The sequence below is a fragment of the Aeromonas sp. R10-2 genome (assembly GCF_040908445.1).
Taxonomy (GTDB): Bacteria; Pseudomonadota; Gammaproteobacteria; order Enterobacterales; family Aeromonadaceae; genus Aeromonas; species Aeromonas veronii.
This window is the reverse complement of record NZ_JBFODS010000065.1, coordinates 1-55,939: the sequence shown is the minus strand read 5'-3', so window position 1 is coordinate 55,939 and position 55,939 is coordinate 1. Positions and strand designations below refer to the sequence as shown.

Below are 55,939 nucleotides of genomic sequence, written 5' to 3'. Positions count from 1 at the left end.
GGAGCTGCTGGCGATAGTCGGCTGGCAGTACGGCTTCTATCTTGGCCAGCGCACTGCTGGCCGATGCACTCCAGGCTCCATCACCGTGGGCGACGACCCAACGCGACCCCAGCACCAGCGCATCCAGCTCCTCCTCGCTGAACATCAATGGCGGCAGCATGAAGCCGGGACGCAACACATAGCCAATCCCCGGTTCACCCTCGATATGGGCACCTTGTGCCTGCAGGGTGGCGATATCCCGGTAGAGGGTGCGCAGGCTGATGCCAAGCTGGCTGGCCAGTTCCGCGCCAGTGATGGCGTAACGGTGGCCGCGCAGCAGCTGGAGCAGGGCCAGCAGGCGTTCGGAACGGGACATGGGATGACTCCTCGGGATTTCTGGCTAGCCTGCCATAGCGGAGTGAGCGGGTATAGAGGATGTCATCAGACATTGTTGCCGCGAAAAGATCGTCGCCACTCGCTGGGGGAGATGGCAAAGCGGGCGCGGAAGTGATTGCGCAGGGAGGTGGCACTCTTGAAGCCGACCAGCTCGGCGATGCGATCGATGGAATGACTGCTCACTTCCAGTAACTCCTGACTGCGCCTGAGCCGCTCCGCCAGCAGCCATTCACCCACCGAGAAGCCGGTAGCCTGATGAAAGCGGCGGGTAAAGGTGCGTCGACTCATCAGGGTGAGGTCTGCCAGAGAATCCAGGGTATGAGGCTCGGCCAGATGGGCACGCAGGTGATCGAGCAACTGATTCATCCGGGCATCGCGTGTGGAGGTGGGCACCGGCTGTTCGATAAACTGGGCTTGGCCCCCTTCCCGGTGAGGCGGGATCACCAGCCGCCGCGCCACCTTGTTGGCGATGGCCGAGCCGTGGTACTGGCGTACCAGATAGAGGCAGCAGTCCAGTCCGGCGGCGGTACCTGCCGAGGTGACCAGCCCCTCGTCATCCACATAGAGGGCGTTGGTATCGAGCTGCACGCAAGGAAAGCGGCGACAGAAATCCTGTTCGTACTCCCAGTGGGTCGATGCTTTGCGACCATTAAGTAGTCCGGCGTAGGCGAGCACATAGGTGCCAAGACAGAGCCCGACCAGCCTGGCACCTCTGGCTCTGGCGGCAATCAGGGCATCGAGCAGCGCTGCGGGTGGCCGTGCTGCCGGGTCGTGCCAGAAGGGGATGACGATGATCTCCGCCTCGGCCAGCACCTCCAGCCCATAGGAGGCCTGAATGGTGAAGCCTTGTGCCGAGTGTGCGTGGCGGTTGCCATCGCCGCAGCAGATCTTGAGCTCGAACAGCGGCTGGCCCGGCAGAATATCGCCGAAGATGAGGCAGGGGACGGCGCAGTGAAAAAGGCTGAAGTGATCGAAGGTCACCACGGCAACGATCGGGGTGGTCATGGTGTTGGCTCCTCTCTACGCGCAGACCTCTCATCATAAGCGTTTGGCAGTGAAAGCCGAAGGGCCATGCGCGCTGTTCGGCATGGCCCTCCTGCGGGTCACAGTGATATCGCCTCGCCATCTTCTGGCACCCGTACCCGATCCGTCATGCCCCGTTCCGCCAGATAGTCGCGCAGCTCCTGGCGTGACAGCACGGCGTGATTGACCGCCTCCATATGGCTGGCGATCAGCGTGGCTTGCGGTGCGGCCTGATAAACGGCGGTGACATCCTCCTTGCCCATGATGATGGAACCGAGTCCAAGCACCTGTGCATCGCCACAGTTGAGGATGATGACCTCGGGCTGATGCTGTTGCAGGGCTTGCTCGACCCGGGGATGCCAGATGGTATCACCGGCCAGATAGAGGCTCTGTTCATCGGGGTGGGAGAAGACCACGCCGCATACCTCTCCCATTCGCTCGCTCAGTACCGCCATCAGTTGATCGCTGCCGTGCTGGCCACCGGTCTGCTGCAGGCGAATGCCGGCAAACTCGGGCTGGTCGCTCAGCAGCCGCACATCCTCAAAGCCACTGGCACGAATGGCATCGGCATCTTTCTGATGTTGCACCAAGAGCGGCAGATGCTTGGGGAGCAGGGCTCTGGCTGCGTCATCCCAGTGGTCGGGATGGTCGTGGGTGACGATAACGGCATCCACATCGACCAGCTCATCGATCGGTAGCGGCAGATCGACCAGCGGATTGCGCAGATGGCTGTTGGCGGTGCCCTCAAAGCCGGGGAAGGCCCCCTTGGCCGAGAGCATGGGGTCGATCAGAAAGCGGGTACCGGCATAGTTGAGCAGCAAGGTGGCGTTGCGAACCTGGGTAATCTTCATGGGATGCTCCATATTGGCTGGTGGATATGCAACCAATTATGGAGTGCGGAGCGCATTGCCATCAGTGGCCCAAGGGTCGATTATCATCACTATCGGGCCAACAGGTTGATGTTCTACAGGTCGGTGCGGCCATTTAAAAAATTTGAAAAAATCCCCTTGAAAGGAAAAAGTGAGCCCCTATATAGGTAACAAGGCCGGAACGCTCGACAGAGGTTTCGACCAGGCGCCCGTCCATAAGGAGGGCAAACAATCCGTTATCGCTCATAAGAGGGTAATACTATGCGTTCTATCGACTTTTCTCCGCTCTATCGTTCTGCCATCGGTTTCGATCGTCTGGCCAATCTCATCGAATCTGCGGCCAGCAATGGCAATGCCGGTTATCCCCCTTACAACATCGAGCAGCTGGGTGACAACGACTACCGCATCAGCATGGCGGTGGCGGGCTTTACCCAGGAAGAGCTGGAGCTGAGCTTTCAGGAAAATCTGCTGACGGTGAAGGGCAACAAGCAGGCCGACACCGGGCGCAACTATCTCTATCAGGGGATTGCCGAACGTGGTTTCGAGCGTCGCTTCCAGCTGGCCGACTATGTGCGGGTGAAAGGGGCCGACCTGAAAAATGGCTTGCTGCACATCGAACTGGTGCGTGAAGTGCCCGAGGCGATGAAGCCGCGCAAGATAGAGATCAACGGCTGATAGCCTGAATTTTCTGAAATTTTAAAATTTCCCGGGTGCCGATGACGGGCCTGTGGAGAGTTGAACCTGTTGCTTATTAGAAGGATAGGATTATGCGTAACCTCGATTTTTCTCATCTCTATTCCAACGCCGTCGGCTTCGAGCGGATGGCCCGTGAGCTGGAAGGTCTGTTCGAGCAGAAGACCGCAGCTTACCCTCCGTACAACATTGAAAAGCGCGATCAGGATGGCTATCGCATCACGGTCGCCGTGGCTGGCTTCGAGCGCGAAGAGCTGGAGCTGGAGACCGAAAACGGCACCCTCAAGGTGAAGGGGCGCAAAGGGGCTGCGGCCGGTGAGCGTCAGTTCCTCCATCAGGGGATTGCCGAGCGTGACTTCGAGCTCGCCTTCAAGCTGAGCCAGCACGTGGAAGTGCAGGGGGCCAAGCTGGAGCATGGTCTGCTGACCATCGATCTGGCACGCGAACTGCCGGAGGCGCTCAAGCCCAGAGCCATCCCCATCGGCAAACCCGAGCAACTGGCGCTACCCGGCTAAGCAAACCGGATCGCGATAAACAAGAGAGGCCTGCATCTGCAGGCCTCTCTGTTTTTGGCTGGCCGGACTGACTTAGCCAGCGTAGAGGGCGTTGATTTCGTCGGCCAGAATGGCGATGCCGCGGCGCACCAACTCCTCGCTCTGGGAGTAGTTGAGGCGGATGCACTCCTGGCTGTGGCGCCACTCGGGGTCGTCGATGCCGGGGAAGAAGTAGTGACCCGGCACGATCAGCAGGTTCTTCGCCTTCAGTCGCTCATAGAGTTCCTGACTGTGGATCGGCAAGCCTTCAAACCAGAGCCAGAGGAAGAGGGCGCCTTCCGGCTTGTGAATGTGGAAGCGCGGGTCGGGGATCGCCTCGCGCAGCAGTTGCACCGCCAGCTCCGCCTTCTGCTGATAGAAGGGCTTCACCACCTGTTCGCTGAGCGAGATGATCTCGCCGCTCTCGATCATCGGGATGGTGATGGCGGGGCCCAGACTGCCCGGCGCCAGATTGATGATGCCGCTCAGGTTGGTGATGGCCTGAATGATCTTCTCGTCGGCGATGACGATGCCGCAGCGGGTGCCCGGCAAGCCGAGCTTGGAGAGGCTCATGCAGAGGATGGTGTTGGTGTTCCAGAATGGCTTGGCTTCGCTGAAGATGATGCCCGGGAAGGGGACGCCGTAGGCGTTGTCGATCAGCAGCGGAATCCCCTTGTCGCGGGCGATCTGATCGAGGTGTTCGATCTCTTCGTCGGTCAGCACGTTGCCGGTGGGGTTGGTTGGGCGAGAGACGCAGATCACCCCGATGTCGTCACCTACCTGCAGGCTCTCGAAATCCACGTGGTATTTGAACTGGCCATCGGGCAGTTTCTCGAGGGTGGGTTTGTAGGCCACGAAGTAGTCGTCGGCCAGCGCCGAGTCGGCATAGCCTATGTATTCGGGGGCGAGCGGGAACAGCACCTTCTTCTTGCGGCCATCGGCAAATTCGCCGGCCAGCAGGTTGAACAGGTAGAAGAAGGCATTCTGGCTGCCGTTGGTCAGGGCGATATTGCGGGCCGAGATATCCCATCCCAGCTCCTTGCTGAGCAGGGCTGCCAGCGCTTTGGTGAACCTGTCTTTGCCCTGTGGGCCGTCGTAGTTGGCCATCGCTTTGATCAGCTCGCCGTTGTCGAGCAGGCTCTTGGCCTCGGCCTGAAAACGTTCCAGCATGGCGGGGATGGGGGCCGGATTGCCGCCACCCAGCATGATGGCGTCCGGATTGGTCAGCCCCTGATTGAGGTCATCCATGAGTTGGGTAATACCGGCGTGGCGAGTGAACTTCTCGCCGAACAAGGAAAATTCCATTCGGTGACAGATCCAGAGTCAGTTACGAAGATGTAGCACCATAGCTCAGTTTAAAAGCGGGTGTCGATCAAAAAGATGGGACGTTCCACGTGGAACATGGTGCAAAATCAAGCGTGGTTAAAAGCACCAACTGTTGGTTTAAAAATGACCGAGCGGGATGCATTTTGCGACTCAATTTGGTATCGCAAGATAGTTAATTTAAACAAAATCATCATGTTATGAATTGTGTGAGGATTGGCACAACTATTGGAATAGCTATCTGGTCATCTCAACCATACCGGAGCAAACCAGATGAAAAGCCTGATCGCTACCCTGATTGTGAGTGCCCTGAGCCTGAACGTGATGGCCAACGAAAACCCGCGGCCCGAGCTGGAGAGTGCCCAGCTGGAGCAGGATGTGCAGAGCGAGTTGCAACAGGCATCTCATGCCGTAGTGCAGGATGCGCTGCACAATCTCAAGCCGCTGGCGCTGGATACCCTGGTGGTGGAGGCGAGTCAGGCTGTGGCGACTCACCCCGAGAGTTGAGGTAGCGCAGGGGGGTCTGTCCCGTATGTTGTTTGAAGAAGCTGATAAAGGCACTGTCGCTGGAGAACTCCAGTGCAGCGGCAATCCGGCTGATGGGCTCGCTTTCTGCCAGCAGCTCCATGGCGCGCAACAGCCGCCACTGCTGACGCCACGCCTGATAGCTCATGCCGGTCTCCCGCATGAAGATGCGGCCAATGGTCTTGTCACTGGCACCCACCCGTTCGGCCAGCCGGTTGAGCCGATCGGGCAGGGCATCTCCCCGTTTCAACTGCTGTAGCCAGTCGCCCAGTCTGGGATCGGTCGGCAGCGGCAACTGCCACGACTCCCGCGGTGCCTGCTCCAACTCCTCCATAAACAGTGCCACCGTCCGTTGCTGCTGCTCTTGCGGTTTGTCCCACGGCCAGAGCGCCATCCGTTCGATGAGTTCGTGCAGCAGCGGATTGACCGCCAGCACTTCCACCGTGCCGGGCAACTCGGGGTGCGGCTGGAAGTAGAGTGAGCGGTAGGCAACGACACCGCGCATCAAGATCCTGTGTGCGGTGCCTGCAGGCAGCCAGGCGGCGCGGGTGGGCGGCAGCAGGCAGACTCGGCCTTCCAGCTCCATGGTCATGCAGCCGGATTGGGCGAACAGTAGCTGATGACGCTGATGCTGGCCCGAGTCGTGCCAGCCGAGGGCGGAGGCAATGCCGATCACGCTGCCCGTCAGCTGGTCGGGGTCAAAAGGGTGATCGGGAAGAATAAAGGCCATATGTCCGATTTTTGATGTTTATAGTCCTGCTTATTGTAATCAGACAATCGGCATCTCTCTAGAATGGCGACCTCTTGTGAAGGAGGTTTGTCATGAACAACAAGTTGCCACCGCTCTGGCTGGTTGTGGGATTGATGATGTTTCCCCAGATTGTGGAGACCATCTACAGCCCGGTCCTGACCCACATCGCCAGCCAGTTTCAGGTGAGCGAAGGGCAGGCATCCCAGACCCTGTCGGTCTATTTTCTGGTGTTTGCGGTGGGCGTGGTCTGCTGGGGACGGCTCTGCGATCTGATTGGGCGGCGTCTCGCCATGCTGGCGGGTCTGCTCACCTATGGCGTCGGCACCCTGCTGGCGCTGCTGGCCAATCAGTTTGAAACCCTGCTGCTGGCTCGGGTCATCTCGGCCTTTGGCGCAGCCGTGGGCTCCGTGGTGACCCAGACCATGCTGCGCGACAGCTATCAGGGCAGCGATCTGGCGCGGGTCTTCTCGGTGATGGGCATTGCGCTCTCACTCAGTCCGGTGATGGGGCTGCTCAGTGGCGGGCAGCTGGCGAGCGGGTTTGGCTATCTCGGGGTGTTCAGTGGTTTGCTGGTCCTGGCGGTAGGCTTGCTGCTGGTTACCTGTTGGCAACTGCCGGAAACCCGTCCGGCCACCAGCCAGCGAGTCGCGCTCTGGCCGCTGGCGTGTCGGATGATGAAGGATGGCGGACTCTGGCGCAGTGCCATGCTGGTCGCCCTGTTCAACACCATGCTGTTTGGCTACTACAGTCTGGCCCCCTTCCTGTTTGCCGGATTGGGATTGAGCACCGGCGAGTTTGGCTATTCGGGGATCTTGCTGGCGCTGGCGACTCTGCTCGGCAGCCTGCTCAACAAGCATCTGCTGGGGAGGGGGTGGTTGCCATCCTCTCTGATCAGACTGGCTTGCGCTCTGGCGCTGGTTGCCGGGCTGCTGGTCTGGGCGACTCAGTCCAGCCTCTGGTTCCTGTTGCCCATGATGGGTGTCGTCGTCGCTTTCGGGCTGGCTATTCCCAATGTGCTGAGTCAGGCGCTGCTGGCCTATCGCGAAGTAGCGGGCAGTGCTGGCGCCCTGTTCGGACTTGGCTACTACCTGCTGCTCAGTTTGGGGTTGGCGGTGGCGGCCGGATTGCAGGATCTCGGCCTGTTGCTGAGTGGCTGCGGTCTGCTGGCACTGCTTTGCTGCGGGCGTCGTTCCACGTGAAACGTCAGTTGCCGATAAAGCGGTAGCCGATACCTGATTCGGTCTCGATAAGCGTCGGTTGCTGGGGGTTATCCCCCAGCTTTTTGCGCAGGCTGGCGATGACGATGCGCAGGTAGTGGGTGTCCTCCTTGTGGCTCGGCCCCCAGATGTCGTTGAGCAGCTGGGTCTGCATCACCAGCTTGCCGGGGTGGCACACCAGCGCCTGCAGCAGGGCGAACTCTTTGCGGGAGAGGGGGATCTCCTCCTCTTTCATGGTCACCTTGTGGCTGCTGATATCGAGCGTCAGGCCGCATTGGGGGAAGTGGCGCCGCTCGCCGCTGCTGACACCAGCCCGCTGGCGCAACAGCACGCGAATGCGGGCCATCATCTCGCCGATGCCAAACGGCTTGCTCATGTAGTCGTTGGCACCGGCATCCAGCAGCCGCACCTTCTCCTGCTCCGAATCGCGGGCCGACAACACCAGCACCGGATTGGGGTGGTGCTCGCGAATGGCCTGCAACACCTGAATGCCATCGCCATCCGGCAGACCGAGATCGAGGATCACCAGATCGGGGTTGAGGTGGCGATACTGCTCCAGCCCTTCATTGACCCCCACCGCCTCACTCACCTGATGCCCCTCGGCAATCAGGCTGATCCGCAGAAAGCGACGGATCGCCGCTTCATCATCTATGACCAGAATGTGCGCCATCAAACCTCCGGTGAATTGAGTGCGAGCGGCAGGGAGATGCGCATGCAGGTTCCGTTGCCATTAGGGCCGGAGAAGGCCCAAATCTTGCCGCCGTGGGCCTCTATCATAGCGCGGGAAATGGCCAGGCCAAGCCCGGTGCCACGGCTGCCGCAATCGCCCACTGGCTGGGTGTAGAAGAGGTTGAAGATCTTCTCCCGATCCGACTCGGCGATACCGACCCCGATATCGATGATATCGATGATGAGGTCGGGTTCGGCCACCATCACCTTGAACTCGATGGGGGTGCCAGCCGGCGAGTAGCGAGAGGCGTTGTCGAGGATGTTGACCAGCACCTGCTCGATCAGGGCGCCATGGACATAGAGCTGGGGCACATGCTGATCGAAATGGAGCAGCAGCTTGTGCTGGCGCCAAGAGGAGTCGAGCCGCTTGCGGGCGCTCTCCACCAGATCTGCCAGATCGACCCAGTCCCGTTTCAGCTGGAAGTCGGGGGAGCCGATGCGGGTCATATCCAGCAGATTCTGCACATAGCTGTGCAGGCGGCGCGCCTCCTCCTGCACCGAGTGGAGCAGTTCGTCACGGTCTTCGGCGGGGATCCGGTCACCATATTCCAGCAGGGTGCTGCCAGCCCCCATGATGGTGGCCAGCGGTGTCTTCAAATCGTGGGAGACCGAGGAGAGCAGGGCGGCGCGCATCCGGTCGGTCTCCGCTTGCAACTGACTGTCGGCCAGCCGCTCGTTGAGGTCGATCCGCGCCAGCGCGGCGCGAATGTCGGTGAGCAGCGCTTGTAGCTGGTGTTCGGCAGAGGAGGAGAGCGGATTGGCCAGCGTTATGCCGATCACCAGCTCATCGCTGAGGTGGTGATACTGGGCTTCGGCGGCATTGAGAGTTGCGGTGTGGGCTCCGGCGCTCTGCTTCTGGGCCAGACACCAGTCGATGGCCGCCTTGTCGGTCTGGCCTGGCCTGTGCTTCTCGTTGCCGAGCCTGTCGTTGAATTCCTTGTCGATCACCACGGTCGGCTGGCCGAGCGCCAGTGAAATGGCCTGGGCACCTTGTCTCAAAACCTCCTCCGGGCTGCTGGCAGTGGCCAGCCCCTGACTGAGGGAGAGCAGGGCATTGCCCAGCTGCTGGGTCTCTCGTAGACCGATCAACTGCTGGCGCTGACGGGAGGCGAGCCGTCCTGCCGTCATGCCGACGATAAGCAGCACAAACAGGGTGAGCAGGTCGCTGTGGTTGGCAACGCTCAGGGAGAAGTAGGGGGCGGTGAAAAGCAGATTGTGGGCGATAAAGCCCAGCACCGCCGCCAGCGTGGCGGGTACCAGACTGGTGGTGAGGGCCGTCGCCAGCACCCCCAGTACAAAGATGAGCGGCAACGCTGCGGGGGGCAGCCAGTAAGAGAGCCCCCAGGCGGCGGCCGAGGTGATCCCCATGATCACCACTGCCAGCAGGCTGTGGTGAATATCCTTCGGGGTCGGGACGCGCATTCCCACTTCGGGCTTCTGCTTCTCGGTATCGACCAGCGTGATTTCGAGCCCCTGCGCCTGTTTGAGCAGGTGTTGCACCAGCGAGCGGCGCCACGGCGCCTTGTGAGGTTTGCCGAGCAGCAGCTGGGAGACCTGCTGCTGTTCGGCGGTCTCCAGCAGGGTGTTGGCGACCGCTGGACTGGAGAGGGTCAGCACCTTGGCACCGAGGTGGGAGGCGAGCGCCAGCGCCTGCTCCACATCGGCCGAGCGGCGGCCATTGCTGTCGACATGCACCACCAGCCACGGAAGCTGGCGGCGCTGGGCAAAGCGGTGGCCGTAGCGCACCAGCGCCGAGCCGTGCAGGTCGCCGAGGCAAACCATCAGCTTGCCCCGCAGCGGCAAGGTGCTCTTGCCTGCTGCCTGCCACTGTAGTTGCAGATCGCCCTCCACATGGCTGGCGGCGGTCTGCATCGCCAGTTCCCGCAATGCGGTGAGGTTGTTGAGGGAGAAGAAGGATTGCAGGGCAGCCTTGGCCTGATGGGGCACATAGACCTTGCCCTCCTTGAGGCGGCCGAGCAGCTCCTTGGGGGGCAGGTCGATCAGCACCAGACTGTCGGCTTCCAGCAGCACCTGATCGGGCAGAGTCTCTTTCACCCTGACCCCGGTCAGCTGCCACACCAGATCGTTGAGGCTCTCCAGATGCTGCACGTTGAGGGTGGTGTAGACGTCGATCCCGGCGTTGAGCAGCTCCTCCACATCCTGCCAGCGCTTCTCGTGGCGGCTGCCGGGGGCGTTGCTGTGTGCCAGCTCGTCCACCACAGCGATGGCCGGTTTGCGGGCGAGCAGGCCGTCGAGATCCATCTCCTCCAGTCGCTGCTGGCGGTGCATGTGGATCTTGCGCGGCATGATGGCGAGCTTGTCGAGCAGAGCCAGGGTCTCCTGACGGCCATGGGTCTCCACCACGCCGATCAGGATGTCGACCCCCTCTTTGGCCTGTTCCCGCACCGCCTGCAGCATGGCGTAGGTCTTGCCGACGCCGGGAGCGGCGCCGAGAAACACCTTCAGCTTGCCCTTGTGCTCCTGTTCGAGGCTCGCCAGCAGGGCGTCGGCCCTTACCTCATCACGCATCCCCATGCTCCTGCATCAGACTCGTCAGCAGGGCATCAGCGCTTGCTACATCAGCCATTGTTATCCCTATCGAGCCAACCGCCCGTTTCGAAAATCGAGGTCATCACCAAACCGGAATGGGCGCTATCAGGCGCCCTTTTGATGATCCAGTTGCAGATTCAGCTGGAGAATGTTGACCACCTGCGGGCCAAGGATACCAGCTTGTGTGGCCGACTTGACCTGCTCCGTCAGTTGGGCGGGATCCAGTCCACGTTCTTTGGCGACGCGGTCGACCTGAGCCAGTACCGCATCCAGCGGCAGGTGGGGATCGAGGCCGGAGGCGGAGCGGGTCAGCATGGCGGGGGAGCTGGTTTCAGGCTGAGCCTTGGCTGCCTGTTCGGCAAACTCTGCCCGCAGCAGTGAGCTCATCCCCAGATTGCTGGCGCTGCCGCCTATGGTGTTGAAATCGCTGGCGGAGGGACGGGGATGGAAATAGTCAGCCCGCTCGAATTTCTGCCCCAGCAGGGCGCTACCGATCAGTTGCTGCTTGCTGTCGGTCAGCTGGCTGCCGTTGGCCTGCCAGGGGAACAGCAGTTGGGCCAGCCCGGTCACCGCCAGCGGATAACCCACGCCCAGCAGCAGGGTCAGGGTCAACAGGGTTCTGATTGCTATCATGATTCTCTTGCTCCAAAAGGATGGCTGGGGATGCGGGTCTGACCCGCATCCCGGTTATGTCGTTACACCAGACCCAGGCCGGTAATGACCAGATCGATCAGCTTGATGCCGATAAACGGCACCAGCAGGCCACCGACACCGTATATCAGCAGGTTGCGGCGCAGCAGGCTGGCAGCCGAGCCTTTCAGGTCGACACCACGCAGGGCCAGCGGTACCAGCGCCACAATGATCAGGGCGTTGAAGATGATGGCCGACAGGATGGCGCTCTGCGGGCTGCCCAGCTGCATCAGGTTCAGCGCCCCCAGTTGCGGGTAGGCGGCGATGAACAGGGCCGGCAGGATGGCAAAGTACTTGGCCACGTCGTTGGCGATGGAGAAGGTGGTCAGGGCGCCACGGGTCACCAGCAGCTGTTTGCCGACCAGCACCACGTCCAGCAGCTTGGTGGGGTTGGAGTCGAGATCCACCAGGTTGCCCGCCTCCTTGGCGGCCTGGGTACCCTCGTTCATGGCCAGACCCACGTCAGCCTGCGCCAGTGCGGGCGCATCGTTGGCACCGTCGCCGCACATGGCGACCAGACGACCATCGGCCTGCTCCTGACGGATATAGGCGAGCTTCTTCTCCGGCGTTGCTTCGGCGATGAAGTCATCCACCCCGGCTTCGGCGGCGATGGCGGCGGCGGTTTTCGGGTTGTCGCCGGTGATCATCACGGTACGGATCCCCATATGGCGCAGGATCTGGAAGCGGGCTTTGATTCCGGGCTTGATGATGTCCTTGAGGTAGACCACCCCCAGCAGCTTCTCCTGAGTGCAGACCAACAGCGGAGTCCCACCCTGACGGGCGATGCTGTCGACTGACTTGAGTACCAGCTCCGGCACCGCCTTGCGGTCGAGGCTGAGGTAGTTCAACACGGCATCTACCGCACCCTTGCGATATTGATGACCGTTGCGATCCAGTCCGCTCAGCCGGGTTTCAGCGCTGAAGGGGATCACCTTGTCGCTCTCCAGCTGGCTCGGCTTGGCCATGCTCTTGCTGGCCAGAGTCAGGATGGATTTGCCCTCCGGGGTGTTGTCACCCAGCGAGGCCAGCATGGCGGCTTGTGCCAGCAGGGCGGGGTCGACGCCCGGTGCCGGGATCAGTTCGTCAGCCATCCGGTTACCGAAGGTGATGGTGCCGGTCTTGTCCAGCAGCAGGGTGCGCACGTCACCGGCCGCTTCCACGGCACGGCCAGACTTGGCGATGACGTTCAGCTTCACCAATCGATCCATACCGGCAATACCGATGGCGGAGAGCAGGCCGCCGATGGTGGTCGGGATCAGTGTGATAAAGAGCGCGATCAGGTAGAGGCGCGGTACCTGAGTGCCGTTGTAGTCGAGGAACCAGGGCAGGGTGGCGACCACCAGCAGGAAGATCAGGGTCAGCCCGACCAGCAGGGCATCCAGCGCCATCTCGTTGGGCGTTTTCTGGCGCTTGGCCCCTTCCACCAGTGCAATCATGCGATCCAGTGTGCTTTCGCCCGGATTGTTGCTGACGCGTACCCAGATCTCGTCTGAAACGACCGTCGTGTTGCCGGTTACACCGCTGCGATCGGTACCCGATTCGCGGATGACGGGGGCGGATTCGCCGGTGATGGCGGCCTCGTTGACCGAGGCGATACCGGCGATCACCTCGCCGTCGGCCGGGATCATCTCGCCGCTGCGTACCAGTACCAAATCACCCTTCATCAGGCTGGTGGCGGGTACCCATTCGCCCTGACCATCTTTTGCATTAGCCACCCGACGGGCCTTGAGTTGGCTCATGCCTGCCTTCAGGCTGTCGGCCCGCGCCTTGCCGCGACCTTCGGCCAGCGTCTCGGCGAAGTTGGCAAACCAGAGGGTGAGCCAGAGCCAGGCAGTCAGCTGCCAGGCCAGCGAGGGGGCGACGCCGGAGAACGGCTGCCCCAGCAGTGACTCCACCGTCGCCATGACTGCAGCCAGCCAGAGGGTAAACAGGATGGGGCTGCCAAACAGTGCCTTGGGATTGAAGCGGTAGATGGCTTCAACCATGGCCTGCAGGATCTGCGATTGCTGTTTTTTGCCCTTCACCAGCATGGTGTCGGTGCTCATTGCAGTGGACTTGCTCATTGGAAAGCTCCCAGCATCAGATAGTTGGCGATTGGCATCCTGATGGTGATCGACAGGGTCAGGTTCATCAGAATGCACCTCCGATCAGGCTCAGATGTTCGGCCACCGGGCCCAGTGCCAGCACCGGCAGGAAGGAGAGGCCACCTATCAGCAGGACGGTGATGATCAGCAGGGTAACGAACAGCGGGCCGCTGATGGGGAAGTCCCCTTCGCTCGTCTCCTGACGGGGCGCACGGGCCAGCTGACCGGCGATGGCCAGTACCGGAATGATGTAGCCGAAGCGACCGAGCAGCATGGCCAGACCGATGGCGATGCACTGCCAGTTGTCACCGGCGGCAAAACCGGCGAAGGCGGAGCCGTTGTTGCCGGCAGCCGAGGCGTAGGCGTAGATGAGGCGTGACAGACCGTGCGGGCCATAATGGCCGATGATGGTGCTGGCATCCGGCATCAGCAGGGTGACACCACCGATCACCAAAACCCCCACCGGCATGACCAACATGCTGGCGACGACCCACTTCATCTCGGTGATGCCGAGGCGTTTGCCCAGATAGGTCGGGGTACGTCCCACCATCAGGCCGCACAGGAACACGGTCAGCAGTACGAACAGCATCATGCCGTAGATACCGGAGCCGACCCCGCCGAAGATGACCTCACCCAGCAGCATGTTGATCATGCCCACCATGCCGCCGAGCGGAGTAAAGCTGTCGTGCATGGCGTTGACGGCACCGTTGGAGGCGGCAGTAGTCGCCACTTCCCAGATGCTGGAGAGCACAGGGCCGAAGCGGCTCTCCTTGCCTTCCCAGTTGCCAGCCATGTTGCTGGCGTCAGTGGTGAGCTGGGCGAGGGCGGGATCCGGTTTCAGCTCCTGGGAGAGGGAGATGAAGAGCCCTAGCACCAGCATGAGGGTCATAGCACCGAGAATGGCGCGACTGTGGGCCATGTCCTTCACATAGCTGCCCAGAGTAAAGACCATGGCGGCGGCGATGGTGAGCAGGGCGACCATCTCCAGCCAGTTGGAGAGGGCGGTCGGGTTCTCGAACGGGTGGGCGGAGTTGATGCCGAAGAAGCCACCGCCGTTGGAGCCCAGCTGCTTGATGGCGATCTGAGAGGCCGCCGGGCCGAGGGGCAGCAGCTGCTCCTGACCTTCCACGCCGTGGAACGGCAGATAGGCGGAGAGGCTTTGCGGCACCCCTTGCCACACCAGCACCAGCGCCATGATCAGCGCGATGGGCAGCAGCACATAGAGGCAGAAACGCACCAGATCCTGCCAGAAATTGCCAAGGTTGATGGTCTGCTGACGGGCGATACCGCGGAACAGAGCAATGGCGACGGCGGCGCCCGTCCCTGCGGAGACGAAGTTCTGGGTGGTCAGCCCCACCATCTGGCTGAAGTAGGAGAGGCTGGCTTCACCGGAATAGGCTTGCCAGTTGGTGTTGGTCATAAAGCTGACCGCGGTGTTGAATGCCAGTTGCCAGCTCAGACCCGGCAGTTGTTGCGGGTTGAGGGGCAGCAACCCCTGCGCCATCAGGATCAGGAACAGCAGACCGAAACCGGCGCCGTTGAAGGCCAGCAGGCTGAGGGCGTAGGACTTCCAGTCCTGCTCCCGTCCATCGGTGCCACAGCAAGCCAGCGTGGCGCGCTCGACCGGTGCCAACCAGCGGATTTTGCCTTCAAATACCCGGTAGATGTAGTTGCCCAGCAGCGGTGCCGGCAGCAGAACCAGCAGCACGAAGGCCACCGGATAGATTATTTCTTGCCACATGTTCTAGTTCCTCACTCGTGACTGCGCGTGAGTGCGCGCATCAGATAGGCCATCAAGGCGAGGACGAGCAGCAGATATAGCCAATTCATATCGACTCCATTGAGATAATTAGCTGCGAGAGCCGATGTAAGACCATATCGACTCTGTTGGTGTCATTGACGCTGAAAAGGGTATGTAAAACAGGCGTAAAGGCGCCATAAAGCGCCATGTGGCAGGCGTAAAATCGGCGTAAAGAACGACGGATTTGCGAGAGAAATGGCGAGGAGGGATCAAAAACCCGGCCTGAGCCGGGTTTGGGGGAAGGGGTTAGATGGCTGTAGAAGCAGGCTGCTCGTGACAGGCCAACTTCATCTGCCCTTAACGCATAGTGACGAACTCTTCCGCGCTGGTGGGATGAGGCGTAGGAACGCATTTGTTGAAGTTGGCCTGATAATGACAGGCCAACTTCAAACGTACCTATCGCATTGTCACGAACTCTTCAGCACTGGTCGGATGGATAGCCACGCAGTTGTCGAAATCTGCCTTGGTGGCGCCCATCTTCATGGCGACGCCGAAGCCTTGCAGGATCTCGTCCATCGCAAAGCCGATACCATGCAGACCGACCACCTTCTCTTCCGGGCCGACACAGACCAGCTTCATCCGGGTGGGCTGGCGATGCTGGGTCAGTGCCGAGTACATGGCGGTAAACTGGCTGCGGTAGACCTTCACCTGGTCCTCGCCGTATTCGGCGATGGCTTCAGGTTCGGTCAGGCCGATGGTGCCGATGGGCGGGTGGCTGAACACCACGGTCGGCACCAGATCGTAGTTGAGGTGCTCGTTCGGCTTGTTGTTGAACAGCCGTTCGGAGAGGCGACGGCCCGCAGCGACGGCCACCGGGGTGAGCTGGATGCGACCCGTGTTGTCACCCACCGCATAGATGTTGGCGACGGAAGTGTTCTGGAACTTGTCGGTCGGGATAAAGCCCTTCTCGTCCAGCGCGATGCCTGCGGCGGCCAGATTGAGGTTGTCGGTAGCCGGTATCCGGCCGATGGCCCAGATCAGGCAGTCAACGGTGAGGTGGCGACCATCTTCCAGTTGCAGGGTCAGGCTGTTGTCAGCGTTTTTGAGCACGGCTTTGGGAATGGCGTGGGTGTGCAGCTTGGGCCCTTCCTGCGCCATGATTTCGACCAATGTCTCGTGGATCATGGGGTCGAAGTTGCGCAGCGGCGCGTGCTTGCGCACCACCAGATGGGTCTCGGAGCCGAGCGCCTGCATCACCCCTGCGATCTCGACTGCGATGTAGCCCGCACCCACTACGGCAACCCGCTTGGGTTGGCTTTGCAGGTCAAAGAAACCGTCGGAGTCGATACCCAGCTCGGCACCCGGGATCGCCGGAATTTCCGGGCGGCCACCGGTGGCGATCAGGATGTGATCAGCCGTGTAGTGCTCACCATTAACCTCGATGGTGTTGCTGCTGACGAAGCGGGCGAAGCCCTTGATGACGGTGATCTGGTTCTTGCCCAGCACGTTCTGATAGGACTGGTGAATGCGGCCGATGTAGGCCTGGCGGGACTCGACCAGCTTGGCCCAGTTGAAGTGGTTGAGGGTGGTGTCAAAGCCGTAGTCGGCACCATATTTCAGGGCATCGGCGATCTGGCCTGCATACCACATGGCCTTCTTCGGTACGCAGCCTACGTTGACGCAGGTTCCACCCAACTCTTTGGCTTCAATCAGGGCAACTTTCTTACCGTACATGGCAGCACGGTTGGCAGAGGCGATACCGCCGCTGCCGCCGCCGATGGCGATATAGTCAAAATGCTGTGCCATTGCGAGGTTCTCCGCTCATTAAGAATGCAATCACAGCATGATGGGGATAAAGCGGCTGGCTCACAAGAGCCAGCGCTCAGTTATGTTGGATCGGCAGGCGAATATGGAACTGGGCGCCCTGGCCCGGTTCGCTGGCACAGTGGATGCGGCCTTTCAGCAGTTGCACCACCAGGTTGTAGATGATGTGGGTGCCAAGACCGCTGCCGCCCTGACCCCGCTTGGAGGTAACGAAGGGATCGAAGATGCGCGGCAAGATTTCGGGCGGGATGCCGCGGCCGTTGTCCGAATAGTCGATAAACAGTTCCTCTCCCTGCTGTTCCACCTTGATGGTGATCTTCTTCGGTTTGTCCCAGTTGTCGAACCCGTGGTTGATGGAGTTGAGGATCAGATTCGAGTAGATCTGGGTAAAACTGCCCGGGAAGGAGAAGATCGACAGCTTGGGATCGCACTGGATATCCACTTCGCACTGGCTCTTTTTCAGTTTGTGACCGAGAGATACCACCACCTGATGAAGGTTGTCGGCGAGGCTGAAGTTGTAGCGTGCTTCCGATGACTGGTCGACAGCCACCTGCTTGAAGCTGGCAATCAGCTCCGAGGCGCGCCGCAGGTTGCTCTGTAGCAGTTGCATCGACTCGTCGAGGTTGACGGTGAACTCGTTGAGATAGGAGCGCGACAGCTGCTTGGAGTCGATATGGGACTTGAAATCGGCGACCCGCTCCTGCAGGTAGGAGGAGGCGGTCACGCTGATGCCAATCGGAGTGTTGATCTCGTGTGCCACCCCGGCCACCAGCGAGCCGAGGGAGGCCATCTTCTCCGACTCCACCAGGGTCTGCTGGGCCTGTTTCAGGTCGTCGTACGCCTTGCCGAGCTGGTTGTTGGCTTCGCTTAGGCTGCGGGTACGCTCCACCACCTTGCCTTCCAGCTGTTCGTTGAGCTGGATTATCTCCCGCTCGACCTTTTTCAGCTGGGTGATGTCGTAGCCGAAGCCGATCTGGTACTTGAGGTTGGGGCCATCGTAGAAGGGGACGAAGGTCCATTGCAGTACCAGCTCATGGGCCTGCTGGTCATGCATGATGACCTCTTTGTCTGACAGTGAACCTTCCGCCGCCAGAATATCGTTCAGCTCTTCCCGTTGCGCCGGGCTGACAAAGAGATCCAGCCAGTTGTGCTGCAACAGCTCCTGCTGGTGGTAGCCGGTCAGCAGTATGGCTGCCGGGTTGATGCTGGCGATGGTCAAATCCGGTTCCATGCAGCAGATGACCATGTTGGCGGAGTTGATCAGGGTGGCGGAGAAGTCCCGTTCCTTTTGCAGTTGTTCGACCGCCTGATGGCGGGCAACCAGCTCGTCACGCAGTCGGGTACGCATCTGGTTGAGGGTGGAGACCAGGGTGTCCAGCTCATCGGGTTTCTTGCGTGGCTGCGGGCGGCCTTCCAGCTCCAAAGCCATGTCGAGCCGATCGAGGTTGAACTTCTGGGCGTAGTTGGCGATGCGGTTGATGTGCCTGACTACCAGATAATAAATGATGATCAGGATGCAAAATGAGACCACCAGGGTCTTGATGGTCTGGCTGACCATGATCAGCACCGATTTTTCGATGAGGCGCTGGTAGATCTGCTCGAGAGAGGCGGCAACGAACAGCTTGCCGACGATTTCACCCTGATAGGTGAGGTTGAATTCGCGGGAGATATCATAGCTCTCCCGCTCGACCCCCTGGGTCAGCAGCGGGACTTCGGAGTTGCCGAGCATCTCCTTGACCATCACGAACTGCATGTTGGGCAGGTTCATGATCCCTTCAATTTGCACTTTGACCTGCTCTTCATCCAGGTTCCACAAGCTGGCGGCGATGGGTTGCAGGAACGAGGCCTCGATCTGGCCGATGCTGTCTTCGATGACGGCAACATCCTTGCGGTAATCCCAGGCGAGTTGCAGCGCCGTAATGATCATCGCCAATACGGTACTGCAGACCAGAATGTAGGAGAGCAGGCGATATGAGAGTCCGTTGCGGCCTACGGCCCTGGCGGTCTTGGAGAAGAGTCCTGACATGGCGTCCTTGCGGTCTGGATGTGGTGTTTTTTAGTTTAACTGCTTCATGCACTTATGTCGTCTTTCCTGCGAAGCATAAAAAAGGCCCCGTATCGGGGCCTTTGCATGTGATTGATGATTAATGTCCGCCGTTTGCTTTGGGCGGAATGGTTTCATCGAATACCGGCAAGGGTTTGTGCTCGGAAGCCAGATAGGTGTAGATCACCGGCAGCACGAACAGGGTGAACAGGGTACCGATGGCAAGACCAGCCACGATGACGATACCGATACTGAAACGCTGTGCCGCACCGGCACCTGCGGCGTAGAGCAGCGGGATCAGACCGGCAATCATGGCGGCGGTGGTCATCAGGATCGGACGCAGACGCACCTTGGCGGCTTGCATCACGGCCTCCATCCGGTTCATGCCGCGCAGCAGCTGCTCTTCCTTAGCTACTTCACAGATCAGGATACCGTGCTTGGTAATCAGACCCACCAAGGTGATGAGGCCCACCTGGGAGTAGATGTTCATGGTCGCCATACCCCATGCCAGGGCAATCAAGGCCCCGCTGATGGCGAGTGGTACAGAGACCATGATGACCAGCGGGTCACGCACCGACTCGAACTGGATTGCCAGCACCAGGAAGATGATGGCCAGTGCCAGCGCGAAGGTGGCATAGAGCGCATTGCCTTCGGTGACGAACTGACGGGCTTCACCCATGAAGTCGTAACGATAGCCTTGCGGCAGCTTCTCGTCAGCGGTGGTCTGGAACCAGTTGATCGCATCACCCATGGCCACGCCCGGAGCCGGAACGGCGCCTATGGTGGCGGAGTTCAGCTGGTTGAAGTGGGGCAGGGCGCGGGGCTCGCCAACCACTTCAATGCTGATCAGGCTGCCGAGCGGGATCGACTTGCCGTCTGCGGCCCGCACGTAATAGCCCTTGATGGACTCCGGATTGAGACGGTACTTGCGCTCGACCTGCGGGATCACCTCGTAGGAGCGGCCATCCAGGTCGATACGGTTGACGTAACCGTCCGCCATCATGGTGCCCATGGTGATACCTATATCCTGCATGGTGATGCCGTAGGCACCCGCCTTATCCTTGTCGATGCGGATCTTCATGGTGGCGGAGTCGTAGTTCAGATCGAGATCCGAATAGACGAACTGACCGTTACTCTGCGCCGCTGCCAGAATTTCCCCGGCCACCAGGAACAGGCTTTCGAAGCTGTTGGGGGTGGTGATGACGAACTGGATCGGCAGACCACTCGATGCACCAGGCAGTTCCGGGAACTGGAAGGTGGTGATGGCCATACCCGGAATGTCTTTCACCAGATTGGCGACCCGGTCCAGCACCTCTTTCTGGCTCGCTTCACGCTGACTCCAGGGCACCATGGAGGCGATACCGAACGCCTGGTTGGCGTTGAACACCCCTGAGAAGACCTGGGAGAAGGCGATCTCGGGCTGGTCGTCCAGGATCTTGTTCACATCCGCCATGGTGTTTTCGATGTAGTCCAGGTTGGCGTTGGACGGTGCGGTACCCAGCACGGCCATTACCCCCTTGTCCTCTGACGGTGCCAGTTCGCTCGGGATGAACTTGAACAGCAGCGGCAGGCTGGCGAAGACGATGACGGCGAACACCACGATGACGGGGCGCTTTTTCATCACGGCGTGCAGCATGCTGTCGTAGCGATCGGTCATCCGCTCCAGCAGGTGGTGGACTGTGCTCTCGAACTTGCCTGGCTGCTCGTTGGCCTTGAGCATCTTGGAACACATCATCGGTGACAGAGTCAGGGCGATGATGCCCGAGACGAACACGGCGCCAGCCAGGGTCAGGGCAAACTCCTTGAACAGGGAGCCGGTGATACCACCCATCAGGGCAATAGGCGCGTATACCGCCGCCAGCGTAACCGTCATGGCGATAACCGGCACCGCAATTTCACGGGTACCGATAATGGCGGCCCGGAAGGGTTCTTCCCCCTCCTTGATATGACGGTCGACGTTCTCCAGCACCACGATGGCGTCATCCACCACCAGACCGATCGCCAGCACCATCGCCAGCAGAGTCATCAGGTTTATCGAGAAGCCGAACATATCCATCATCATCACCACGCCGATAAGACTGAGCGGAATGGTGATGATCGGGATGATGACCGCGCGGAACGAACCGAGGAACAGGGTGATGACCACCAGAACGATGGCGGCTGCCTCCAGGATGGTCTTGATAACCTCGTGGATGGACTCGTTGATCGCCACGGTGGAGTCATACATCACGTTGAGACGCATGGTGCTCGGCATATTGCGCTCAAGGCTCGGCAGCAACGCCAGCACATCGTGAGCGATGTTGATGGGGTTGGCTGTCGGCGCGGCGTTGACCGCCATGACCACTGCTTCGCGGCCATTGGCGCTGGCGCGATAGATGTCGTGGCTCTTCTCGAGGGTCACCTTGGCAATGTCGGAAAGACGGATCACCTTGCCGTCACGGGTAGCCACCACCAGTCGCTTCAGCTCGTCGACATCCTTGACCTGGGTCTCGGCGTTGCCGTTGAACAGGGTGAAGTAACCGGTCGCCTGACCTGTCGCGGACTGATAGTTGTTGCTGTTGAGCACCGTCATCACGTCACTGGCAGTCAGGTTGAAGGCCGCCATCTTGGCCGGATCCAGCCATACCCGCAGGGCAAACTCGACACCGCCGTAGAGGTCAACCTTGGAGACCCCGCCGACAGTAAAGAGCTGCGGCTTGATAACCCGCTCCAGATAGTCGGTGATCTGGCTGGAATTGAGCTCCGGGCTGGTAAAGCCGAGGTAGAGCACCGCCGTGGTTGAACCGGTGGAGGAGGTGACCGACGGGTCTTCCGCCTCTTTCGGCAACTGGGATCGCACCGAGTTCACCTTCGCCAGGATGTCGGACAGCGCGGCGTTGGGGTCGGTGTTGAGCTTCATGTACGCAGTGATGGTGGAGCTGCCCAGCTGGCTGGAGGAGGTCATGAAGTCGATGTTGTCGGCTTGCGCGACCGCCTGTTCCAGCGGCTGGGTGATGAACCCCTGGATCAGATCAGAACTGGCGCCATAGTAGCCAGTGCTGACGGTGATCACCGTGTTGGTCACCTCGGGGTATTCCCGTACCTGCATCTTGAAGATGGCCTGAAAGCCCAGCAAGGCGATCAGGAAGCTGAGCGAGATCGCCAGCACAGGCCGTTTTATAAATATGTCAGTAAATCGCATCGCAGATCTCCGCGCTTACAGCATCGGGGTTTGTGCCGGAACGGCCAGGGCATCGTTCTCGACCACATGCACCTTGGTGTCGTTGCTCAGGCGAACCTGACCCGACAGTACGATCTGGTCACCGGCCTGGATGCCGGAGAGCACATGCACATCGTTGCCACGGCGCTCACCGGCCTTGACCACAACCTGCTTGGCTCGCAGCACTTTCACCTTGTTACCCTCTTTGTCGGTCTCTTCGCCCTCTTTGAGCACATAGACGTTCTGACCGTAAAGGGTGAAGGAGATCGCGGTCTGCGGGATCACGATCTGATCTTTCACCGTCGGCAGAATGATGCTGGCGCGGGCGAACATACCGGAACGGAGCTGGCCGTCGTTGTTCGGAATGTCTGCCTGTACCTGGATCAGGCCGCTTTGGAAGTTGACCGCAGGCTCGATGGCGGTGATGTGACCGTCAAACTGGGTTTGCGGATAGGCATCCACATTGATCTTGATGGTCTGGCCCAGCTTGATTTTGGAGATATCGGTCTGGGGCACGGTGAAGCGCAGGCGCATCACGCTGGTATCCTCCAGGCGCACGATATCTGTGCCCGGCTGCAGATACTGACCGAGGAACACATTGCGCAGGCCGACCACGCCGCTAAAGGGCGCACGCACTTCACGACGGGCAATGGTCGCCTTCAGACTCTCGATATCCGCTTCCAGCGAGCGATAGGCCGCTTCCGCCTCATCCAGCTGCTCTTTGGAGATGGAGCTGGTCTTGTAGAGGTTCTGGAAACGATCGAACTTGGCTTTTGCCGCCGGCAGCTTGGCCTGGGAGGCCCGCAGATTGGCCCGTTCCACGGTGGAGTCCAGGCTCAGCAGCAGCTGGTCTGCCTTGACCGGTTTGCCCGACTCGAAGGTGATGGCGTCAATGGTACCTGCCAGTTCGGTGGAGAGGGTCACCCCCTGATTCGGCTCGATGAAGCCGATCGCTTCGATGGTCGGTACCCAATCCTGTGCCTTGGTCACCATGGCGGTGACGGGGAACTCGGGTTCCGGCCGGTTGGCCATGTATTGGGCAATCATCTTCTGTTTGAACAAATTGAAGCCGATGACGCTGCCAAACAAGGCGATCGCTATCAGCAACATAATGGCCATCCACTTTTTCATGAACAGGCTCCTGAGGTGGAAAGATTGGGGGATAAAATGGCATTCCAGCTGGCCCGGATCGCGGTTTCCAACTGCGATTCGGTCAGCGTGATGTTGTGCACCCTGCACTGCAGGGCCAGATGCATGACACTGTCCAGACTCAACACCTGGAGTGCCCGTATCGGTAAATCAATAAACAATCCTTGTTCAACGCCCTGTTCAAAAAATCGGTCCAGAGGCTCCCAGGCAGCCAGAATGACAGGATTGGTCTCCAATTCTGCCCCTAGCGGAGAGCTCTCGTACTGCAATTTGCACCGGATAGCGTTGGGTTCGTTAACAAAAATGGCATGAATATTGAGCCATAATTGGCGAAATTGTTGAAATGAAACTTTATCGATTGCTACATCGGCCATGACCATGGGCACACACTGCAAGATAGTGTGCTGGTGCAGTTGCCGGATCAGATCATCCTTGTCGCCGAAGTAGCGATAGATGGTGCCGGTGGCAACATTGGCCTTCTTGGCGACTTCCGCAATCGACAGACCATGAAAACCCCGTTCACCCAGCACCTCATGGGCCGCGTTGAAGATGCTCTCTTTTTTATCCAGAATCATCAGTGTGACTTTCGATTGAATGAACGTTCATTCATTCTAGATGGGCATCAAATCAAGTCAAGGCAGCAAGGCGATTTGCGACTGCAATCTGCCCCTTTTCGGTTGTCAGCAGGGGAATAGTGGAAGAAAAGTGCGCAATGTGCTTGAAAAAACAACGAACAGTGTTTCGGTGACAGAAAAGTGTAGACAAACCAGCAACCATCATTAATAATGCGCCCCGTTCGACAGCGTAGCGCCCGTAGCTCAGCTGGATAGAGCGCTGCCCTCCGGAGGCAGAGGTCACAGGTTCGAATCCTGTCGGGCGCACCATCAAAAGTGCGTCGGTTAAACGGGCGTTGTTGTGGAACGAAAACAGCTGTGGTGGCTGTAGCTCAGTTGGTAGAGTCCCGGATTGTGATTCCGGTTGTCGTGGGTTCGAGCCCCATCAGCCACCCCATTTTACAGCTTGTCAGGTACGCGAAGGTGGCGGAATTGGTAGACGCGCTAGCTTCAGGTGTTAGTGCCCCCCGGGTGTGAGGGTTCGAGTCCCTCTCTTCGCACCATACTTGCTGTATGACGAGGATGACCATCAGGTCGTATTTGTTTTTTTGAAGTAAACTATTTTGAAAGAAATAGCCTCGGTGATTAGCGCAGTCCGGTAGCGCATCTGGTTTGGGACCAGAGGGTCAAAGGTTCGAATCCTTTATCACCGACCACATTTAGAAAAACCTCGCTTCGGCGGGGTTTTTTGCTTTCCGGCCTCCGCCGTGCCAGTACTCTCTCCCTGTTACGTCTGTTTACACTCTATTTGGGCAGCGCGCCCCGCCTTTCGGTTATGCTTCAGCCTCGAGTCACTGACAACCGGATGTCATCGGCCCATTTCAGGCATTTTTCCATGAATAACAAAATTTCCTTTGCTTGCTCTCCCACCCTGCTGGCTGCCTTGCTGCTGGGTGGCTGTACCATCAAGCCGCCATCCACCGATGTGATGATGGGCTCCATTGCATCACAACCGCAGGAGGAGCGTTCTCTCTCCCCCTTGCTGACCAGCGGTGATTTTTGCGTTGCGGTGTCCCAACAGAAGGTGTTGGCACAACCTTGCAGCGGAAAAGACGATCAACTGTTCGAGTGGGATCTGGGTGAGTTGCGCCTGCAGGATCTCTGTTTGCAAGCCAAAAACGACAGCGAGTTGATGCTGGCACCCTGTGACGGTCAGGCGCAGTGGGAGTGGCAGAAAGACAGGCTGTTCAACAGCAAGGTCTCCCGCTGCCTCGATGTGGCTGGGAGACGCCATACCCCCGGCACGCCGCTGCGGCTGGCTGAATGCTACGGCGGAGCGAACCAGAGCTTCAGCTGGCAGCGGCCCAATCCCTGGCTGGAGACTCTGAAAAAACAAAGCCTCACATGGTGAGGCTTTGCTGAATCGGATGGCGGGCTGAAGAGGATCAGGCTGCGCTGACGCTCTCCAGCTCGAACAGCTTCTCCAGATAGACGGCGACGCCATCTTCATCGGAGGTGAGGGTCTGCTCATACTCCGGCAGCGCCATTTTCAGGCGGTCATGGGCGTTGCCCATGACGATGCCGCGTCCCACCATGGTCAACATCTCGAAGTCGTTCATGCCATCGCCGAAGGCGATCGCCTCGGACATATCGAACCCGTTCTGCTCCAGCACGGCACGCACCGCATTGCCCTTATGCACCCCGGCGTGCATCACTTCGAGACAGTCCGGCAGGGAGAAGGTGACATTGAGCTGATCGCCGTAGCGTTGGTTGAGGTGCGCCTCAATCTTCAGCAGCTTCTCGTGGTCACCGATGTAGAACACCTTGTTGATCTGCTCTTTCGGTTCCTGTTTCAGGTCATCGACGAGGCGGTAGGTAAACCCTGACTCGTCGTGGAACTGCAGCAGCCAGGGCAGCTCCTCTTCCACCACCCAATCATCCCCCTGATAGACATTGAGGTGGATAGAGGGGTCGCGCTCCAGCGCAATCAGTTCGGCGGCGATCTCGGTCGGCAGCGGCTGGTTGAAAATCAGCTGATCCTGTTTGTCATGGACCACGGCGCCATTGGAGGTAATGAGGTAGATGTCCATCCCCAGCGCATCGCGGAAGCTGCGAACGTCAACATGATGACGGCCGGTGGCGACCACGAATTTCACACCTTGTTCTACCAAGCGGTGCAGGGTATCCCGGGTACGGGGAGAGATCTGGTGCTGCTTGTTGAGCAGAGTGCCATCGAGATCGGATACAACTACCTTGAACATCATTACCTCGGCATCGATTGAAAACAGGGGCAGTTTACCTTAGCCCACACTGTCACCCCATTTATTTAGGGTTACAAAAAATAGCCAGCTCAGAAGCGGGCGAAAAAGTCGACCATCGCGGTCAGGGCGGGCTGGCGCTTGTCATCGGATTCGATAAACAGCTCGTGCCAGGCACCCTCGATGCGCAGTGGTTTGCCCCCTTCGCACTTGGCAATGGTGCAGAAGCGATCCTGTGCGGCATTGTCCACCACGCTGTCGCTGCCAGCTTGCAGCACCAGCAGCGGGGTTTTGATGGCGCCCGCATCGGCGATGGCGGCATCGGCACCAGTGATCCCCTGATAAATCCAGTGCGCGGTCGCGCCACCCAGCTTGATCTGCGGGTGCTGTTCGTAGATTTGGCGGAACGCCTGATAGCGGGACTGGCTGTGAGTCAGCTCGTTATCGGCAAAGCCGTGATCCTGATAGGCGCCCTGACCGGGGCCGTAGGGAGGCTCGCCAAGCCAGCCGCCGACCGTGCCTATGGTGCTCGCCAATCCCTTGGCCAGCCACTTGGGCAGACCGCCGAGATTGATGCCCAGCATGGGGGAGGAGAGCACGGCCGCCTTGATATCATCGGGCCAGCGCTCCAGATAGCGGGCCGAGATGGCGCCGCCCATGGAGTGGGCCAGCAGGAACAGCTTGGCAGGTTGGTCCGCCATGATGATATGGTCGTGAAATTGCTTGAGATCGACCACATAATCGTCGAACTGGTCGACATATCCCTTCTGCGGGTCATTTAGCATCCGGCCAGACATCCCCTGACCGCGATGGTCGATAAGGTAGAGGCTGTAGCCCTGACGCCAGAGATCCCACGCCAGCTCCTGATACTTGAGGTAGCTCTCGACCCGGCCATTGACGATCAGGATGGCGCGATCGACCTTGGCTTGCCGCAGCGCAGCATAGCGGATGGTCACCCCATCCTTGCCCTTGAACTCTCCTTCCACCGCATGCTGGCGCCAGAAGTCGGGCAGGGTTTGCTGGTAGAGGCTGGGTACATCGGCTTCGCTGGTGAGCTGATAGGTATTGGTCACGGCAAGGGCTCCGGCAGAAAACAGGGTCAGGGCCAACAGGGAAAGAGAGAGGGGTTTCATCAGGCACACTCCTGTTGCCAATGGTGATAAAGGGTGGCGATATCCCCCGAGCAGAGTAGCGCCATGCTGGCTTGCAAGCGGGGCAAGGGCCAGCCCCACCACTGCATCTCTTGCAGCATGAGGATCTGCTCATCGCTGAAACGGCGGCGGATCGACTGGGCCGGGTTGCCGCCGACTATGGTGTAAGGGGCCACATCCTTGGTCACCACGGCGCGGGTGGCGATGACGGCGCCGTCACCTATGGTGATGCCGGGCATGATCATCGCTTCCGAGCCGATCCAGACATCGTTGCCAACCCGGGTGTCCCCCTTGCGCTGAAAGCCGCTGCGGGCCCCTTCGCCAAAGGTGTCGGGATTGAACGGGAAGGTGGAGACCCAATCCAGCCGGTGGCCCTGATTGCCCGCCAGCATGAAGGTGGCGCCCGAGCCGATGGAGCAGAACTTGCCGATGATCAGCCGGTCCACCTCGCCCCAGAGGCCGCTCTCCCACGTGTCGTGGGTCGAGCCATCGCCGAGCAGGTAACGGACGCAGTGATCCTCGAATGGCTTGCCGTGGTAGTAGCCGGAGTAGTAGCTGTAGTCGCCGGCCTCTATGTTCGGGTTGGTCAGGTGATCCCGAATGATTTGCGATTCCAGCCAGCTGCCAAAAGGGTTCTCCATCACTCCTCCTGCGGATCGTCCTGCTCGCTCTGCTGCGCCCACCCTTTGCGGGTCAGCTGCATCCGTTGCCACCACTCTTCGTCCGCCAGAATTTCACCGGCCGGGCCGAGCTGGGGGTAGGGCATCTCTTTCTCTTTGCAGAGCTGGGCATAGATAGGATAACCCCCCTCGAACAGGATGCTGTTCTGCTCCTCCAGCGTGAGCGGGCAGCCGCGTTGATAGCAGCCTGCCAGCTCGCGCTGGCGCTGGGCTTCGTAGAGGATGGCGGCAGCAGCCACCGAGACGTTGAGGGACTGCACCATGCCCACCATGGGGATGACGATATGGTGGTCGGCCAGCGCCAGCGCCTCTTCACCGATGCCGTGCTTCTCCTGACCCACCAGAATGGCGGTCGGTTTGGTGTAGTCAATGGCGCGAAAATCGACCGAGCTGTCGGAGAGGTGAGTCGCCAGGATCTGCATGCCGGAGGCTTTCAGCTCGGCAACGGCTGTGCCGATATCCGGGTGAAGTTTTACATCCACCCAGTTCTGGCTGCCGCGGGCGGTGCCCTTGCGCTTGTGGATCCAGGTTTTGGGCCAGACCGCGTGTACCCGGTGGATGCCGATGGCATCGGCGGTACGCACGATGGCGGCCAGATTGTGAGGTTTGTGTACCTCTTCCATACAGACGGTCAAATCGAGCTGACGCTGGGCCAGCATGTCGGTGATGCGCTTGAAGCGTTCGGGGGTCATGGCTTGTCTCTATAAACGCAGCAGGCGGCTTGCGCCGCCTGTGTTCAGTTCTTCTGTCGGCTCACCTTGAGCACGTTGGGCATGACGCGGATCTTGCGCATGATGTTGGCCAGGTGGATGCGGCTCTTGGTGGTGATGAGCAGGCTGACCTGATAGACCCGGCCATCCTTCTCTTCGGTGCTGATGGCGTGAATGTTGGCGCCGGTGGCGGCAATCACGTTGGCCAGCTCGGCCAGCGCACCCTGATGGTTGACGATTTCAATGCTGATGCCGGTGCGGAACTCCTGTTCCTGCTCCTTGTCCACTTCCCACTGCACCGGCAGGTATTTGTCCGGCTCCTTGCTGTAGCCCTTGATGTTGCGGCAGGCTTCCTGGTGGATCACCAGACCCTTGCCCGGACTGATATGGGCGATGATGGCATCCCCCGGGATCGGACGGCAGCAGTTGGCGAAGGTGACCAGCATGCCGTCGGCACCCTTGATCGGCATCTTCTTGCTGCTGGTTTTGGGCTGCTCTTCCGGCGGTAGTTCATCCCCCAGCATGCGGCGCGCCACCATGACGCTCATGGCGTTGCCGAGGCCCACATCGGCCAGCAGCCCCTGCAGATTTTCGTGCTTGGTATCGGCCAGCACCTGCTTGATGCGTGGCTCGGGGATGTCTTCGATATTCTTGGCGCCCAGCGCATGGTTGAGCAGGCGGCGACCCAGCACCACCGACTCTTCGGTGCGCAGGTTCTTGAGGAACTGGCGGATCTTGGATCGTGCCTTGGTGGTCACCACGAAGTTGAGCCAGGCCGCGTTGGGGCGAGCGCCCGGCGCCGTGATGATCTCCACCGTCTGACCCGAGTGCAGCGGGCTGCTGAGCGGGTAGGGGTGGCGGTCGACCCGTGAACCAACGCAGGCGTGGCCGATGTCGGTGTGCACCGTGTAGGCGAAATCCACCGGCGTGGCGCCAGCGGGCAGCTCCATGATGCGTCCTTCCGGCGTGAACACGTAGATCTCGTCGGGGAAGAGGTCGGTTTTGACCCCTTCGATAAATTCAAAGGAGCTGCCAGCGCTCTGTTGCAATTCCAGCAGGCTCTGCATCCAGCGCTGGGCGCGGATCTGGGCTGTAGTGCCCGAGCTGTCGCCATCCTGCTTGTAGGCCCAGTGGGCGGCAACCCCTTTGTCGGCCATCTGATCCATGAACTCGGTGCGGATCTGCACCTCCACCGGCACCCCGTGCGGCCCCACCAGCGAGGTATGCAGCGACTGGTAGCCGTTGGTCTTGGGGATGGCGATGTAATCCTTGAAGCGGCCGGGGCGCGGCTTGTAGAGGCTGTGCATCTGCCCCAGCACCCGGTAACAGGTATCTATGTCCTTCACCTTGACACGAAAGGCGTAGATATCCATTACCTCATGAAATTGCAGCTCTTTTTTCTCCATCTTGTTGTAGATGGAGAAGAGGTTTTTCTCGCGACCACTGACCTGATGCTCGATCCCCGCCTCTTTCAAGCGACCGCTGATTTCACTCTGGATGGAGTCGATGATCTCGCGGCGATTGCCACGGGCGCGGCGCACCGATTCGCGCAGCACGCGGGATCGCATTGGATAGAGCGCCTCGAAGCCCAGCTCTTCCAGCTCGTTCTTCATGGTGTGAATACCGAGGCGGTTGGCGATGGGGGCGAAGATTTCGAGGGTTTCCCGGGCTATGCGGCGGCGTTTGTCCGGTCGCAGGGAGCCCAGGGTGCGCATATTGTGGGTGCGGTCGGCCAGCTTGATCAGGATGACCCGGATATCCTGGGTCATCGCCATCACCATCTTGCGGAAGTTCTCGGCCTGCGCCTCTTTGCGATCGCGAAATTTCAGCTTGTCGAGCTTGGAGACCCCGGCCACCAGTTCTGCAACCGCATTGCCGAATTGTTCGGCCAGATCGGCTTTGGTGACAGAGGTGTCTTCGATGACGTCGTGCAGCACGGCGGCCATCAGGGTTTCATGATCGAGGCGCATGTCACCCAGGATCCGGGCAACGGCAACAGGGTGGGTGATGTAGGGTTCGCCACTGGAACGCATCTGACCCTGGTGGGCATCACGGGCCACCACATAGGCTTGCTTGAGCTTCTCAACCTGCTCTGGCGGCAGGTAGGAACTGGCTATTTCTTTAAGGTTTTCAAATAAATACAAGACAGTCCCCGCAGCGGTGAAACGGCAATTCGTGGAATTGAGGGTATAGCCCTGAGTTTGCGAGGTTTTCGAGCGGTTGTAAATGGGGATGAACAGTCGGCACCCGGGCGGGTGCCAACCGGAGGAATAACTTAACCGCGGCCTTCGGCGATGGCAGCAACGGCAGCCAGCTCGGCGGCTTCCTGCTCTTGCTGTTCGTAGCGGTCCTGGGTGTCCATCACTTGATTGTTCACCAGACCCAGCTCGATCTCACGCAGGGCGATCACAGTCGGCTTGTCGTTCTCTTCGTCGACCAGGGGATCTTTGCCTTGTACCGCGATTTGACGAGCGCGGCGCGCGGCGACCAGCACCAGGTCAAAACGGTTACCTACCTGTTTTACAGCATCTTCTACAGTAACGCGTGCCATGCAGGACTCCAGTGTTTGGGCTTTCTGTATTTAGAAAAGCAGTGTTTAAAAATGACGCAAAAGTTTACTTGTTTTTGGCTTACTCTGCCAGTAGCTGTTGCAGCAAGTTTTTTTGAGCCTGTTGCTGGTGACGCATCTCCAGCCGTTGGCACTCAATAATGGACCTGAGCTGGAACAGCGCCTGCTCGAAGTCTTCGTTGATAATGACATAGTCATACTCGTCGTAGTGCACCATTTCGGCAATGGCTTTCGCCATCCGGCCGGCAATCACTTCGGCGCTGTCCTGACCGCGCCCAATCAGGCGGCGCTCCAGCTCTTCGCGGCTGGGGGGCAGGATGAAAATGGATTTGGTCGGCATCTGCTCGCGGATCTGGCGGGCACCTTGCCAGTCGATGTCGAGGAATACGTCGATCCCCTTGGCCAGGCAGGCTTCGATGGCGGCGCGGGAGGTGCCGTAGTAGTTGCCGAATACTTCGGCCCACTCCAGAAAATCACCGCGTTCGATCAGTGCCTTGAACTCTTCCACCTGAACGAAGTGGTAGTGTACGCCGTGCTCTTCGCCAGGACGGGTGGCGCGAGTGGTGTGGGAAACCGACAGCTGCATCTTGCCCGCAGCGTTATGTTGGGTCAGCAAGGCATTGAGCAGACTGGATTTACCCGCGCCGCTCGGAGAAGAGATGATATAGAGAGTGCCTTGTTGCGCCATATTATTACCTTTAATCGAAACCGCTGTTTTGGTTGTAGCAGAGACCGCCGTCTTGTGCCCGAAAGGGAGACAGCCAAACGCAAAACGCGGAAAATTCTTGAGTCAGGAGGATGTAAAGGCGGCGAATTTTACCAGAATGCGGCGAATAAAAAAACGGCCGGAATCATATTCCAGCCGATCAAAGTATTCGTAGCTTGCTGCGGGAGCGTAACCCACATCAGCCTGCATTGTGCCTTTGGCTGAGGGCAGAGGCTATCAGGTTATCCCTGCCTGATGGCTCGGAATTCCCGAAGTGCCCTGTCACTACGGCAGTTGACGATCGGCGCAGAGCCGATCGAACGCGGCGGTCACCTGCTCGCTGGTGATTTTTCGCATGGCCTCCGTGTCTTTGAGACGGGTGCGCCAGCTCAACTCGGCCAGCGGCTTGCCGGTCTCCTGCTCGACCAGCTCCTGATAGACGCTGACCACGTAGTCGCGGCACAGATATGGGCCGGTGCGTGCCGGATTGTGGTGGGCATAGAGGCCGATCACCGGCGTGCCTACTATGGTGGCCATATGGGTGGGGCCGGTATCGGGGGCCAGTACCAGACTCGCCTCGCCAATCAGCGCCAGCAGCTGCTTGAGGTTGGTCTGCCCCACCAGATCGACCGGCTTGCTCTGGCTGAGTTGCCGGATCTCGGCGGCCAGATCCCGCTCCAGCTTGGCCGGCCCGCCACAGAGATAAACCTGAAAGCCCTTGTTGGTGGCGTGATCCGCCAGCGCGGCATAGCCTGCGGCAGTCCAGTTCTTGAAGGCCTTGCTGGCGGCTGCGCAGATAAGCAGAGTCGGTTTGCCGCCAATCTTCTCCCTTGCCCACGCCTGATGATCGGCGCTGATGGGCAGTTGCCAGTCCGGGGTCAGATCCTGGATGCCGAGCTCTTTGGCGAAAGCGAGGAAACCGTCCAGCACATGGGGAGAGGCAGGCGAAGGCACCTTGTGGTTGGTGAACAGCCACTGGCCGTCGTTGGCCCGTTCCCGATCAAACCCTAGTTTGACCTTGGCGCTGATGCCGAGGGTGGCGATGCTGGCCCGCATCGCTGCCTGCAGGTGGAGCAGGGCATCGAATTTGCGCCCCTTGAGGGTCTGCCAGAGATCGCGATAGCCGCGCCACCCCTTGCTCTTGTCGAAGGGGATCACCTCGACGCCGGGCAGATCGGCAAACAGGGTTGCCTCGATTCTGCCGGTGATCCAGGTGATACGGGTCTGTGGCCACTCCCGCTGGATGACGCGCACCAGCGCCAGTGCGTGGCAGCAATCCCCGATGGCGGAGAGCCGCAGGATGCAGATGGAGGAGGGGGGCGTTTGAAATAGCGGCATGTTGTGGCGCACGGCTGGCAAAAAGGGTGGATGGCATTATGCAAACTCCCCTCTGGATTGTAAAATTGCGCACAATCGTCAGCCGGGATAGGCCGGGCCCAGCGCCATGACCTGTCTCTGCACGTCGTTGATTAAAGGCCACTATTGCGGGCATGCCAGAGCGGCAGCCTCATCGCCAATTGAAAAATTGCGATCCATGACCCACCGAGCGGGATCTCCACGATGCGAGTACAGACCGAACACAACCAGATCTGCTGGTATGCCGAAGGGGCCTTTCGCGACCCTTCTCCCCAGTTATTCGATCCTGCCTGGTGGCAGAACAACCGTCAGGTGGTGGGAACCTCCATCGGACGGGGAGTGACCTGGTTCGTCAAGGATGAGTCCCGCCATCTGGTGCTGCGCCACTACTATCGTGGCGGCATGGTGGGCAAGGTGGTGCGGGATCGCTTCTGGTTCGAAGGGGTCGAGTCGAGCCGTGCCATGGCCGAATACACCCTGCTGGCCAAGCTGTGCGAGCAGGGGCTGCCGGTGCCGCGTCCGTTTGGTGCCCGCATGGTCAAACAGGGCCCATTCTATCGTGCCGATATCCTGATCGAGCGAATTCGCGGTGCCAAGGATATGGTGGCGCTGCTCAAGCAGGGGCCGGTGGCGACCGAGGTATGGCACAAGATAGGCCAGACGGTGCGCCAGCTGCACGATGCCGGGGTCTATCACGCCGATCTCAATAGCCACAACCTGCTGCTCGATAAAGAGGGCAAGGTGTGGGTGATCGATTTTGACAAGGGTGCGATCCGCTCCCACGGCGAATGGCAGAAGGCCAATCTGGAACGCTTGCTCCGTTCATTCAATAAAGAGTCTCAACTGCATACCAGTTTCCACTTCGTACCGGAGAACTGGCAGACCTTGATGAACGGGTATCAGGGAAAAGCGCTCTGACCCTGTTGCTCGGCGTGAACGCCAATGTTACTTATTGAGCAGGTATTCAGATCCTGTTTCGAGGCGCCCCATGGAAATGCTCAAGACACCTTTGGTCGATGTGACTGCCCGGCTTGATCCGGGTCTGCTGTCTGATGCCATGGCGCTGCTGGAGGCGGGGATCTGGAGCTGGTCAGCCCAACATGGACTGCAGCGTGATCCCTCCTGCCTGCGCCTGTTGGGATTGGGAGAGTGCTGGCCGGATGATCTCGGCTGGCTGGATCGGGTGCATCCCGACGATGTTGCCCGGCTGGAAGATGCCCTGCTCGCCTGCCAGAGCGGCCGCAGCAGCGGTCTGCGCCTCGAATACCGCATTCTGCATCATCACGGTCACTACATCCGGCTGGAAGAGCGGATGCGTCGCGATGAGCGGGGTTATCTGCTGGGGGTTGTCCGTCACCTCGATCCCGCTGCCGTGCTGGTGGAGGAGCGACATGGCACCGATCCGCTGACCGGTCTGGAGAGCCGTGGCCGTTTCGAGCAACTGCTGGAGGAGCGGCTGGCGACCGAGAGTGGCACTTTCAGTCTGCTGCAGTTTTCGGTCGATCACATGGCCAAAATCCAGCAATTGTTTGGCGAAGCGGCTTGCGACGCCATGCTGGCCAAGCTGGCGCGTATCGTGCGCCACGAGCTGCGGCGGGAAGATCCCTTCGCCCGCTGGGATGAGGACGGTTTTATCCTGATGCTCTCCCAGACCGAGCGGATGAGTGCGCTGGAGATCGCCGAGCGGCTGCGCCTCGAGATTGCCGATGCCAGCCTGCTGTCACAGCGGCCGGTCACCGTCAGCATCGGGCTGGTGCAGAGTCAGGCTGGCGAGCAGCTCGATCATCTGCTGGCCCGGCTGGCCAGTTGTCACAGTCAGGCCAGACGGGAGCACAACACCGTCATCGGCTGAGTGTGGTCAGGGTTGGTTGCGCTTGTCACGCTGGCAGATCCAGAGCGAGGCCAGCATCAGCAGGCCGCCGATGGTCAGTCTGGTCAGGTCGGTATCCTTGCCCCAGAGCAGCAGATTGACCAGCAAGCCGGCCGGAATGAGCGCATTGTTCATGATGGCCAGCACTCCGCTGGTGACCAGCGTCGCCCCCTTGTTCCAGAGGAAGTAGCCTAGGCCGGAGGCACCCACCCCCAGCCAGAGCAGAATGCCCCACTGCAACCCTGACGTCGGATATTGCGGCTTGCCCAGCAGCCACCAGGCGGGCAATGCGATCACCAGCGCTCCCAGATAGAAGCAGCCGAACACCGCCAGTTGCGGCGGTTGCTCCGCCTCCCGTGCCAGCAGTACCTTGTAGCCCACCTGACCGAGCGCGAAACAGAGGTTGGCCCCCTGCACCACCAGAAATCCCAGCACATAGCTTTCGGTCAGGCCGTCGAAGCGGATGACGGCAGCCCCGAGCACCGCCAGCAGGGCGCCCCACAGATAGGTGGGCTTGAAGCGCCCTTCCAGCAGATCGTGGAGCAGGGTGACGTAGATGGGGGTGAAGATGGTAAAGACCAGCACTTCCGGCACCGTCAGCAGCAGGAAGGAGTGGTAGTAGAAGAGATACATGATGCCGAGCTGGATGGCGCCCAGCGCCATCAGCTTGGCCGCCAGAGCGGGGCGCAGCCAGCGGCGGCGCAGGAAGGGGAGAAACACCAGACTGGCGAGGGCGATGCGGGTCAGCACCGAGAAGTAGGCATCCACCTGACCGGCGAGGTAGACCCCGATCAGGCTGAAGGAGAATGACCAGAGCAGGGTGACCCCTATCAAGTAGTTCATGTGTTTGATTTATCGTCAGTTGTCAATTTTAAGGGGGCTATGATGGCCGAGATGGAAGCGGCAATCCAGCGTTTATGGGCGCGATTGCCACAGGTCGGAGCATTTTCCTTTACCGCCAGCAATGGCGAGGGGTCGGCGACCGACTGGAATGGTCGGGGCGAGGGGCGTGTGCAGGTGACCGATCATCAGGGGGGCTGGCTGTTTAACGAGCAGGGTCGCTACACCACGCCTCATGGCAGGGAACTCGCCATGCACAACCGCTTCTGGTGGCAGCGTTGCGAGCGGGGGATCCGTCTCTCCCATTTGCGTTATGAGGCGCCGGTCGAACTGTTCGAGCTGTTGCCGCAGGGGGATGGCCGCTGGCTGACCGCCGAACCCCATCTGTGCGGGGCGGATCACTACAGCGCCGAGTTGACCGAGATCGACGGCGGTTTCTTGCTGAGCTGGCAGATCACCGGGCCGCGCAAGAACGAGCGACTCAGCTATCGCTATCTGATCTGACGCCGGCTGGCAGGCATAAAAAAAACCGGCGCAGAGCGCCGGTAGCGGGGGACAAATCGGAGGTTTTTTAAAACAGTCCCAAAAACAGGAGAGATAGACTCTCGTCACACATTCAGAGATGGACTTCAGGCATTCAGGGCATAGCTCAGCATGGCTTGCAGCTTGCTATCGAAGAACCAGGGCAGCAGTACCATCAGCAGGCCCAAGATCCCGGCCAGCCGCTGGCGATACTGCCAGCCGGCAATCAGTACCAGACCACCGCACAGTGTGGTCAGGATGCCTGACATAGGGAGACCTCGCGCTGCATGCGACGCTGCTGCGCCCACTGGTTCATGGCGACCGAGCCGAGGATCAGGGCCAGAGCAACACCTGTGGTGGGGTGGATCTGCTCGCCGAGGAACAGGGCACCCAGCATCACGCCGAACAGCGGCACCAGATAGTTGCTGAAGGAGGCGAACGTCGGGCCGGCCTTCTGGATCAGCGCCATGTAGAGGAAGTAGACCAGACCGGTACAGAGGGTACCCAGCACGGTAATCGCGCTCAGGGCCTGGGTGCTCGGCAGGGTCAGGCTGCTGAGGTCAACCATGAAGGGGGCGACCAGCAGCAACTGGATTGCCGAGGAGATCAGGATATTGCGGGCGACCACGACCGGATGGTCCTTGGCGAAGCGCTTGATCATCAGCAGGCCGATGGCGAAGCAGCTGGCACCCAGCAGGATGGCCATGGCACCGAGCAGACCGGCGTTCATGCCCTGGGAGAGTTTCGGCCAGAACAGGGTGAGCACACCGGCAAAGCCGATGATCACGGAAAGCAGACCGGTTTTGGTGATTCTTTCACCAGAAATAAACAGCGGTGCAGCCAGAATGGTCACAAACGGGATACAACCCATGACCACGGCGGCGATGGCGCTATCCACATACTGTTGGCCCCAGGCGACCATGATGAAGGGGATGGTGGCATCCAGCAGGGCGATCAGCATATAGGTGCGCCACGGGGTGTGCTCACTCTTGAGCCGCATGAACAGGCAGAGCAGACCCAGGGTCAGGCTGCCGCACAGGGCACGACCGGCAGCCACCAGAATGGGGGGCAACTCGGCAACGGCCTGGTGCATGAAAATGAATTGGGAACCCCACAGCAGGCCAATGGCCAGCAATAACAGATAGCTACGCATTTGAATCTCCGATGTATTAAGCCAGCGCATTCTAGGCAATCTGTTACTATGGTAAAAATGAATTGTTGGCATTTAACTATGGCTAATATCGATGGATAGCTCGCTCGCCCGTCTCGACCTCAACCTGCTCGCCGTATTCGACATGCTGATGCAGGAGCGCAATGTCACCCGTGCCGCCGAACGGCTGCATCTCTCCCAATCCACTGTCAGTCACGCCTTGGGGCGGCTGCGGGTGGCGCTGGATGACCCGCTGTTCGTGATGAGTCGGCGCGAGATGATGCCGACCGAGCGGGCCAAGGCGCTGGCAGGGCCGGTGCGCCAGGCGCTGGCGATGCTGGAGCAGGGATTGCGGCAGGCCAAAGGGTTTGATCCCGCCACTGCGCGGCGGATTTTCCGTATCGCCACCCCGGGCTCGGTAGAGCACGGGCTGGTGCCGGTGCTGGTGGAGCGGCTCCATCGGCAGGCCCCTCACTGTCGGCTTGAGGTGTGCGAGCTTGCCGACAGCAACTACGAGCGGGAGCTGGAGAAGGGGGAGCTGGATCTGGTGATCGGTTTCGCCGGTGCGAATCACCTCTCACCGCGCTTGTGGCGGGAGGAGTGGTTCAACAACCCGCTGGTCTGCCTGTCGCCCCTTGGCAGCGAATTGCCCGATGTGCTGACTCCGGTCGAGCTGGTGAGCCGTCCCCACATCCACACCTCCAGCTGGGGTCACAGTCAGGCGATGGTGGAGCTCTGGCTGGCCCGCTTCGGGGTGGAGCGGGAGTTGGGCGTACGGTTGCCGAGCTTTATGGCGGTGCCGCCGCTGATGGCGACCGGCCGCTATCTGGTGGTGGTGCCCGAGATGATCGGGCGCCACTTCTGCCGCTACTACCCGCTGCGGATGCACCAGCTCGACCCCGCCATCCCTATCGTCTACCTGATGGCGGGGCACCCGCTGACCGCCCATGACGAGGCGATCGGCTGGTTCAAGAGCCTGTTGCACCAGTTGGTGTTCGACCTCTACGGCGACGATGCACTCGGGACTCCCGCTCAGCGGATGTTGGCGAAGTAGTCGAGCCCCATGGCACTTTTCACCTCCGCCAATACCTCATCGGTGATGATGCGAGCCTGCTCGGTGCCTTGATAGAGCAGCTCCAGCAGCATCTTCTTGTCGGCAATGGCCGCGGCCCGGCGCTCTCGCATCGGGGCGAGCAGGGTTTGCAGGCAGTCATTCAGCACCTGTTTGCAGCGCATGTCCCCCAGCCCGCCGCGCCGGTAGTGGGCCTTCATCTCGGCGACCAGCGCCTTGTCGGGGTGGAAGGCATCGAGATAGGCGAACACCGTATTTCCCTCCACCTGACCGGGATCGCTCACCTTGAGGTGGTTGGGGTCGGTATACATGGCGAACACCGCCTGTTTGACCTCTTCCGCCGACATGCCGAGCTCGATGGTGTTGCCGAGAGACTTGGACATCTTGGCCTTGCCGTCGATGCCGGGCAGGCGGCCGGTGTCACTCAGGATCGGTTGGCATTCGGTCAGCACCTCTTTGCCTACCAGAGAGTTGAAGCGGCGGACGATCTCGTTGGTCTGCTCCAGCATCGGCAGCTGATCTTCCCCGACCGGCACATGGCTGGCGCGAAAGGCGGTGATGTCGGCGGCCTGACTCACCGGATAGACCAGAAAACCGGCCGGCAGCGTGCGCTCGAACCCTTTCTGCTGGATCTCCGCCTTGACGGTGGGGTTGCGCTCCAGCCGGGCGACGCTGACCAGATTGAGGTAGTAACAGGTGAGTTCGGCGAGGGCGGGCAGGGCGCTCTGCAGGCAGAAGGTGGTCTTGGCCGGGTCGAGGCCGACCGCCAGATAGTCGGCCATCACTTCCAGCACGTTGTTGGTCACCTTGGCCGGATTGTGGCCGTTGTCGGTCAGCGCCTGCAGATCGGCGATCATCACGAATTGGCGGTAGTGGTGCTGAGCTTCGACGCGCTGGCGCAGGGAGCCGACATAGTGGCCGATGTGCAGTTTGCCGGTGGGACGATCGCCAGTCAGGATTACGGGGTTGTGCATGTCACTCTCTCCAGTTGGGTGAGCCGGGAGGCGACAAAGGGATAAAAACAGTTGACCGCCTCTCGGCGGTCACGGTGTTTTCTTTGGGAAATTTACAATAGAAACGCGGTGCCGCCTGTTTAGGAGCAGCACCACCAGTAGTTGTGATTGAATGCGGTCATGTTCATAGCAAATCAAACTACGCCGGTTTCATTACTTCTGCAAGGGGACGACCAGCAGATCGCAGGGCACTGTATTCATCAGCTGACGGGCGCTGGAGGTGAGCAGACTCCAGAAACTCTGGCGATGGCCGCACACCAGCAGGTCGATCTCGTACTCCTTGACCGCCTGATTGACCCGCTCGCTCAGATCGCCGCAGATCACCAGCTTCTTCTCGATGGGGTAGTCCACCGAAGCGAGGAAGGCCTCCAGCTTCTCTTTCGCTTCGGCGATCACCTGATCCTGCACGTTGTCGATATCGATATCGATCATCTCGGTGTAGAGATCCTTGAGGTCCACATCGACATGGATAACCGACAGCTTGGCGCCGTTGGAGCGGGCTCTGTCCACCGCCTTGTCGATCACCTTGCGGTTATCCTCAGAGAGGTCGATCGCGGCCAGAATATGCTTGTAATAGGTTGTTCCACTCATGGGGGTTCTCCTTACCGATCCTTCAGCCCACTATACCAATCTCTGCTGAAACTAAAATGGTGCCTCAGGCACAGTTTTGGGATTTAAATGAGTTTAATGACGTGTGACACAGGGTCAGCCACTCAGTTATTAACCACTATTTGCCTATAAATTAAACAAGAGTTTGACGCCGGTCACACCCCCCGGCTTGCCGATCAGAGGGGAGAGGCATAGGATGGGCCCGTGCTTCGCAATGAACACAAAACAACAAAAAGCATCTGAATACCGCTTTGGGGAGCCACGTGCTCCCTTTTGTTTTTCTGCCTCAATTCCCGCGGCTTTTCTGACTGATAGCGATCCGGCATCAAGTTAATCTCCTTCGATTTGGTTATGCTGTAGCCAGTTTCTTTGGAGGCCTTCCCATGATCATTCATCCCCAGATTCAAGGTTGTGTTGCCCGCAACTGTCACCCCATCGGCTGTCGCGCCGCCGTGCAGCAGCAGATCGAACGCATCAAGGCCGCTGGCCCGTTCAACGGCCCCAAGCGGGTGCTGGTGCTGGGTGCCTCCTCCGGGTTTGGACTGGCGTCGCGCATTGCACTGGCCTTTGGTGCCGGTGCCGACACCATCGGCATCTCGTTTGAGCGCGGCCCTTCCGACAAAGGATTGGGCAGCGCCGGTTGGTACAACAACATCTGGTTTCGCAAGGAGGCGGAGCAGGAGGGGCGTATCGCCATCAACCTGATTGGTGATGCCTTCTCCGACGGGATGCGCCAGCAGGCCATCGAGACCATCCGCCAGCAGCTGGGGCAGGTGGATCTGGTGATCTATTCGCTCGCGAGCGGCATCCGGGTGCTGCCCGACGGTACGCAAGTGCGCTCTGTGCTCAAGACCACCGGCCAGCCATTCAGCGGTTGGGGGCTGGATCTGGAGCGCGATGCTCTGGTGCAGCAGTCGCTGGCGCCCGCCACGCCGGAGGAGATCCGCGATACCGTCACCGTGATGGGGGGCGAGGATTGGCAGCTCTGGATGCAGGCGTTGCAGCAGGCCGGTTGTCTCGCTCCCGGCGCGCAAACCGTGGCCTACTCCTACATTGGCCCCGAATCCACCTATCCCCTCTATCGGGATGGCACCATCGGTTATGCCAAGGAGCATCTGCACGCCACCGCCGAGACCATCAACCTGCAACTGGCCGAGATTGGCGGCCATGCCTGGGTGTCGGTCTGCAAGGCGCTGGTGACGAAGGCGAGCGCCTATATCCCGGTGCTGCCGGTCTATCTGGGCCTGCTGATGGGGGTAATGAAGGAGCGTGGTGTGCACGAAGGCTGCATCGAGCAGATGCAGCGACTGTTTGCCGCCAAGATGTACGGGGCCAATGGGGTGGTGGCCGATGGCAACCGGCTGATCCGGATGGATGACCACGAGCTCGACCCGGCCATTCAGGCCGCCGTTTCGGCGCTCTGGCCCAAGGTGACGCCGGACAATTTCCACGGGCTGGGGGACTTTGCTGGGCTGCGGCAGGACTTCATGCAGCTCAACGGCTTCGAGCTGCCGGGTGTCGATTACGCGGCGCCGGTGGATGTCGCCTCCCTTGGCGAGCTGACCCCCTGAGCTGAAAGAAACGGGATCTCCCTCTCGTTGGCGGGTTGATTCGCGGCGGGAGTGTGGCGACAATCGATACCAAATCACTGAGGAGAAACAAGATGCTGGCCCAAGCCATGATCGAGAAGTTGAACGAGCAGATTAACCTGGAGTTCTACTCCTCCAATCTCTATCTGCAGATGAGTGCCTGGTGCGAAGACAAGGGCTTTGAAGGGGCGGCGACCTTCCTGCGTCAGCACGCGGTCGAGGAGCGCCAACACATGGAGCGTCTGTTCACCTACGTGAGCGAGACCGGCGCCATGCCGCGTCTGGGTGCCATCGATGCCCCTCCCCACGAGTTCAAGTCGCTGGGCGACGTGTTCCGTACCACCCTGGAGCACGAGTATCACATCACCAAGTGCATCAATGGTCTGGCCCACGTAGCCTTCACCACCCAGGACTACTCCACCTTCAATTTCCTGCAGTGGTATGTGGCCGAGCAGCATGAAGAGGAGAAGCTGTTCAAGAGCATCGTCGACCGTCTGGGTCTGGTGGGTGAAGATGGCAAAGGCCTCTACTTCATCGACAAGGAGCTGGCCGAACTGGCCAAGGGCGCCCCTGCCAGCATCATGGACAGCAACGCCTGATAGTCGTGGACACTTAGTGTTCAGCCAGTACAATAACGGCCCTTTTAAGGGCCGTTGTTTATTCTGGTGGGCAGTCACCGTTGTGATGTCAGCCAGAGGCAATCACGGTTCTGGCCAGGTGCCGTTTCTATTTTTGATAAGTGAGTGATGATGAAGCAGGTCGATGTGGTGGTGATCGGGGCCGGTGCGGCCGGATTGATGTGTGCGGCGCAGGCGGGCTATCGGGGCCGCTCGGTGCTGGTGCTCGACAATGCCAAGAAGCCGGGCCGCAAGATCCTCATCAGTGGCGGTGGTCGCTGCAACTTCACCAACCATCAGGCTGGCGCTCACGCCTACCTGTCGGAGAATCCCCACTTCAGCAAGTCGGCACTGGCCCGCTACACCCAGCAGGACTTTATCGATCTGGTAGATCGCCACGGGGTCAACTATCACGAACGCACCCTGGGGCAGCTGTTTTGTCTCGAGAGTGCCAAGGATATCGTCGATGTGTTGCTCACCGAGTGTGACTGGGCCGGGGTGACCCTGCAGTTCCAGACCGAAATTCTCACCGTCAGCAAACAGGACGAAGGGTTTGTGTTGACGACCAGCAAGGGTGAGATCGGCTGTCACTCGCTGGTGGTGGCGACCGGCGGTCTCTCCATGCCCAAGCTGGGGGCGACCCCCTATGGCTTCAAGCTGGCGGAGCAGTTCGGCCTCAAGGTGCTGCCGACCCGCGCAGGGCTGGTGCCCTTTACCCTCCATCAGGCCGAGAAAGAGGCGTTCGCCGATCTGGCGGGCATCAGCCTGCCGGTGGCGGTGACCGCCGAGGATGGCACCCGCTTCAAGGAGGCGATGCTGTTCACCCACCGCGGCCTCTCCGGCCCCGTCATCCTGCAGATCTCCTCCTACTGGCACGCCGGCGAGAAGATCCACATCAATTTGCTGCCGGAGCTGGATATTCCGGCTGCCTTGCGCGAGTGGGCGCAGGCTCACCCCGCGCAGGAGCTGAAAACCGTGCTGGGGCGCGAGCTGCCCAAGCGTTTCGTCGACAAGCTGGTGGAGCTGGGTCAGTTGGTCAGCAAGCCGATGCGCCAATACAACGAGCGGGAGCTTGAAGCGGTGGCCAACCTGCTGGGTGACTGGCAGATCCTGCCCAACGGCACCGAGGGGTATCGCACCGCTGAAGTGACTTTGGGTGGCGTCGATACCAACGAGCTCTCCTCCAAGACCATGGAGACGCGCAAGGTGCCCGGCCTCTACTTCATCGGTGAAGTGGTGGATGTGACCGGCTGGCTCGGTGGCTACAACTTCCAGTGGGCCTGGTCCTCCGGCTGGGTGGCCGGTCAGTACTGTTGATGTCGTTGGGGCTGGTTTATCCGGCCCCGATTTATTGGTCAGGGTTATGGTGATCGGTCGGGTTGCCGCAAGGGGGCGCAGATGCTTGAGAATCAGATGATGTTGTTGGCGGTGTTCGAGCGGGCGGCTCTGATGCTGATGACCCTCTTCTTCCTGACCCGCACCCGGCCGTTCCAGCGGCTCTTCCAGAAGCGGGATCACACCCCGGCGGAGCTGGTGCTGGTGGCCTCCATCTTCGGCCTGTTTGCGGTATTCAGTACCTACACCGGCATTCCGGTGGAGGGGGCGCTGATCAACGTGCGGATCATCGCCATCATCTCCGGTGGCATCCTGTTCGGCCCCTGGGTCGGCATTCCGGCCGGGGTCATCTCCGGCCTGCACCGCTATCTCATTGATATGGATGGTCACACTTCCATCCCTTGTCTTATCGCCAGCATCATCGCCGGCCTGCTCGCTACCTGGTTGCACCTGCGCTGTCGAAAGTCGCGGCTCTGGCTCTACGGCATTCTGGCGGGGATGCTGTGCGAAGGGCTGACCATGTTGCTGATCTGGCTGCTGACTGAGCCCCACGAAGTCGGGGTGGAGATCGTTAACCATATCGCCTATCCGATGATCGCCGGGGCGCTCTGCATCGGCCTCATCATCAAGCTGGTGCAGGATCTGGATGACGAGAAGGAGCTGATTGCTGCCAAGCAGGCCAAGCTGGCGCTCGATATCGCCAACAAGACGCTGCCCTTCTTCCAGAACATCGATCGCCACTCCCTCAGTCAGGTGTGCGATGTGATCCGGCGCGACATCAGCGCCGATGCGGTGGCCATCACAGATACCCATGACGTGCTGGCCTATGTCGGGGTGGGCAAGGACTATTACGAGCTGGACGAGCACCACGCCATCAGCGGCATGACCCAGCAGGCGGTGCTGCTCGACCAGATCATCATCAACAACGATCTGCGCCAGTATCACCTCTCCGATTTCCACTCGGTCATCATTATTCCGCTGCGGGAGAACGGCTCGGTGAGCGGCACTCTCAAGATCTATTACCGCCGCACCCACAGCATCACCAGTTCGCTGCGGGAGATGGCGGTGGGCCTCTCCCAGCTCATCTCCACCCAGATGGAGGTGTCGCGCATCGAGCAACTCAAGGAGATGACCCGCAAGGCGGAGTTCACCGCGCTGCAGAGCAAGATCAACCCGCACTTCCTGTTCAATGCCCTCAACGCCATCTCATCCTTGATCCGCATTCGCCCCCAGCAGGCGCGCCAGCTGATCGCCAATCTGGCGGATTACCTGCGCTACAACCTCAACAAGGGGGATGAACTCATCGACATTCAGGAGGAGCTGCAGCAGGTGCGCGACTACGTGGCCATCGAGCAGGCCCGCTTTGGCGACAAGCTGGAGGTGGTGTTCGAGGTGGACGACGTGCACATTCAGGTGCCGAGCCTGCTGTTGCAGCCGCTGGTGGAAAACGCCATCCTGCACGGCATCCAGCCCCGCAGCGCGCCGGGCCGGGTCACCATCGAGGTAAAACAGCTGGCGGGCGGCATCCGGGTATCGGTGCGCGATACCGGTTACGGCATCAGTCAGGCGGTGATCGACGGGGTGGCTGCTGGGCGGGTGGAGAGCCGCAGCATCGGCCTGATGAACGTGCATCAGAGGGTCAAGCTGCTCTATGGTGACGGCCTGCACCTCAAGCGGCTGGAGCCGGGTACCGAGGTGAGTTTCTATCTGCCGGATCAGGAGTCGATGCCATGCTGAGAGCCATCATGGTTGAGGATAAGTGTGTGCCGCGAGAGGTGTTGTCATGCTGAAAGCGATCATTGTGGAAGACGAGTATCTGGCTCGCGAAGAGCTGATCTATCTGGTGAACCAGCACAGCACCATCGAGATAGTGGCGAGTTTTGAGGATGGGCTGGAGGCGTTCAAATACCTGCAGGATCATGAGGTGGATGTGGTGTTTCTGGATATCCAGATCCCCTCCATCGATGGCCTGCTGCTGGCCAAGAACCTGCACAAGTCGAGCCATCCGCCCCACATCGTCTTTGTCACCGCCTACAAGGAATTTGCGGTGGAGGTGTTCGAGCTGGAGGCGTTCGACTACATCCTCAAGCCTTACAACGAGCCGCGCCTCATCAATCTGCTGCAAAAGCTCGAGCATGCGGGCAAGTCGCAGCCAGCCACCACGGGGGAGGCGAACGGTGAGGGGAATAGCCCGCACAATCGCACCGTCAATCTGGTGAAGGGGGAGCGCATCATCGTCACCCCCTGCGAGCAGATCTACTACGCGGAAGCCGACGAGAAGCTTACCTATGTCTACACCCGTGATGACCGCTACGTGATGACCATGACCATCAGCGAGTTTGTCAGCCGGTTGCCTGCCGAGGGGTTCTTCCGTTGCCACCGCTCCTACTGCGTCAACATCAACAAAATCCGCGAAATAGTCCCCTGGTTCAACAGCACCTATCTCATCCGGCTCCATGATCTGCCGTTCGAAGTGCCGGTCAGTCGCAGCAACATCAAGGCGTTCCGTCAGCTGATGCGGCTCTGATTGTCATTCATTCCCGCCGATCTGCATTTCATGCCTTAATCGATCGGCGCGAGCTGCGTCTTGCCTATAGTGGCCTCAATTTCCTTAAGGCCATCGACCGAGACGCATCATGACCAAAGAGATGAATCGTACCCGGTACCTGACTCTGATCGGTACCATCATCACCCAGTTCGCACTGGGTTCTGTCTACACCTGGAGCCTGTTCAACGCCCAGCTCTCCGACAAGCTGGACGAGCCGGTGAGCCAGGTCGCCTTCGCCTTCGGCCTGCTCAGCCTCTCCCTGGCGGTCGCCTCCTCCATGGCGGGCAAGCTGCAGGAGCGATTCGGGGTGCGTAACGTGACCTTGGGCGCCGGCGTGCTGCTCGGCATCGGCTTCTTCCTCACTGCCCATGCCAGCAATCTGGCGATGCTCTACCTCTGCGCGGGCATTCTGGTCGGTTTTGCCGACGGCACCGGCTACCTGATGACCCTCTCCAACTGCGTGAAATGGTTCCCGGAGCGTAAGGGGCTGATCTCCGCCTGTTCCATCGGTGCCTATGGCCTCGGCAGTCTCGGTTTCAAATACATCAACCTGCTGCTGCTCTCCAGCTCCGGCCTTGAGACCACCTTCCAGCTGTGGGGCTTGATTGCGATGTCCATGGTGCTGGTGGGCGGCATGCTGATGAAGGATGCGCCCAAGCAGGCCGCCTCCGTGCAGCAGAGCGAGAGCCGTGACTTCACCCTGGCCGAGGCGATGCGCAAGCCGCAGTACTGGATGCTGGCGCTGATGTTCCTCACCGCCTGCATGAGCGGCCTCTACGTCATCGGTGTGGCCAAAGATATCGGCGAGAAGATGGTGGGTCTGCCTGCTGTAGTCGCCGCCAATGCCGTCGCCATCATCGCCATGGCCAACCTGGGTGGCCGTCTGGTGCTGGGGATCCTCTCCGACAAGATGTCCCGCATCCGGGTTATCACCATCGCCCAGCTGATTACCCTGGCGGGCATGGCGCTGCTGCTGTTCGTGCCGCTCAATGCCAATCTGTTCTTCGTGGCGGTTGCCTGTGTGGCCTTCAGCTTCGGTGGCACCATCACCGTCTACCCCTCGCTGGTGAGCGACTTCTTCGGTCTCAACAACCTGACCAAGAACTACGGTGTCATCTATCTGGGCTTTGGTCTGGGCAGCATCATCGGCTCTATCGTGGCCTCCCTGTTTGGCGGCTTTATGGCGACCTTCCACCTGATCCTGGTGTTGCTGGTGGTGGCGCTGGTGCTCTCCCTCACCATCCGTCTGCCGGCTCCCGTGGCGCTGACCACCGAACGGGTCTGACAAGGCTCCCTGCCATAGCAAGCAAAAACAGAGACCCGGGCCATGCCCGGGTCTTTGCATTTCCGATGCTCGATCAGCGCGGCGCTAGCCCCAGCAGCTGGCGGGCTTTGCGGCAGCTCTCTTCCACCGTTGACCACTCATCACCGGTTACCGTGATATGGCCCATCTTGCGGCCGGGGCGGGGTTCGCCCTTGCCGTAGAGGTGCAGATGCAGGCCGGGCAGCGCCAGCAGGGCGGCCCAGTCGGGGGTGCCGTTCTGCCAGAGATCCCCCAGCAGGTTGATTAACAGGGCGGGGCGCACGGCGATCTGCTCCGGCAGCGGCAGATCGCACAGGGCCCGAACCTGCAGCTCGAACTGGCTGCATGCGGCGTTGTCGAGGCTGGGGTGACCCGAGTTGTGGGGGCGGGGCGCCAGCTCGTTGACCAATAGCCTCCCCTCCACCAGAAAGAACTCCACCGTCAGCACCCCGACGTAATCGAGGGCGGCGATGATGTGTTCGGCGATCCCTTTGGCTTCGCTCTCCAGCGCCGGCACATTGGCCGGGGAGCGGGTCTGGTCGAGAATGCCGCCGCTGTGCCAGTTCTGCACCAGCGGCAGGGCGCTGATGGCGCCGCTCGGGCTACGGGCCAGGGTCAGGGCAAACTCCCCCTCCAGCGCCAGCCGTTTTTCCAGCACGCAGGGCACGCCACTGGCTGTCAGAGCCGTCGCCAGCTCATCCAGATTGTTCACCTGCCACTGTCCCTTGCCGTCGTACCCTTCGCGGGCCGTCTTGAGAATGGCAGGGAAGATTTCGCTGGCCTGTGCGGGGATGGGCTCTTCCGGCAGCAGCGCCAGAGAGGGGGCAACCGGGATATTGGCCCTGCGCAGAAAGGCTTTCTCCTCGCGGCGATCCTGACAGATACGCACCGCGCTGGCGGCCGGGCGCACCGGCTTGTGTTTTTCGAGCAGGGCGAGAGTGGCGGCGGGCACGTTCTCGAACTCGCAGCTGATTGCCTCGCAGCGGCTGGCCAGCTCGTGCAGGGCGGTCGGGTCGTCATAGGGGGCGACAATATGGTGATCGGCGGCGGCACCGGCGATGCTGGCCGGGTCGGGATCCTGCACCACCACTTTGTAGCCGAGGCGGTGGGCGGCCATCACAAAGTAGCGGCCAAGCTGACCGCCGCCGAGCATGCCGAGGGTGGCGGGGGGCAGGATCATGTCGGCTCCTCCAGTTGCAGCGCCAGCACCCGATCTCGCTCGCGGGTGCGGAAGTCGTCGAGCAGCTGCCGGTAGCGGGGGGCGTCGTCATCCCGGGCGACCGAGAGCAGGGAGACCGCGAACAGGGCGGCGTTGGCAGCCCCCGCCTCGCCGATGGCGAAGGTGGCGACCGGCACCCCCTTGGGCATCTGCACGATGGAGAGTAGCGAGTCCATCCCCTTGAGATGTCGGGAGGGGATGGGCACCCCCAGCACCGGCAATGTGGTCTTGGCGGCGACCATACCCGGCAGGTGAGCGGCGCCGCCGGCTCCGGCGATGATGGCGCGCAGGCCGCGCTCGCGGGCACTGGCGGCATACTCGAACAGCAGATCCGGGGTGCGATGGGCCGAGACTACCTGTGCCTCGTAGGGCACGCCGTGCTCCTTGAGGATGCGGGCGGCAGCCTGCAGCACGGGCCAGTCGGAGTCGGAGCCCATTACCAGGCCGATCAGGGGAGGGGTGTTCATCTTTTCTGGTTCCTTGCTGTTAAACGTTTGCTTTTGGTGGGCAAAAAGAGCCGGCAAGCCGGCTCAGAATTTCTCGGGTCGCACGATTTCGACCGGTTGCAGAAAGGCGATCATGGCGTAATCGGGGTAGTAGCGACTCTGCAGGTGGGCCAGCAGCCGCTCCGCCTGCTCCCGGCTGCAGATCGCTTCCAGCCGGATGTTGCCGCTCTCGCTCCAGCTGGCGTTGCGCTCACCATGATCGCCACGACCGCGGGCATCGGTGATGGTGTAGCCGCGCAACCCCTCGCGGGTGAGGGTGCGCAGCAGGGTCGGCTCCAGATTGGCTTCCGTGATGACGGTCAGCAGGGTGCGGGTCTCGGTCTGCATGTGGCTACTCCGTGAAGTGGCGGGCCCAGCTGTGGTAGAGCGGGATCCCCAGCATGATGTTGAACGGGAAGGTGACCCCCAGCACGGCGCTGAGGGACAGCCCCGGGTTGGCCTGGGGCACGGCGATGCGCATGGTGGCCGGCACGGCAATATAGGAGGCGCTGGCCGCCAGGGTGGCCAGCAGGGTCAGGCCGCCGAGAGAGAGGCCCATCAGCTGGCCAGCAGCCAATCCCAGCCCCGCCGAGGCGAGCGGCATCAGCAGGGCGAAGCCGAGCAGGAACAGGCCGTGGCGGCGCAGATCCTGACACTGGCGGGCGACGATCAGGCCCATCTCCAGCAGGAACAGCGCCAGCGCCCCCTTGAACAGGTCGACAAACAGCGGTTTGAGCGGGGCAATTCCGTCCGGCCCGGCCAGATAGCCGATGGCCATGCCGCCCAGCAGCAGGGTCACCCCTTTGCCGAGGAAGGTCTCGTGGGCCAGCATGCGCCAGCGGGTCTCGCGGCTGATGCCGCGGGCCAGCACTATGCCCACCAGAATGGCGGGGATCTCCATCACCGCGAGGAAGACCGAAAGCTGGGATTCAAAGCTGATGCCCCGTTCGGTGAGCCAGTTCACTCCGACCGCGAAGGTAGCGACGCTGACCGAGCCGTAGTGGGCGGCGGTGGCGGCGGCATCCACCCGGTTCATCTTGAGTCGCAGCACGGCAAAGCCGAGCAGGGTCTGCACCACGCCGAGCAGGATCACCAGCGCCAGTTGTGGCAGCAGAGGTTGCAGGGATTGTTGGGCCAGACCGACGCCGCCCTTGAGGCCGATGGCCAGCAGCAGAAAGAGAGAGAGGGTGTCGTAGAGGGCGGGCGGCAGCTTGAGCTCGGAGCGCACCAGACCGGCCAGCAGACCAAACAGAAAGAAGAGTACAACAACGTCCAGCATGATGGTTCGCAGGGCAGTTCAGATAATGGTTGCATGCTAGAGCCCGCAATGTTTCGATAAAATCAGATTCTCGCTGATGGTTGTTCGGTAAAAACTGATAGGGAACGGCATGCTCAACTACAAACAGCTCTACTACTTCTGGCATGTGGCGCGCAGCGGCAGCGTGACGCAGGCCGCCGAACAGCTGCACTTAACGCCGCAGACCATCAGCGGTCAGGTGGCCGAGCTGGAGCAGTCCCTCGGGGTGGCGCTGTTCAACCGGGTGGGGCGGCGTCTGGTGCTGACCGCTGCGGGTCGGCAGGCGCATGAGCAGGCTGGGGCGATTTTCTCGCTCGGCGCCGAGCTGGAGCACACCCTGCGCCACGCCAGTCAGGAGCTGACCATGCAGGTGGGGATCGCCGATTCGGTACCCCGCACCCTGGCGTTCGAGCTGCTGGCTCCCGCCATGGCGCTGGCGACCCCGCTGCGGCTGGTGTGCCACGAAGAGCGGGCCGAGCAGCTGTTCAGCGAACTGGCCCGCCACAAGCTGGATATGGTGCTGATCGATCGCCCGCTCCCTCCCGACAGCGGCGTGCGTGGCTATAACCACGAGTTGGGGCGCAGCCCGCTGGCGCTGTTTGCCAGCCCCGAGCTGGCGGCGCGGGCGCGGGACGGCTTTCCCGCCTCGCTGGAGGGGTTGCCTTTGCTGATCCCCGGAGAGAAGTCTGCCACCCACGATCGGCTGCTGGCGTGGTATCGCCAGCAGGGCATTCATCCCCATCTGGTGGGGCAGTTTGATGACTCCACCCTGATGAAGTCATTCGGCAAGGCGGGGATGGGGATCTTCCCGGCTCCGCTGGCAATGGCTGACGAAATTGGTCGCCTCTACGGGGTGGAGCGAATTGCGACCCTCACCGACGTCACTCTCTCTTACTATCTGGTCTCGGCGGGACGCCATCTCTCCCATCCCGGGGTACAGGCGGTGATGGAGGGGGCCCAGCAGCGGCTGGCAGCGCTGGCGGGTAATAAATAGAAATCTGGATGGCTATACATCCAGCTTTGCTCTGCCTATAATCCTCCCGCTTTGGCGCATCATGCTTAATAGGGAATCCGGTGAGAATCCGGAGCTGGCGCGCAGCGGTAAGGGGGAACGAAGCGACATCAGGGCACTGCCGTCAGGCGGGAAGCCGTCGCCGTAGGCTATCAGCCCCCGAGCCCGAAGACCTGCCAGAGTTCGTATTTCGGGCCGAGAGAAACCGGCCACGAAGTAGATACTTACGCGAACTTAAGGATCTCTCATGTCGAAGAAATTTCTGGCGGCTGCCCTGTTGCCGACGGCGGCGTTTGCCCAAACTACCATCCCCATCAATCCAACTCTGGTCATCACGGCCAACCGCGTGGAACAACCAGTCAGCTCGGTGCTGGCTCCCGTTGTGGTGATCGATCGCGCCGAGATCGAATCTCGTCAGGTGCAGAGTTTGCCTGATTTGCTGAAAACCCTGCCCGGCGTGCAGATGGCGACTCTGGGAGGCCGGGGGCACATCAGCAGCCTGTTTGTCCGCGGAACAAACTCCAACCACTCTCTGGTCTTGATGAATGGTCGTCCGATTGCAGCCATGGTGGCGGGTACGCCTGATCTCAGCCAAATCCCGCTCGGCAATATCGAGCGCATCGAGTATATCCGTGGCCCACGCGCGGCGGTGTATGGTTCCGATGCCATTGGCGGCGTGATCAACCTCATCACCAAAACATCCGCCAAGAATGGCAGCGAGACACACCTGAAGGGCGGTGCTGGGAGCCATGGCTATGGTCAGGGCGAGCTCAGAACGGTTCAGTCATTAGGCCAAAAAACCGATATGAACATGCTGATCGGTTATGAGCGTACCGATGGTTTTGATGTCGTAGCCAATGCCCAGCAGCCGGATCGGGATGGTTTCTCCGGCCGCAATGGTCAAATCGGTTTGAACCACGCTTTTAATGATGCATGGAGCGCGGATTTCAATGCTCAGGGTTATGACAATCTGACAGAAACGGACGACCCCTATCTGTCTGCGGATCAGAGCCGAGTACAGGCTTTCCAATATGATGGTGGTCTCAAATTCCAAAGCGAGACGTTGACCAGCCGATTAGAGGCCAGTTATGGCGAGAACAAGCTGAAGACTTGGCTGGAGACTCAAGGGGAGGGTAGTGGTAAGCCTATTCATACTGGTTTAACCCGCGTCTCCTGGGTTAACAGTTGGAGTGGTATTAAGGGGCTTAACCTGACTGGTGGCGCTGACTGGCAGCGTGAACAGATGAAGTCTGACTCTCGTGGAGAAGATTGGAGTACCGGTGTTCCTGTACCAACCGGTTTTAAGGCTCCAGATCGTGACAATACCGGTCTGTTTGCCGTGGGGAGCTACCGTTGGCAGGCGCTGCTCTGGGAGCTGTCAGGTCGTACCGATGACAACCAGCAATATGGTCGTCACAACACATGGTCTGCCGCCAGCGGGCTGGATATCGATGAGAACCATAATGTCCGGCTGAGTTACGGTACTGGCTTCAAAGCGCCAACCTTTATGGATCTTTACTCTCCGGGTTATGAGAATCCGGCGCTGAAACCAGAAGAGAGCAAGAATCTGGAGCTGGATTTCTACGGTCGTTATACCGGTTGGGACTGGTCAGCAAACTTCTATCGTAACAAAATCCAAAATCTGATTAAGTGCCAAAAAGGTTATATCACCTGCACCAAGGATAATACTGATGCCGATATCGAAGGTATCGAGTTGGCACTTGGTTTGGATACTTGGCTTGTACATCATGACTTCAGCTATGACTACACACGCGCCAAGGACAAAAATGAGAATGATCAGCAACTTTTGCGTCGAGCGAAACACAAAGGTGCCTGGCTGACCAGTTTTACGACAGGTCAAATGACCTGGAGTACAGAGGTGCTATATGTTGGTGAAAGACTTGATGTTGGCAATATTGAATTGAGCCCGTATACCCTTGTGAACTTGGGTACGACTTACGCAGCTACTAATCAGCTGACATTGGGCGGTCGCATCGATAATTTGTTTGATCGCAATTACGAAGTCGCCAAAGGTTATGCATCACCGGGTACCGAGTTCAAAGTGACAGCCGATTATCGCTTCTGATGCTTTATTCGGTTCATCTTTGAAAAACCGAGGCCCTGCCATTGGCAGGGCCTTTTCTATTGGCGGCAGGCGGGAGTATGATCGCCGCCTTGCACCAAAGGGGAGCTCAAGTGGCCAATATTCTCGTGTTTGATTCCGGTATGGGTGGCCTGACCATCTACCGCGAAATCCGCCGCGTTCTGCCGGCACACAACTATTTCTACTGCTTCGACAATGCCAACTTCCCCTATGGTGAATTGAGCGAGCCTGCCCTGATTGCTGCCTGCACCCGCTTGGTGACCACCATGGTGGCCCGTCATCATATCGATCTGGTGGTGATTGCCTGCAATACGGCCAGCACCATAGCGCTGCCCGCCCTGCGTGAGGCGCTGGATATTCCTGTAGTGGGGGTGGTGCCAGCCATCAAGCCTGCCGCAGCACAGACTCGCAACGGTTGTATTGGTCTGCTGGCCACACCGGGCACCGTCAGCCGCGACTATACCCACGAACTGATCGCCCAGTTTGCCCCCGGCAAGCAGGTGCTGCTCAAGGGCACCACCGAGCTGGTCATAGAAGCCGAACACAAGCTGGCGGGCCTACCGGTCAATATGGCGCTACTGCGCGAGGTATTGGCCGATTGGCTGGAGGGGGAAGAAAAGCCGGATACGCTGGTGCTTGGTTGCACTCACTTCCCGCTACTCAATGAAGAGATTGGGCAACTGATGCCGCAATGTCAGCTTATTGACTCGGGCAGTGCCGTTGCCAAACGGGTTGCCTGGTTGCTGAACAATGGCGGGCATGCCATCGTGCAGCCTGTACATCCTGTACATATAGAAGAGGTAATTGCCAGGGCTTACTGTACCCGGCTGGATGGGGAGGCCCAAAAACTGACAGCCCCCTTGCAAGCATGGGGGCTGTCATCATTGGAAGAGGTGAAGTACTGACGAGCGGTTAGGCGTCAGTTTCGCTACCTTCTCTTTCCTCTTTATCACGTTTGTCATTTGCTTCACGCACCTTTAGGGTGCGCTGCTGATACTCTTTGTCATTCAAAGCGGCAATCGCCTTGGCGGCATCGGCGGCGGGCATCTCCACGAAACCGAAACCTCTGCGCTTGCCGGTTGCCTTGTCTTTCATCAACCGCACGGAAATGACCTGGCCCTGTTCGGCAAACAATTCGCGCACTGCGATCTCATTGGCGCGATAGGGCAGGTTGCCTACATATAAGGTGCAAGTCTCCTGATTGGCGATCGACTCGGCAACATTAGCCGGGGTTCGCTTCAGGCACAGCGGTACCACGAAACCGCCGATGGCCAGACCTGCTGCAAAAATCACTTCCGCTTTCAAAGAGAACTGCAGGGCCTGGGCAACCAGGTAGCCAACCACTGCCAATACCAGAGCAAGGATTGCGGCCTGCATATATACGGGAAACTTGGATAAATTCATCTTAAAAGACCTTTTGTAAATGAAAGCAAAAAAGGTGCAACACTATATTCACCTCCATGGTAACCAGCTTTCCTGATTGGCGCTACCATGGACCACTCGGGAGAGGTTATCGGCTCCAGTATGGCATTCCCAAGGTCACTAAAGGCGACATAAATGACGCTAAAATGGGAGTGAAATAACCGGATTGTGGATAACATTGTATATATACACTGAATAAGTTGTTTCTAATTGAATAATTTGAAATTTTCGTGATTTTCTTCAAAAAAAGTCTTGTCATCGCAGCGCCGCTCCCTATAATGCGCCCCTACCAGCACGGCGGAACACGCCGAACTGATGAGCCAGCTTCCTAGCGAAGTGGGCGCCGAAAGAAAGGCGAAAACAATCGCTTGACTTTCGAAGTGAGAAGCGTAATATGCGCCTCCTCAACGCGACAAGCGTGACGCTCTTTAACAATTTGAATCAAGCAATCTGTGTGGGCACTCACAGCATCGAACATCAAAAACAATTTTTGATTTTCAATGTGTGGTGAAGTGACCAAGACGATTTCTTAGTAATAAGAAGTCGAACAGTTTATTTCAGCAATTCATTGAGCCGCTTTTCGAAGCAACCAAACTTAAATTGAAGAGTTTGATCATGGCTCAGATTGA

Annotated in this window: 51 protein-coding genes, 4 tRNA genes and 1 riboswitch (1 of these 56 cut by a window edge); of the genes, 22 read left to right on the top strand and 33 right to left on the bottom strand. The window is 59.9% G+C overall.

From position 1 onward, the window contains the following. The 3 genes from AB5Y97_RS13810 to AB5Y97_RS13800 form a co-directional block, all read right to left on the bottom strand. Window positions 1-355, bottom strand: the 5' portion of a protein-coding gene (locus AB5Y97_RS13810) for a helix-turn-helix transcriptional regulator (RefSeq protein WP_368158188.1). Its footprint begins 350 nt before the window's first position; the window shows 355 of its 705 coding nt (coding positions 1-355); its start codon is at window positions 353-355; the stop codon falls past the left edge of the window. Between the two features lie 65 nt (window positions 356-420). Further along, the gene (locus AB5Y97_RS13805) at window positions 421-1,380 is read right to left on the bottom strand and encodes a helix-turn-helix domain-containing protein (protein ID WP_103251833.1); all 960 of its coding nucleotides are present in this window, start codon (window positions 1,378-1,380) and stop codon (window positions 421-423) included. Window positions 1,381-1,478: 98 nt separating this feature from the next. Beyond that, the gene (locus tag AB5Y97_RS13800) at window positions 1,479-2,249 is read right to left on the bottom strand and encodes an MBL fold metallo-hydrolase (protein WP_335854538.1); all 771 of its coding nucleotides are present in this window, start codon (window positions 2,247-2,249) and stop codon (window positions 1,479-1,481) included. 279 nt (window positions 2,250-2,528) lie between these two features. Between AB5Y97_RS13800 and AB5Y97_RS13795 the strand changes: the two genes are divergently transcribed. Continuing rightward, the gene (locus tag AB5Y97_RS13795; RefSeq protein ID WP_005339298.1) at window positions 2,529-2,942 is read left to right on the top strand and encodes an Hsp20 family protein; all 414 of its coding nucleotides are present in this window, start codon (window positions 2,529-2,531) and stop codon (window positions 2,940-2,942) included. 92 nt (window positions 2,943-3,034) lie between these two features. Beyond that, a complete protein-coding gene (locus tag AB5Y97_RS13790) occupies window positions 3,035-3,475 on the top strand; it encodes an Hsp20 family protein (RefSeq protein WP_005339297.1) in 441 nt (146 codons plus the stop codon). A gap of 72 nt (window positions 3,476-3,547) precedes the next feature. On the opposite strand, the gene AB5Y97_RS13785 is transcribed toward AB5Y97_RS13790, so the two are convergent. Next, window positions 3,548-4,798 (bottom strand): valine--pyruvate transaminase, encoded by a 1,251-nt coding sequence (locus AB5Y97_RS13785; protein ID WP_201948088.1) that lies wholly within the window; start codon window positions 4,796-4,798, stop codon window positions 3,548-3,550. A gap of 291 nt (window positions 4,799-5,089) precedes the next feature. On the opposite strand from AB5Y97_RS13785, the gene AB5Y97_RS13780 reads away from it, so the two are divergent. After that, a complete protein-coding gene (locus AB5Y97_RS13780) occupies window positions 5,090-5,323 on the top strand; it encodes a hypothetical protein (RefSeq protein WP_005342304.1) in 234 nt (77 codons plus the stop codon). Here AB5Y97_RS13780 and AB5Y97_RS13775 read toward each other — a convergent pair. Beyond that, the gene (locus AB5Y97_RS13775; RefSeq protein ID WP_201948090.1) at window positions 5,253-6,071 is read right to left on the bottom strand and encodes a helix-turn-helix domain-containing protein; all 819 of its coding nucleotides are present in this window, start codon (window positions 6,069-6,071) and stop codon (window positions 5,253-5,255) included. The two genes, AB5Y97_RS13780 and AB5Y97_RS13775, sit on opposite strands and share 71 nt — an antisense overlap. A gap of 92 nt (window positions 6,072-6,163) precedes the next feature. Between AB5Y97_RS13775 and AB5Y97_RS13770 the strand changes: the two genes are divergently transcribed. Next, window positions 6,164-7,291, top strand: coding sequence for a multidrug effflux MFS transporter (locus tag AB5Y97_RS13770; protein ID WP_368158187.1), 1,128 nt, complete (start codon window positions 6,164-6,166; stop codon window positions 7,289-7,291). A gap of 4 nt (window positions 7,292-7,295) precedes the next feature. Here AB5Y97_RS13770 and AB5Y97_RS13765 read toward each other — a convergent pair whose 3' ends face one another. From AB5Y97_RS13765 to AB5Y97_RS13720, 10 genes are all read right to left on the bottom strand, one after another. Then, window positions 7,296-7,979 carry a response regulator gene (locus tag AB5Y97_RS13765; RefSeq protein ID WP_005355774.1) on the bottom strand — a complete coding sequence of 228 codons (684 nt, stop codon included), beginning with the start codon at window positions 7,977-7,979 and terminating at the stop codon, window positions 7,296-7,298. After that, entirely contained in the window at window positions 7,979-10,567 is a 2,589-nt protein-coding gene (locus tag AB5Y97_RS13760) for a sensor histidine kinase KdpD (RefSeq protein ID WP_257696895.1), read from the bottom strand. The genes AB5Y97_RS13765 and AB5Y97_RS13760 overlap by 1 nt, the downstream gene beginning before the upstream one ends. A 126-nt stretch (window positions 10,568-10,693) precedes the next feature. Further along, entirely contained in the window at window positions 10,694-11,221 is a 528-nt protein-coding gene (locus AB5Y97_RS13755) for a potassium-transporting ATPase subunit C (protein ID WP_257696896.1), read from the bottom strand. A 62-nt stretch (window positions 11,222-11,283) separates the two neighbouring features. Continuing rightward, window positions 11,284-13,341: a potassium-transporting ATPase subunit KdpB gene (gene kdpB, locus AB5Y97_RS13750; RefSeq protein ID WP_257696897.1), complete on the bottom strand. Its 2,058-nt coding sequence runs from the start codon at window positions 13,339-13,341 to the stop codon at window positions 11,284-11,286. A 67-nt stretch (window positions 13,342-13,408) separates the two neighbouring features. Continuing rightward, entirely contained in the window at window positions 13,409-15,103 is a 1,695-nt protein-coding gene (gene kdpA, locus AB5Y97_RS13745; protein ID WP_257696898.1) for a potassium-transporting ATPase subunit KdpA, read from the bottom strand. A 456-nt stretch (window positions 15,104-15,559) separates the two neighbouring features. Continuing rightward, window positions 15,560-16,909 (bottom strand): glutathione-disulfide reductase, encoded by a 1,350-nt coding sequence (gene gorA / locus AB5Y97_RS13740; protein ID WP_236272351.1) that lies wholly within the window; start codon window positions 16,907-16,909, stop codon window positions 15,560-15,562. Window positions 16,910-16,985: 76 nt separating this feature from the next. Then, window positions 16,986-18,953 (bottom strand): ATP-binding protein, encoded by a 1,968-nt coding sequence (locus tag AB5Y97_RS13735; RefSeq protein ID WP_368158184.1) that lies wholly within the window; start codon window positions 18,951-18,953, stop codon window positions 16,986-16,988. 118 nt (window positions 18,954-19,071) lie between these two features. Continuing rightward, window positions 19,072-22,152: a multidrug efflux RND transporter permease subunit gene (locus tag AB5Y97_RS13730; protein WP_005355755.1), complete on the bottom strand. Its 3,081-nt coding sequence runs from the start codon at window positions 22,150-22,152 to the stop codon at window positions 19,072-19,074. Window positions 22,153-22,167: 15 nt separating this feature from the next. Next, the gene (locus AB5Y97_RS13725) at window positions 22,168-23,301 is read right to left on the bottom strand and encodes an efflux RND transporter periplasmic adaptor subunit (protein ID WP_005355753.1); all 1,134 of its coding nucleotides are present in this window, start codon (window positions 23,299-23,301) and stop codon (window positions 22,168-22,170) included. Next, a complete protein-coding gene (locus tag AB5Y97_RS13720; RefSeq protein WP_005339267.1) occupies window positions 23,298-23,894 on the bottom strand; it encodes a TetR/AcrR family transcriptional regulator in 597 nt (198 codons plus the stop codon). The genes AB5Y97_RS13725 and AB5Y97_RS13720 overlap by 4 nt, the downstream gene beginning before the upstream one ends. Before the next feature lie 232 nt (window positions 23,895-24,126). Between AB5Y97_RS13720 and AB5Y97_RS13715 the strand changes: the two genes are divergently transcribed. The 5 genes from AB5Y97_RS13715 to AB5Y97_RS13695 all read left to right on the top strand — a co-directional run bounded on the left by AB5Y97_RS13715 (window position 24,127) and on the right by AB5Y97_RS13695 (window position 25,284). Beyond that, a tRNA-Arg gene (locus tag AB5Y97_RS13715) sits at window positions 24,127-24,203 on the top strand. Window positions 24,204-24,254: 51 nt separating this feature from the next. Beyond that, window positions 24,255-24,330 (top strand) — tRNA-His (locus tag AB5Y97_RS13710). 20 nt (window positions 24,331-24,350) lie between these two features. Next, window positions 24,351-24,436, top strand: a tRNA-Leu gene (locus AB5Y97_RS13705). Window positions 24,437-24,512: 76 nt separating this feature from the next. Beyond that, a tRNA-Pro gene (locus tag AB5Y97_RS13700) sits at window positions 24,513-24,589 on the top strand. A gap of 179 nt (window positions 24,590-24,768) precedes the next feature. Then, window positions 24,769-25,284, top strand: coding sequence for a ricin-type beta-trefoil lectin domain protein (locus AB5Y97_RS13695; RefSeq protein ID WP_368158183.1), 516 nt, complete (start codon window positions 24,769-24,771; stop codon window positions 25,282-25,284). A 34-nt stretch (window positions 25,285-25,318) separates the two neighbouring features. Here AB5Y97_RS13695 and AB5Y97_RS13690 read toward each other — a convergent pair whose 3' ends face one another. The 8 genes from AB5Y97_RS13690 to AB5Y97_RS13655 all read right to left on the bottom strand — a co-directional run bounded on the left by AB5Y97_RS13690 (window position 25,319) and on the right by AB5Y97_RS13655 (window position 33,285). Further along, window positions 25,319-26,134, bottom strand: a complete 816-nt coding sequence (locus tag AB5Y97_RS13690; RefSeq protein WP_005339262.1) for a Cof-type HAD-IIB family hydrolase — start codon at window positions 26,132-26,134, stop codon at window positions 25,319-25,321. Window positions 26,135-26,223: 89 nt separating this feature from the next. After that, window positions 26,224-27,264: an alpha/beta fold hydrolase gene (locus AB5Y97_RS13685; protein WP_201974086.1), complete on the bottom strand. Its 1,041-nt coding sequence runs from the start codon at window positions 27,262-27,264 to the stop codon at window positions 26,224-26,226. After that, entirely contained in the window at window positions 27,264-27,923 is a 660-nt protein-coding gene (locus AB5Y97_RS13680) for a CatB-related O-acetyltransferase (RefSeq protein WP_201974087.1), read from the bottom strand. Before AB5Y97_RS13680 ends, AB5Y97_RS13685 begins: the two co-directional genes overlap by 1 nt. Next, window positions 27,923-28,654, bottom strand: a complete 732-nt coding sequence (gene trmH / locus AB5Y97_RS13675; protein WP_021230464.1) for a tRNA (guanosine(18)-2'-O)-methyltransferase TrmH — start codon at window positions 28,652-28,654, stop codon at window positions 27,923-27,925. The genes AB5Y97_RS13680 and trmH overlap by 1 nt, the downstream gene beginning before the upstream one ends. A gap of 44 nt (window positions 28,655-28,698) precedes the next feature. After that, complete coding sequence (gene spoT / locus AB5Y97_RS13670; RefSeq protein WP_005339255.1) at window positions 28,699-30,816, bottom strand: bifunctional GTP diphosphokinase/guanosine-3',5'-bis pyrophosphate 3'-pyrophosphohydrolase; 2,118 nt, start codon at window positions 30,814-30,816, stop codon at window positions 28,699-28,701. Between the two features lie 131 nt (window positions 30,817-30,947). Further along, window positions 30,948-31,223 (bottom strand): DNA-directed RNA polymerase subunit omega, encoded by a 276-nt coding sequence (gene rpoZ / locus AB5Y97_RS13665; RefSeq protein WP_005307060.1) that lies wholly within the window; start codon window positions 31,221-31,223, stop codon window positions 30,948-30,950. 79 nt (window positions 31,224-31,302) lie between these two features. After that, window positions 31,303-31,929 carry a guanylate kinase gene (gmk, locus tag AB5Y97_RS13660; protein ID WP_005357125.1) on the bottom strand — a complete coding sequence of 209 codons (627 nt, stop codon included), beginning with the start codon at window positions 31,927-31,929 and terminating at the stop codon, window positions 31,303-31,305. A 303-nt stretch (window positions 31,930-32,232) separates the two neighbouring features. After that, window positions 32,233-33,285, bottom strand: coding sequence for a glycosyltransferase family 9 protein (locus AB5Y97_RS13655; RefSeq protein WP_201948106.1), 1,053 nt, complete (start codon window positions 33,283-33,285; stop codon window positions 32,233-32,235). A gap of 222 nt (window positions 33,286-33,507) precedes the next feature. Here AB5Y97_RS13655 and AB5Y97_RS13650 point away from each other — a divergent pair, with 222 nt between their 5' ends. Next, window positions 33,508-34,221, top strand: a complete 714-nt coding sequence (locus tag AB5Y97_RS13650) for a 3-deoxy-D-manno-octulosonic acid kinase (RefSeq protein ID WP_201948108.1) — start codon at window positions 33,508-33,510, stop codon at window positions 34,219-34,221. A gap of 70 nt (window positions 34,222-34,291) precedes the next feature. After that, the gene (locus AB5Y97_RS13645) at window positions 34,292-35,155 is read left to right on the top strand and encodes a sensor domain-containing diguanylate cyclase (RefSeq protein ID WP_058056568.1); all 864 of its coding nucleotides are present in this window, start codon (window positions 34,292-34,294) and stop codon (window positions 35,153-35,155) included. Window positions 35,156-35,161: 6 nt separating this feature from the next. Here AB5Y97_RS13645 and AB5Y97_RS13640 read toward each other — a convergent pair whose 3' ends face one another. Next, complete coding sequence (locus AB5Y97_RS13640; RefSeq protein ID WP_201948110.1) at window positions 35,162-36,016, bottom strand: carboxylate/amino acid/amine transporter; 855 nt, start codon at window positions 36,014-36,016, stop codon at window positions 35,162-35,164. A 39-nt stretch (window positions 36,017-36,055) separates the two neighbouring features. On the opposite strand from AB5Y97_RS13640, the gene AB5Y97_RS13635 reads away from it, so the two are divergent. After that, window positions 36,056-36,517: a DUF6314 family protein gene (locus AB5Y97_RS13635; RefSeq protein WP_201948112.1), complete on the top strand. Its 462-nt coding sequence runs from the start codon at window positions 36,056-36,058 to the stop codon at window positions 36,515-36,517. Between the two features lie 125 nt (window positions 36,518-36,642). On the opposite strand, the gene AB5Y97_RS13630 is transcribed toward AB5Y97_RS13635, so the two are convergent. Next, complete coding sequence (locus AB5Y97_RS13630) at window positions 36,643-36,804, bottom strand: hypothetical protein (RefSeq protein ID WP_005339236.1); 162 nt, start codon at window positions 36,802-36,804, stop codon at window positions 36,643-36,645. After that, window positions 36,789-37,688, bottom strand: a complete 900-nt coding sequence (locus AB5Y97_RS13625; RefSeq protein ID WP_005355734.1) for a DMT family transporter — start codon at window positions 37,686-37,688, stop codon at window positions 36,789-36,791. The genes AB5Y97_RS13630 and AB5Y97_RS13625 overlap by 16 nt, the downstream gene beginning before the upstream one ends. 91 nt (window positions 37,689-37,779) lie before the next feature. Here AB5Y97_RS13625 and AB5Y97_RS13620 point away from each other — a divergent pair, with 91 nt between their 5' ends. Further along, window positions 37,780-38,739, top strand: a complete 960-nt coding sequence (locus tag AB5Y97_RS13620) for a LysR family transcriptional regulator (protein ID WP_005339232.1) — start codon at window positions 37,780-37,782, stop codon at window positions 38,737-38,739. On the opposite strand, the gene trpS is transcribed toward AB5Y97_RS13620, so the two are convergent. Further along, entirely contained in the window at window positions 38,718-39,731 is a 1,014-nt protein-coding gene (trpS, locus tag AB5Y97_RS13615; protein WP_201948114.1) for a tryptophan--tRNA ligase, read from the bottom strand. The two genes, AB5Y97_RS13620 and trpS, sit on opposite strands and share 22 nt — an antisense overlap. Window positions 39,732-39,923: 192 nt before the next feature. Then, on the bottom strand, window positions 39,924-40,361 hold the full coding sequence (locus tag AB5Y97_RS13610; protein WP_005339229.1) for a universal stress protein: 438 nt from the start codon (window positions 40,359-40,361) through the stop codon (window positions 39,924-39,926). A 401-nt stretch (window positions 40,362-40,762) separates the two neighbouring features. Between AB5Y97_RS13610 and fabV the strand changes: the two genes are divergently transcribed. From fabV to AB5Y97_RS13580, 6 genes are all read left to right on the top strand, one after another. Next, a complete protein-coding gene (fabV, locus tag AB5Y97_RS13605) occupies window positions 40,763-41,950 on the top strand; it encodes an enoyl-ACP reductase FabV (protein WP_201948116.1) in 1,188 nt (395 codons plus the stop codon). 92 nt (window positions 41,951-42,042) lie between these two features. Beyond that, window positions 42,043-42,567, top strand: coding sequence for a non-heme ferritin (ftnA, locus tag AB5Y97_RS13600; protein ID WP_201948117.1), 525 nt, complete (start codon window positions 42,043-42,045; stop codon window positions 42,565-42,567). A 150-nt stretch (window positions 42,568-42,717) separates the two neighbouring features. Then, the gene (locus tag AB5Y97_RS13595; RefSeq protein WP_201948128.1) at window positions 42,718-43,902 is read left to right on the top strand and encodes an NAD(P)/FAD-dependent oxidoreductase; all 1,185 of its coding nucleotides are present in this window, start codon (window positions 42,718-42,720) and stop codon (window positions 43,900-43,902) included. 81 nt (window positions 43,903-43,983) lie between these two features. Beyond that, window positions 43,984-45,657 (top strand): sensor histidine kinase, encoded by a 1,674-nt coding sequence (locus AB5Y97_RS13590; protein WP_005339222.1) that lies wholly within the window; start codon window positions 43,984-43,986, stop codon window positions 45,655-45,657. Between the two features lie 46 nt (window positions 45,658-45,703). Beyond that, a complete protein-coding gene (locus tag AB5Y97_RS13585; protein ID WP_368158177.1) occupies window positions 45,704-46,447 on the top strand; it encodes a LytR/AlgR family response regulator transcription factor in 744 nt (247 codons plus the stop codon). A 109-nt stretch (window positions 46,448-46,556) separates the two neighbouring features. After that, the gene (locus AB5Y97_RS13580; protein ID WP_335865803.1) at window positions 46,557-47,753 is read left to right on the top strand and encodes an MFS transporter; all 1,197 of its coding nucleotides are present in this window, start codon (window positions 46,557-46,559) and stop codon (window positions 47,751-47,753) included. A gap of 73 nt (window positions 47,754-47,826) precedes the next feature. On the opposite strand, the gene AB5Y97_RS13575 is transcribed toward AB5Y97_RS13580, so the two are convergent. The 4 genes from AB5Y97_RS13575 to AB5Y97_RS13560 form a co-directional block, all read right to left on the bottom strand. Then, window positions 47,827-48,951: a 5-(carboxyamino)imidazole ribonucleotide synthase gene (locus AB5Y97_RS13575; RefSeq protein WP_368158175.1), complete on the bottom strand. Its 1,125-nt coding sequence runs from the start codon at window positions 48,949-48,951 to the stop codon at window positions 47,827-47,829. Next, window positions 48,948-49,457, bottom strand: a complete 510-nt coding sequence (gene purE / locus AB5Y97_RS13570) for a 5-(carboxyamino)imidazole ribonucleotide mutase (protein ID WP_368158173.1) — start codon at window positions 49,455-49,457, stop codon at window positions 48,948-48,950. The genes AB5Y97_RS13575 and purE overlap by 4 nt, the downstream gene beginning before the upstream one ends. A gap of 63 nt (window positions 49,458-49,520) precedes the next feature. Beyond that, window positions 49,521-49,823: a hypothetical protein gene (locus AB5Y97_RS13565; RefSeq protein WP_005321666.1), complete on the bottom strand. Its 303-nt coding sequence runs from the start codon at window positions 49,821-49,823 to the stop codon at window positions 49,521-49,523. Between the two features lie 4 nt (window positions 49,824-49,827). Next, complete coding sequence (locus tag AB5Y97_RS13560) at window positions 49,828-50,754, bottom strand: sodium-dependent bicarbonate transport family permease (RefSeq protein WP_058059940.1); 927 nt, start codon at window positions 50,752-50,754, stop codon at window positions 49,828-49,830. A 109-nt stretch (window positions 50,755-50,863) separates the two neighbouring features. Here AB5Y97_RS13560 and nhaR point away from each other — a divergent pair, with 109 nt between their 5' ends. The 3 genes from nhaR to murI all read left to right on the top strand — a co-directional run bounded on the left by nhaR (window position 50,864) and on the right by murI (window position 54,793). Next, window positions 50,864-51,766 carry a transcriptional activator NhaR gene (gene nhaR, locus AB5Y97_RS13555; protein WP_101531365.1) on the top strand — a complete coding sequence of 301 codons (903 nt, stop codon included), beginning with the start codon at window positions 50,864-50,866 and terminating at the stop codon, window positions 51,764-51,766. A gap of 35 nt (window positions 51,767-51,801) precedes the next feature. Continuing rightward, window positions 51,802-51,980: riboswitch (cobalamin riboswitch) on the top strand. A 51-nt stretch (window positions 51,981-52,031) separates the two neighbouring features. Beyond that, window positions 52,032-53,870 (top strand): TonB-dependent receptor, encoded by a 1,839-nt coding sequence (locus AB5Y97_RS13550; RefSeq protein ID WP_101531364.1) that lies wholly within the window; start codon window positions 52,032-52,034, stop codon window positions 53,868-53,870. Window positions 53,871-53,980: 110 nt separating this feature from the next. Continuing rightward, window positions 53,981-54,793: a glutamate racemase gene (gene murI, locus AB5Y97_RS13545; RefSeq protein ID WP_368158170.1), complete on the top strand. Its 813-nt coding sequence runs from the start codon at window positions 53,981-53,983 to the stop codon at window positions 54,791-54,793. Between the two features lie 7 nt (window positions 54,794-54,800). Here murI and AB5Y97_RS13540 read toward each other — a convergent pair whose 3' ends face one another. Then, complete coding sequence (locus AB5Y97_RS13540) at window positions 54,801-55,292, bottom strand: RNA-binding protein (RefSeq protein WP_005357072.1); 492 nt, start codon at window positions 55,290-55,292, stop codon at window positions 54,801-54,803. Between the last annotated feature and the right edge of the window lie 647 nt (window positions 55,293-55,939).

Excerpts from the sequence above, each read along its gene's own strand:
- fabV (WP_201948116.1), top strand. The coding sequence starts at position 40,763 with ATGATCATTCATCCCCAGATTCAAGGTTGTGTTGCCCGCAACTGTCAC.
- AB5Y97_RS13595 (WP_201948128.1), top strand. The coding sequence starts at position 42,718 with ATGAAGCAGGTCGATGTGGTGGTGATCGGGGCCGGTGCGGCCGGATTG.
- AB5Y97_RS13800 (WP_335854538.1), bottom strand. The coding sequence starts at position 2,249 with ATGAAGATTACCCAGGTTCGCAACGCCACCTTGCTGCTCAACTATGCC.
- purE (WP_368158173.1), bottom strand. The coding sequence starts at position 49,457 with ATGAACACCCCTCCCCTGATCGGCCTGGTAATGGGCTCCGACTCCGAC.
- AB5Y97_RS13645 (WP_058056568.1), top strand. The coding sequence starts at position 34,292 with ATGGAAATGCTCAAGACACCTTTGGTCGATGTGACTGCCCGGCTTGAT.
- kdpA (WP_257696898.1), bottom strand. The coding sequence starts at position 15,103 with ATGTGGCAAGAAATAATCTATCCGGTGGCCTTCGTGCTGCTGGTTCTG.
- AB5Y97_RS13765 (WP_005355774.1), bottom strand. The coding sequence starts at position 7,979 with ATGGCGCACATTCTGGTCATAGATGATGAAGCGGCGATCCGTCGCTTT.
- nhaR (WP_101531365.1), top strand. The coding sequence starts at position 50,864 with ATGCTCAACTACAAACAGCTCTACTACTTCTGGCATGTGGCGCGCAGC.
- AB5Y97_RS13725 (WP_005355753.1), bottom strand. The coding sequence starts at position 23,301 with ATGAAAAAGTGGATGGCCATTATGTTGCTGATAGCGATCGCCTTGTTT.
- AB5Y97_RS13785 (WP_201948088.1), bottom strand. The coding sequence starts at position 4,798 with ATGGAATTTTCCTTGTTCGGCGAGAAGTTCACTCGCCACGCCGGTATT.
- rpoZ (WP_005307060.1), bottom strand. The coding sequence starts at position 31,223 with ATGGCACGCGTTACTGTAGAAGATGCTGTAAAACAGGTAGGTAACCGT.
- AB5Y97_RS13755 (WP_257696896.1), bottom strand. The coding sequence starts at position 11,221 with ATGATAGCAATCAGAACCCTGTTGACCCTGACCCTGCTGCTGGGCGTG.
- AB5Y97_RS13610 (WP_005339229.1), bottom strand. The coding sequence starts at position 40,361 with ATGAGTGGAACAACCTATTACAAGCATATTCTGGCCGCGATCGACCTC.
- AB5Y97_RS13590 (WP_005339222.1), top strand. The coding sequence starts at position 43,984 with ATGCTTGAGAATCAGATGATGTTGTTGGCGGTGTTCGAGCGGGCGGCT.
- ftnA (WP_201948117.1), top strand. The coding sequence starts at position 42,043 with ATGCTGGCCCAAGCCATGATCGAGAAGTTGAACGAGCAGATTAACCTG.
- AB5Y97_RS13685 (WP_201974086.1), bottom strand. The coding sequence starts at position 27,264 with ATGAAACCCCTCTCTCTTTCCCTGTTGGCCCTGACCCTGTTTTCTGCC.
- trpS (WP_201948114.1), bottom strand. The coding sequence starts at position 39,731 with ATGCACAACCCCGTAATCCTGACTGGCGATCGTCCCACCGGCAAACTG.
- AB5Y97_RS13550 (WP_101531364.1), top strand. The coding sequence starts at position 52,032 with ATGTCGAAGAAATTTCTGGCGGCTGCCCTGTTGCCGACGGCGGCGTTT.
- AB5Y97_RS13770 (WP_368158187.1), top strand. The coding sequence starts at position 6,164 with ATGAACAACAAGTTGCCACCGCTCTGGCTGGTTGTGGGATTGATGATG.
- AB5Y97_RS13580 (WP_335865803.1), top strand. The coding sequence starts at position 46,557 with ATGACCAAAGAGATGAATCGTACCCGGTACCTGACTCTGATCGGTACC.
- AB5Y97_RS13625 (WP_005355734.1), bottom strand. The coding sequence starts at position 37,688 with ATGCGTAGCTATCTGTTATTGCTGGCCATTGGCCTGCTGTGGGGTTCC.
- AB5Y97_RS13650 (WP_201948108.1), top strand. The coding sequence starts at position 33,508 with ATGCGAGTACAGACCGAACACAACCAGATCTGCTGGTATGCCGAAGGG.
- AB5Y97_RS13565 (WP_005321666.1), bottom strand. The coding sequence starts at position 49,823 with ATGCAGACCGAGACCCGCACCCTGCTGACCGTCATCACGGAAGCCAAT.
- gorA (WP_236272351.1), bottom strand. The coding sequence starts at position 16,909 with ATGGCACAGCATTTTGACTATATCGCCATCGGCGGCGGCAGCGGCGGT.
- AB5Y97_RS13780 (WP_005342304.1), top strand. The coding sequence starts at position 5,090 with ATGAAAAGCCTGATCGCTACCCTGATTGTGAGTGCCCTGAGCCTGAAC.
- AB5Y97_RS13640 (WP_201948110.1), bottom strand. The coding sequence starts at position 36,016 with ATGAACTACTTGATAGGGGTCACCCTGCTCTGGTCATTCTCCTTCAGC.
- AB5Y97_RS13790 (WP_005339297.1), top strand. The coding sequence starts at position 3,035 with ATGCGTAACCTCGATTTTTCTCATCTCTATTCCAACGCCGTCGGCTTC.
- AB5Y97_RS13680 (WP_201974087.1), bottom strand. The coding sequence starts at position 27,923 with ATGGAGAACCCTTTTGGCAGCTGGCTGGAATCGCAAATCATTCGGGAT.
- AB5Y97_RS13560 (WP_058059940.1), bottom strand. The coding sequence starts at position 50,754 with ATGCTGGACGTTGTTGTACTCTTCTTTCTGTTTGGTCTGCTGGCCGGT.
- AB5Y97_RS13695 (WP_368158183.1), top strand. The coding sequence starts at position 24,769 with ATGAATAACAAAATTTCCTTTGCTTGCTCTCCCACCCTGCTGGCTGCC.
- AB5Y97_RS13805 (WP_103251833.1), bottom strand. The coding sequence starts at position 1,380 with ATGACCACCCCGATCGTTGCCGTGGTGACCTTCGATCACTTCAGCCTT.
- AB5Y97_RS13585 (WP_368158177.1), top strand. The coding sequence starts at position 45,704 with ATGCTGAAAGCGATCATTGTGGAAGACGAGTATCTGGCTCGCGAAGAG.
- AB5Y97_RS13655 (WP_201948106.1), bottom strand. The coding sequence starts at position 33,285 with ATGCCGCTATTTCAAACGCCCCCCTCCTCCATCTGCATCCTGCGGCTC.
- AB5Y97_RS13635 (WP_201948112.1), top strand. The coding sequence starts at position 36,056 with ATGATGGCCGAGATGGAAGCGGCAATCCAGCGTTTATGGGCGCGATTG.
- AB5Y97_RS13795 (WP_005339298.1), top strand. The coding sequence starts at position 2,529 with ATGCGTTCTATCGACTTTTCTCCGCTCTATCGTTCTGCCATCGGTTTC.
- AB5Y97_RS13730 (WP_005355755.1), bottom strand. The coding sequence starts at position 22,152 with ATGCGATTTACTGACATATTTATAAAACGGCCTGTGCTGGCGATCTCG.
- gmk (WP_005357125.1), bottom strand. The coding sequence starts at position 31,929 with ATGGCGCAACAAGGCACTCTCTATATCATCTCTTCTCCGAGCGGCGCG.
- AB5Y97_RS13720 (WP_005339267.1), bottom strand. The coding sequence starts at position 23,894 with ATGATTCTGGATAAAAAAGAGAGCATCTTCAACGCGGCCCATGAGGTG.
- AB5Y97_RS13690 (WP_005339262.1), bottom strand. The coding sequence starts at position 26,134 with ATGTTCAAGGTAGTTGTATCCGATCTCGATGGCACTCTGCTCAACAAG.
- trmH (WP_021230464.1), bottom strand. The coding sequence starts at position 28,654 with ATGACCCCCGAACGCTTCAAGCGCATCACCGACATGCTGGCCCAGCGT.
- AB5Y97_RS13620 (WP_005339232.1), top strand. The coding sequence starts at position 37,780 with ATGGATAGCTCGCTCGCCCGTCTCGACCTCAACCTGCTCGCCGTATTC.
- AB5Y97_RS13575 (WP_368158175.1), bottom strand. The coding sequence starts at position 48,951 with ATGATCCTGCCCCCCGCCACCCTCGGCATGCTCGGCGGCGGTCAGCTT.
- AB5Y97_RS13775 (WP_201948090.1), bottom strand. The coding sequence starts at position 6,071 with ATGGCCTTTATTCTTCCCGATCACCCTTTTGACCCCGACCAGCTGACG.
- AB5Y97_RS13735 (WP_368158184.1), bottom strand. The coding sequence starts at position 18,953 with ATGTCAGGACTCTTCTCCAAGACCGCCAGGGCCGTAGGCCGCAACGGA.
- kdpB (WP_257696897.1), bottom strand. The coding sequence starts at position 13,341 with ATGAGCAAGTCCACTGCAATGAGCACCGACACCATGCTGGTGAAGGGC.
- AB5Y97_RS13540 (WP_005357072.1), bottom strand. The coding sequence starts at position 55,292 with ATGAATTTATCCAAGTTTCCCGTATATATGCAGGCCGCAATCCTTGCT.
- AB5Y97_RS13630 (WP_005339236.1), bottom strand. The coding sequence starts at position 36,804 with ATGTCAGGCATCCTGACCACACTGTGCGGTGGTCTGGTACTGATTGCC.
- AB5Y97_RS13760 (WP_257696895.1), bottom strand. The coding sequence starts at position 10,567 with ATGCGTGATGAGGTAAGGGCCGACGCCCTGCTGGCGAGCCTCGAACAG.